Origin of the sequence: Pseudomonas sp. fls2-241-R2A-110 (genome assembly GCF_030209165.1) — a bacterium.
Lineage (GTDB): Bacteria > Pseudomonadota > Gammaproteobacteria > Pseudomonadales > Pseudomonadaceae > Aquipseudomonas.
Map to the genome: position 1 here is coordinate 1 of NZ_JARVSN010000004.1, position 57536 is coordinate 57536.

Here is a 57536-nt window from a genome sequence, read left to right on the forward strand (position 1 = left end):
GCAGTGCATCGGGCGTTGGGGTGAAACAGGTGTAAACCTATTTCAGGACTAGACATGAAGGCTATTTAGCGCTTGGGCTGGCCTCATCGCGGGCAAGCCCGCTCCCACACAGGATTTTCATAAGACACAGATTTTGTATCCAGCGAAGATCACCTGTGGAAGTGAGCCTGCTCGCGATGACGCCGGCCTAGACACCCACTGACGATCAGCTGTACTTACGCTTATCCGGTGCCGGCGGGAAATACTGGTACAACCAGGTTTCACTCAACGTGCGGTCATTGGTGCGAATGAACAACCGCAGTTCTACCGGCGCCACGCTGTCATTGGTCGGGTACCAGTCGAAAGTGATCCGGTAACCCTTGATGTCATCGAGCAGCAGCACGTTGAAGTCCTTGACCTCGCCGTTGGAGCACGTCACCACCGGCTCGATCCCGGCGCCTTCCGGCAAGCGGTCCAGACCGCCGCCTGTGAAGTCCACGGCAAACCGGCGCGCCCAGACCTCAGGGTAATGCTCGCCTGGCGCCCAGCCCTCGGTGAAGCCGCCCATGCCCGAACGGGTTGCGTTGACCCGCGCCAGCGGTGTGCCGACCGGGGGCAACGCGCTCCAGTAGAGCTTGTAGCCGTAGTTCAGGGAATCACCGGCCGCGACCGGTTTTTTCGGGGTCCAGAACGCGACGATGTTATCCAGGGTTTCGCCGGTTGTAGGAATTTCCAACAAATCGATAGAGCCTTCGCCCCACGCCGTCGTAGGTTCTACCCACAGGCTCGGGCGCTTGCTGTACCAGTCGACGGTGTCCTGATAGCTGGCGAACTCGTGATCGGTCTGCACCAGGCCGAAACCTTTCGGGTCGGTGTCGGCGAAGGCGTTGAATTGCAGGGTCGCCGGGTTGTTCAGCGGACGACAGATCCACTCGCCGTTGCCACGCCACATCGCCAGGCGATCCGAATCGTGGATCTGCGGGTGAATGGTGTCGCACATGCGGCGCTCGTGGGTACCGCAGCTGAACATACTGGTCATCGGTGCGATGCCCAATTGTTCGATGGCGGTCCGCGCATTGATGTGCGCGTCGATGCCCATGACCACTTGGTTGGCCTGGCAGTCAATGTCAAAACGGTACGCGCCGGTGGCACTTGGCGAATCCAGCAGGGCGTAGACCACGAAGCGGGTGCTGTCCTTGTCCGGCGTCTCGAACCAGAACTTGGTGAAGTCGGGGAATTCCTCACGCTTCTTGGCGTACGTATCGACCGCCAGTCCGCGGGCCGACAGACCGTACTGGCCAGTGGCATCGACCGCACGGAAATAGCTGGCGCCGAGGAAGGACAGCACATCGTGGCGGTCCAGTTCCGGTGCCTTGAATAACTTGAACCCGGAAAACCCCAGATCGCCCGTGAGCTGCTTGGTGTCCACCGTGGTTTTTTCGTAGTTGAACAGGGACGGGCGGAAATGCACTTCACGGGCCTGCCGCGTCTTGGGATCGACGCTGTACATGCGCACCGGTTGCTTGAAACCCATGCCGACGTGGAAAAACTGCACGTCCAGCTGACCGTTCAAGTCTTTCCACAACGAGTGGTTGCCGTCGTAGCGGATCGCATTGAAATTCTGTGGCGTCATGGTCGCCAGTGTCGGCGGCAGAACTTGCTTGGTGTCCTGATAGCGGTTGCCGGCGAGTTGCTTGGCCTGGATCTTCAGCGCCTCGAAATCGAACGCCTGGGCGTCGCCATCAGCGGTGCCATTGCTTGCCCAGGCACGCGCGGCCATCAGGCCAGAGGCCGATAAACCGGTGTAAGCCGCAATGGCCATGGACGCTTTGAGCAAATTCCTGCGATGCATAAGTACAACCTGTCGTGAACAATCCCGCGCCGTTCCTGGCACGTGCTGGATCAAAAATATCGGTTCGGACATGCCTTCGGCCAAACGCAACGGACTCTACACAGATAACAAATAGCTTAAACCGTTCGGTTATCGAGAAAAAATGATTGGTAGCCCTTTGGTCATTCAGCAATGAAACAAGAGATGTTGGTGAAGTTTTCCCACAGCACTTTCTGATTCATAGGGCATTTCTGCTTTTTTTGACTAATTACTCTAAAAACCGCTTTTCAGCGCCGCGAATGTTCCTATTCTGTGTTCATGACCGGTTTCTGCCCTTCAGGCCGGCGACAAACAAAAAGGAGAGGGCGATGCGGTTTTTGAAGTTTTCTCGGGCTTATAGAAGGACATCGTCCATGACGAAAGTACAAGGCATCACCCAATTGCTGGGAATCTTTCCTTGCCTGACGACCGAGCGGCGAAGGCGCCGGCTCAGTACGGACGAAATGAAATTGTTGGAAAGGTATCGCGAGTTATCGGAGAGCGACCGGATTGCGATGCGGTATCTGGTGGATGCGATGCGGACTGTTTCGCGGTTTTGAGCGCCAAGCCAAAGGGGGCGGACGGTGAGGTCCGCCCCCTTTTCATTTTTTCACTGCGTTCACATAAAGGTGCCCACGATCGTGAACGGTCGCTGTGCCTGCATCAGATCAGGCATGTCCCGCCACTTGATCCAGGCCTGATGCTGCCAATGCAGCAGCGGCACCGAGATCCCTGCCCACTGCAATGAACTCAGGCTTGGAATGTTATCCACAGGCGTCGCTTTCGCCTCGCGCAGCGTGGGTATGACTTCATTGCTCAGCCACTGACGCAGATTTCGGTTTTCCGGGACGAAATGGTGGACCAACAGGGCATACATTCCCGATTCGCTGACCATCAGTGATTCGACGGTTTTGCCATTCTTGAGTAGCCAGACGTAACGGCGTTGATCGGGATCGAGTTTCAGGGTGAGGCGTTGGTCCAGCGGACGGCCCATGAGGCGACCGAGATCCTGGACGCAGAACCAGGCTTGGTTGTCTTGCATTAGAGCGTGGAGAAAGCGGTTGTGGCGAGTGAAGACTGATGGGATGAAATGAGGATGGGTTTCAGATGGATTTAGCGTGTGTTCAAACATTTTTTCGACTCCAAGTTGAAAAGGGAGCCGCCACTCAGACGAGCGCGGTTGCGCCATGTTGAAAGTGTTCCGGCTTCGACCCCGGGTCGCTGATTTGGCAGCGACGAGGTAAAGCCTATCGTTCAGGCGCTCGCGGCGCCAAGTCTACTCTGGCGCCGCGGGTTGTAGGAATTGGAGCCTTTATCGGAAGGCTCGATCTGTAGGAATTTCCTGTTTTTGCTTGAAGTGCAGTGAAGCAGCGTTGCAGCCTTGGTTTTTCCTATAGTTTTTTCCGTATTCAGGAACGAACTGCAGGTTTGCTACATGTTGATTGAGTTTTCAGTTTCCAATTATCGCTCCTTCCGTGACAGGCAAACCCTGTCAATGGCTGCTACACCGCGCTTGAGCAAAAAGCGCAACATTTTCAAGTCGGTGGCAAATGGAGAGAAGCTGCCGGATTTGCTGAAGGTGGCTGCGATATATGGGCCGAATGCATCGGGTAAATCTTCGCTGATCAGGGCGATGGGCGTCATGGGGACGCTGCTGGCTTCACCGCCAACGTCAAATGATGAACCGCTACCTGTCTCACCGTTTCGGTTTGATCCGCAACTTCATGACGAGCCGAGCTGTTTCGAATACAACTTTATTCAAGGCTCACTTCGATATCGGTTTGTGTTGCGCATGACGGCACAACGAATACTTGAGGAGCACCTCGTTTCATACCCGAAAGGGAAGGAAACACTGTTGTATCGGCGCTTTTTGAGTAAGGAAGGCGAGGAGTATGTATTTGGCTCAAACCTTGAGGGAGGCAAAGAGGTTCACAATGCCTGGCGGCGTTTAACCAGCCCCAAGATGTTGTTCATTGCGCAAGCCATCGCGAACAGCAGCGAAGAGCTGACGCAACTGCGACAGCCATTTGCCTGGTTTCAGTCCGGCCTTCTCGTTATTGAGCAGAACAATTTGATGGGTTTGTCGGCGGCATCGATCAGGTTTCTTCAAATGGCATCCGACTACACGAGCGACTTGAGAGACTTTCTGAAGGCCGTTGATATTCCAGTCTCGCAAATTCAGCTCAATACGGATGCGGACGTTTTACCGGTCAGTAAAAAACTGACGCTTAAAGAGTTCTTTGCCGCAGCGCAAAAAGACAAGATAACCCTGACGCATACGAGTCATTTGGGGCGAGCGGATTTTGATTTTTCAGAGGAGTCCGGGGGTACGAAAAACCTGATCGGATTTTGGCTGCCCTGGTTCATGATCAATCACACCGACGGTAGCGGAATACTGTCTGTCGATGAATTGGACAGTAGTCTTCACCCAACCATAGTTGCCGATTTGATTGAAAAACATTTGGACAGCGGGCTGAACACTCAGCTGATTTTTACGACTCACGATACGCATCTAATGAACGCTCGAACACTGCGGCGCGATCAGTTCTGGATCACTGAACGTGATACCAACGGCGCAACGTGCCTTTTCTCCGTTCACGACTTTGAAGGGCGCGAGGGCGAGGATGTTGAAAGGCGCTACTTCGAAGGCCGTTATCGTGGTTTGCCGCTGATCAAGAGGAGGTGATCATGGGGCGCTCGGTACGGTTATTTGATCGAAAAAAATCGCGATTTAAACAGCAACCCAAGGTGCTGATTCTTTGTGAAGACAGTAAGTCAGGAAAGCGATACCTGGAGGATGCGGCATTTCACTTTCGAGCGAATGCTAAGGTTGAAGTTGCCCATTGTGGCGTGACTCATCCGAGCGGAATTGTTGAAAGAGCCATTGCACGGCAAAAGGCTTTCGACAAGGTTTTTTGCGCCTTGGACCGCGACACTCACCATTGCTTTAATCGGGCGATCGACTTGGCGAAGCCACATCCTAAGATAAAAGTGATAGCGTCTTTTCCCTGTTTCGAATTTTGGTTACTGCTGCATTTTGGCTATAACAGGAAACCGTTCGCTGCTGCGGGTGGGAAGTCCCCGGGTGAACTCGTGGCCAAGAGTCTTAGGTCTCAGCTTCTGATGGAAGGGTATGAGAAGGGTGAAAATGTCAGTCATTTTGATCTTTTAAAGGGAGTGCCTTTCAATACAGCAAGAACACTTTCCCCTCGAGTGCTTACCGATGCCGCTAACAGTGGCGAGCCCAATCCCAGTACTGAAATTCATCTGCTGATGAATGAGTTCGAAGCCCTTTCAGTACCTCAGTCGATTTAACGTCCTCACATTTCGCCCCGGCGCTGCAACCAACACCGGGGCGAAACTCAATTACCGACTAACCTTCCAAGCATCCCCCGCAGGCGCCTTGCCGTGGTCATACGGCTTGGCAATCCACATGTAGATCAACCCCAGCCCGATAACAATGGCCGTGCTCAACACCATCGCGTAGTTGATGTACCACGCCGCATCCGGCGTACGTGGCCAGGCCATGTTGATGATCGCGCCGACGCCGTAGACCAGCGCGCCGATGTTGACCACCCAGCCCCAAGCGCCAAGGGTGAATTTGCCGCTGGGTTTCCAGCCTTTCAGGCGCGCATACAGCGCCGCGAGAACGATCATCTGGAAGGCCAGGTAGATGCCGATGGCTGCGAAGCTGACGATGGTTGCCACGGCATCTTGCAGGAAGAAGCCCAGGATAATGATCAGCGCTGGCAGGACGCCGGAGACGAACAGTGCCGCCACCGGAACCTGGGTCGTAGGAGAAATCTTCTTGAGCAGTGAACTGCCGATGACCATTTCGTCGCGAGCGTAGGAGTAGAGCAGACGACTCGCCGCCGCTTGCAGGCTGATGACGCAGGAGATGAACGAAATCATCACCACGCCCATCACCACTTTCGAACCGACCGGGCCGAACGCGTTGTTGAGGATGGTGGTGACCGGGTCCTTGTCGGTGCCGTTGATCACGGCTTGCATGTCCGGTACGGCGAGGATCAGCGCCAGGCAGGCGAACATCGCTGCGATGCCGCCGATGTAGATGGTCATTCGCATGGCCACTGGAATCTGCTTGCTCGGATTCGGGGTTTCTTCGGCCACATCGCCGCAGGCTTCGAAGCCGTAGTACAGGAACATCCCCGCCAGCGAGGCGGTGAGGAAGGCTGGCAGATACGAGCCATCAACGCTGATATCGAAGGTGTTGAACAGCACGCTGATTGACTGGTGGCGCTCGAAGACCAGCAGGTAAACGCCGACAATTACCGCGCCGACCAGCTCGCAGATGAAGCCGAACATGGCGATCCGCGCGAGCATTTTGGTGCCGCTCAGGTTGATCAGGGTGGCGAACAACGTCAGGAACAGCGCGATGACGATGTTGGTGTTGTTGCTTGGCTCAAAGCCCATCATCGCGGCCAGGTAAGGACCGGCACCGACGGCAACGGCAGCAATGGTCACGCACAGGGCGATGGAGTAGATCCAGCCGACCATCCACGCCCAGCGTTTGCCCACCAAGCGGCGAGCCCATGGGTAGACGCCGCCGGAAATCGGGAATTGCGAAACCACTTCCCCGAAGATCAGGCACACCAGCAATTGGCCGCAACCGACCAGCAAATAGGCCCAGAACATCGGTGGTCCACCGGCGGCCAGGCACAGACCGAAGAGGGTATACACCCCTACGACAGGGGAGAGGTAAGTGAAGCCCAGGGCGAAGTTTTCCCACAGGCTCATGCTGCGATTGAAGTTGGAGGTGTAACCCAGTTTGCGTAGCTGCTCGGCATCGCTGTCGGCGACGGCTGCGGAGAGTTCGGGTAGTGCACTCATGGTGTGTAAGCTCCGGAAAATCGGCAGATTTCGGATGTCCGAAACCGTGGCGGGGCCGTAAGGCGCTGCCCGGATCGGTGGTTATTGTTTTGGCTTCTTTGGCGTGGAACCTGGTGCTGCTTGTGCCGGCTTCTTCCTTGATAGTGCGGTGTTGCCATCGCGAGCAGGCTCGCTCCCACAGGTACTGCGGTGAACCTGTAGGAGCGAGACTTGCCCGCGATGCGTTTAGTGCTTGAACATCACATGCCGAACGACGGTGTAGTCCTCCAGCCCGTACATCGACATGTCCTTCCCGTAACCGGACAGTTTCTGACCGCCATGGGGCATTTCACTGACCAGCATGAAGTGCGTATTCACCCAGGTGCAGCCGTACTGCAAGCGCGCAGATAAGCGATGCGCGCGGCCAACATCCGAGGTCCAGACCGACGACGCCAGGCCGTAGTCCGAATCGTTGGCCCAACCCAGTACCTGCGCTTCATCGGTGAATTTGGTCACCGAAACCACGGGGCCGAATACTTCGCGGCGTACGATTTCGTCGTCCTGCTGGGCGTCGGCCAGCACCGTTGGCTCAAAGAAAAAACCATTGCCGTCGACAGCCTTGCCGCCAGTGATCAAGCGGATGTGCGGCTGAGCCACGGCGCGCTCGACGAAGCCGGCCACGCGGTCGCGATGCTGCGCAGTGATCAGCGGCCCCAACTCGGTCGACGGATCATCCTGTAAACCGTACTTGATGCTGCTGACGGCCGCGCCAAGCTTCTCGACAAATTTTTCGTAAATGCCTTCCTGCGCGTAGATGCGGCAGGCGGCGGTGCAGTCCTGGCCAGCGTTGTAGAAGCCGAAGGTGCGAATGCCTTCCACGGCGGCGTCGATGTCGGCGTCGTCGAAGATGATCACCGGGGCTTTGCCGCCCAGCTCCATGTGCATGCGTTTGACGCTGTCGGCGGTGCTGGAAATGATGTTCGAGCCCGTGGCAATCGAACCGGTGAGCGAGACCATGCGCACCTTCGGATGGGTGACCAGTGGGCTACCGACGGTAGGACCACGGCCAAACACCAGGTTAAGCACGCCGGCGGGGAAAATCTCCGACGCCAGTTCGGCCAGGCGTAACGCGGTCAGCGGGGTTTGTTCCGACGGCTTGAGCACCACGGTATTACCGGCGGCCAAGGCGGGTGCGATTTTCCACGCGACCATCATCAGCGGGTAGTTCCACGGTGCAATCGAGGCGATTACGCCGACCGGGTCGCGGCGAATCATCGAGGTGTGGCCCGGCAGGTATTCGCCGCCCGCCGAACCGCTCATGCAACGGCTGGCCCCGGCGAAGAAACGGAACACGTCGGCAATCGCCGGGATCTCGTCATTGAGTGCCGCGCTATAAGGCTTGCCGCAGTTGTCCGACTCCAGCTTGGCCAGCTCTTCACCGTGGGCTTCGATGGCGTCGGCGAGTTTGAGCAGCAGCAGCGAGCGCTCTTTCGGCGTGGTTTGAGACCAGCCTTCGAATGCACTGTCGGCGGCGCGCACGGCGGCATCAACCTGGGCTTCGCTGGCTTCGTTGATTTCCACCAGCACACGGCCCAGCGCCGGGTTGAAGACGGGTTGGGCGGGGCCGTCGCCGTCGATCAGTTGGCCGTTGATCAAGAGTTTGGTTTGCATGGCATTGTCCTCTTCGAAGCTATTGTTTTTTCCTGAAGGAACCGAATCCAGGGTGGGAGCGGGCTTGCTCGCGAAAGCGGTGTATCAGCCAACATCAATTTTGAATGTGATGGCCCCTTCGCGAGCAAGCCCGCTCCCACCCTGGATTCGGTTCTCATAGTGACTAATCGTCGTTGTTACTTCCCGCCACTGCCCGCCACGCTTTCACCGCCACGGGTCAGGTAATAGGCGCCGAGAATCGGCAGCATGGTCACCATCATCACCAGCATCGCGACGACGTTGGTCACCGGCACGTCCCGTGGGCGGCTGAGCTGGTTGAGCAGCCACAGCGGCAGGGTGCGTTCATGGCCGGCGGTGAAGGTGGTGACGATGATTTCGTCGAACGACAGCGCAAACGCGAGCATGCCCCCGGCCAGCAGCGCCGAGCCGAGGTTCGGCAGGACGATGTAGCGAAAGGTCTGCCAGCCATCGGCGCCGAGGTCCATCGAGGCTTCGATCAGGCTGTGGGACGTGCGGCGCAAGCGGGCGATGACGTTGTTGTAGACGATCACCACGCAGAAGGTCGCGTGACCGACGATGATGGTGAACATCCCGGGCTCGATCCCCAGCGTCTTGAAGGTCGCCAGCAACGCGATCCCGGTGATGATCCCGGGCAAGGCAATCGGCAGGATCAGCATCAGTGAAATGCCTTGCTTGCCGAAGAAATCACGCCGGTACAACGCCGCTGACGCCAGCGTGCCGAGGACCAGCGCAATCAGGGTGGCGACGGCTGCAATCTGCAGCGACAACTTGATCGCTTCCAGTACGTCCGGCCGTGCGAACGCCACGCCGATCCACTTCAGGGTGAAGCCCTTGGGCGGGAAGCTGAAGGCCGCGTCTTCGGTATTGAAGGCGTACATGAAGATGATCAGGATCGGAAAGTGCAGAAACACCAACCCGCCCCACGCTGCGATCCGCAAGCCCAGTGACGCTTGATCTCCCTGCTTTTCAGGCTTTGGTTTTTTCACATCAGAGCGCATCGAAGGCCCCCAGTCGTTTGACGATGGTCAGGTAGATGGCGATCAACACGATCGGCACCAACGTGAAGGCCGCGGCCATCGGCATGTTGCCGATAGCGCCTTGCTGGGCATACACCATGCTGCCGACGAAGTAGCCCGGCGGGCCCACCAGTTGCGGCACGATGAAGTCGCCCAGGGTCAGGGAAAAGGTAAAGATGGAACCGGCGGCAATGCCCGGAATCGACAGCGGCAGAATCACCTGCATGAAGGTCTGGCGCGGTTTGGCGCCGAGGTCGGCGGACGCTTGCAGCAGCGACGGCGGCAAGCGTTCCAGCGACGCCTGGATCGGCAGGATCATGAACGGCAGCCAGATGTAGACGAACACCATGAAGCGGCCCAGGTGCGAGGTCGACAATGTGCTGCCGCCCACGCCCGGAATGCCCAGTACGAAGTGCAACACTGGCTCCAGGCCAAGGTGTTGAATGAACCACTGCGCCACGCCGCCCTTGGCCAGCAGCAAGGTCCAGGCATACGCCTTGACGATGTAACTGGCCCACATCGGCATCATGACCGCGATGTAGAAAAACGCTTTGGTCTTGCCCGTGGTGTAACGCGCCATGTAATAGGCAATCGGGAACGCGACGACGGCGCTGGCGATGGACACGACAATGGCCATGCTCAAGGTGCGCAGAATGATGTCGAAGTTTGACGGCTGGAACAGTGCGGTGAAATTCGCCAGGGTCAGTTCTGGCGAGACCGACATGGTGAAGTCATCAAAGGTGTAGAAACCCTGCCACAGCAGCACCAGCAGCGAACCGAGGTAGATCGCGCCGAACCATAGCAGCGGCGGCACCAGCAGCAACGAAAGATAAAAGTTCGGCCGGCGATACAGCAGGTTGGAAAACCTGCGCAACGGCGAGCCGCTGGCCGGGGTTTGAGGGATAGCCACGCTGGTCATCTCACACCCCGCCAACAACGGTGTCGTGCAGCGGGATCATCGCTTCGCGCGCCCAGCGAGCATTGATGCGCTGCCCGGTCTGGTGCTGGGCGCTGACGTCCAGCCACTGCACGTTGGCCTGACTGATATTGAGTGTCTGGCCGTTTTCCAGCTTCAGTTCATAGCGCGTGGCGCTGCCCTGGTACTGAATGTCATGCAGCACGCCGCTGACTTCAATCTCATGACTGGCCAACGGACCTTCGGCGAAACGCACGTGTTCCGGGCGAATCGAAAACGGCTGTGGATTGCCGCTCAATTGCTTCGCCAGATCACCGCGAATCACGTTGGAGGTGCCGACGAATTCAGCGACGAAGGTGGTCGCCGGTTTCATGTACAGGTTGCGCGGTGTGTCGACCTGTTCAATGCGACCCTTGTTGAACACGGCTACACGGTCTGACATCGACAGCGCTTCGGTCTGGTCGTGGGTGACGAAGATGAAGGTGATGCCCAGTTGGCGTTGCAGCTTTTTCAGTTCGCTCTGCATTTGTTCGCGCAGCTTCAAATCGAGCGCGCCCAATGGCTCGTCGAGCAGCAGCACGCGTGGGCGATTGACCAGGGCGCGGGCCAGTGCCACACGCTGGCGCTGACCGCCGGACAGTTGCACCGGCTTGCGCTCGCCGTAGCCGCCGAGGGCAACCATGTCGAGGGCTTCCTCGGCGCGTTTCTGGCGTTCGGCCTTGCCAACGCCTTTGACTTTCAAACCGTAGGCGACGTTGTCGAGCACGTTCATGTGCGGGAACAGGGCGTAATCCTGAAACACCGTGTTGACGTCACGCTCATACGGCGGCAATCCAGCGGCTTCTTCGCCATGGATTCGGATGGAGCCTGCGCTCGGTTGTTCAAACCCGGCGATCAGGCGCAAGCAGGTGGTTTTGCCGGAGCCGGAAGGGCCCAGCATGGAAAAAAACTCGCCGTCCTGGATGTCGATGGAAACCCGGTCTACGGCTTTCACTTCGCCGAATAGACGGGAAACGTTGGTGAACTGGACTGCAAGCGTCATGGTGCGGTGCTCCGAAAATCTGAATCTTTAAAAGCATCGCGAGCAGGCTCGCTCCCACATTGGAATGCGTTTACATGTGGGAGTGAGCCTGCTCGCGATGAGGGCTTAGCGGCCGCCCATGATCGCGATGTAGTCCTGGGTCCAGCGGCTGTACGGCACAAACTTGCCGCCTTCGGCCTGTGGGGTTTTCCAGAAGGCGATCTTCTCGAACTGGTCGAAACCGTTGGTTTTGCAACCTTCGGCACCGAGCAATTCGCTGCCGGTGCATGCCGCCGGTACCGCAGGCAAAGAGCCGAACCACGCCGCCACGTCACCCTGGACTTTCGGGGTCAGCGACCAGTCCATCCACTTGTAAGCGCAGTTCGGGTGCTTGGCCTCGGCGTGCAACATCGTGGTGTCGGCCCAACCGGTGGCGCCTTCTTTTGGAATGGTCGAAGCAATCGGCTGCTTCTCGTTCATCAGGCCATTGACCTGATACGGCCATGCACCGGAGGCCACCACGCCTTCGTTTTTGAAGTCGCTCATCTGCACGGTGGTGTCATGCCAGTATCGGTGGATCAGCGGCTGCTGGGCGCGCAGCAGATCGAGCACAGCTTTGTACTGCGTTTCCGTCAGTTCATACGGGTTCTGGATACCCAGTTCCGGCTTGGCGGTTTTCAGGTACAGCGCGGCGTCGGCGATGTAGATCGGGCCGTCATAGGCCTGCACGCGCCCTTTGTTTGGTTTGCCATCCGGCAGGTTTTCCGCGTTGAACACCACGCCCCAACTGGTTGGCGCGGTCTTGAACACGTTGGTGTTGTACATCAACACGTTCGGGCCCCACTGGTAAGGAGTGCCGTAGGTCTGCTTATTAACCACGTACCAAGGCGCATCTTTGAGACGCGGATCGATGTTTTTCCAGTTCGGAATCAACGCCGTATTGATCGGCTGCACACGCTTGCCCACGATCAACCGCAACGAGGCGTCGCCCGAGGCGGTCACCAGGTCGTAACCACCCTTGGCCATCAGGCTGACCATCTCATCGGAAGTTGCTGCGGTTTTCACATTGACCTTGCAGCCGGTTTCCTTCTCGAAACCGGTGACCCAGTCGTAAGCCTTGTCACTTTCGCCACGTTCGATGTAGCCGGGCCATGCCACGATATCCAGCTGACCTTCGCCGGCACCGACCGCCTTCATCGGTTCGGCGGCCTGCAGGCTGGCGCTGGCCAACAGCGCGGTGGTGATTGCACTGAGCAGTGCGGTCTTGTGCACGAACATGGGAATTCCCTCTTCTTTAATTATGGTCGGGGCAGTTGTGAACGTGGTGAAGCATGCCGTTAGCGGCTTGTTATTAGCGTAGTCAGAGATGCTGTCCGTGGCGCGCCATGATGTGCCGCACCACGCTGTAGTCCTGGAGCGAATCACTGGATAAGTCTTTGCCGTAACCCGAACGTTTCAGGCCGCCGTGGGGCATTTCGCTGACCAGCATGAAATGGCTGTTGATCCAGGTGCAGCCATACTGCAAGCGAGCCGCGACCTGCATCGCCTTGTCCAGGTTCTGGGTCCAGATGGAGGAGGCGAGGCCGTATTCGGAGTCGTTGGCCCAGTCCACTGCTTGTTCGAGTTCATCGAAACGGGTCACGGTGACCACCGGCCCGAACACTTCGCGCTGGACGATTTCATCGCTCTGCTTGCAACCGGCCAGTAGCGTCGGCTGGTAATAGAAGCCGGCACCGGAATGCACCGCCGCGCCGGTTACCCGTTCAATGTGTGGCTGGCCGAGGGCGCGTTCGACAAAACTGGCCACGCGGTCCCGTTGGCGGGTGCTGATCAGTGGGCCGATCTCGTTGTCGGCATCGCGTTTGCCGGCAAAGCGCAGGCTGCTGACCGCCGCGCCGAGTTCGGCCACCAGGCGGTCGTGAATCCCGGCCTGAGCATAAACCCGGCACGCGGCGGTGCAATCCTGGCCGGCGTTGTAATAGCCGTAAGTGCGCACGCCTTCGACCACCGCCTGAATGTCTGCATCGTTGCAGACGATCACCGGCGCCTTGCCGCCAAGTTCAAGGTGGGTGCGTTTCAAGGTTTTGGCTGCGGCTTGCAGGATTTTCTGCCCGGTGACGATGTCGCCGGTCAGCGAGACCATGCGCACTTTGGGATGACTGACCAAATGGCTGCCGACGCCTTCACCGCCGCCGCAGACAATGTTGATCACCCCGCGCGGCAGGATCTCGGCCAGCGCGGGCGCCAGGGCCAGAATCGACAACGGCGTGTGTTCCGACGGCTTGAAGACCAGCGTGTTACCCGCGGCGAGGGCCGGGGCGATTTTCCACGCGGCCATCATGATCGGGTAGTTCCAAGGCGCAATCGATGCGACCACGCCAATCGGATCGCGACGGACCATGCTGGTGTAGCCCGGCAGATACTCGCCGCTGAGCTGGCCGGTCTGGCACCGCACGGCACCGGCGAAGAAGCGGAACACGTCGACCGTCGCGCTCAAATCATCCTGACGGGCCAGGTGCAACGGTTTGCCACAGTTCAGGGATTCGAGGCGGGCGAGGAGGTCTGCTTGTTTTTCGATGGCGTTGGCGATGTCCAGCAACAGGTTCGAACGTTGTTGCGGCGTGGTCCGCGACCAACCGGCGAAGGCGCGGTGGGCGGCGTGAATCGCGGCTTCGACTTGCTCAGTGCTGGCTTCGGCAATGTGCGTCAGCACTTCACCGGTCGCCGGGTTGAGGATCGGTTCGACAAAACCCTGGCCCGCGACCAATTCGCCATCGATCAATAACGCGGTGAACAACGGGGTCTGCGCGCCAGCCATTTTTCGGGTTCTCTTTTCTTGTGTGGCCATGCTGCTCCCTGTGACTGGGGCGCGGCCGTCTTATAGATGTACCAAGACTAGTGCGCGGGCCCGAGGTCGACAAATTCTAAATACTGAAGGTGGCGTTCGATTAAATAGATGGCTTGCGCCCGCCGTGAGGCTGCTCGCGAGCGACCGTCAGGAATGGGTCTACCAGCGCCGGGCGCGCTGTGCCGCGACGCCATGCCAGGCCGACGTCGAGGGTCTGGCTCAGGTCGGCAATCGGCCGCGCTTCAATGATGTCGCCCTCCAGCGACCAAGGGCGGTAGGTCATGTCGGGCTGGATGGAAACCCCCAGACCGGCCGCCACCAGACTTCGCACGGCTTCCGTCGAGGCGGTTCTGAGGGTGATGCGCGGTTGCAGCGCAGCGGCGGACCACATGCGCTGGGCATTGCGGTCCATTTCGTCGACGTTCAGCTGAATCAGCGGCTCGCGGGCCACATCGGCGAGGTTGATGCTGTCGTGTTCCAGCAACGGATGCTGGGCCGGTAGCCATAGCCGATGGGGTGAGTGGGTGAGGACTTCAGTCTGCAAGGCGTGGCGGTCTTCGAGGTTGGAGAGGATCAACACGCCAACATCGATCTCGCCGCTGACCAGCAAATGCTCAATGTATGGACGCTCGTCCTCCATCACGCGGATCTCGACGTTGGGGTAGGCGCGCTGGAAGCGGGTGAGCAGGTCCGCGAGGTAATAACCGGCCACCAGGCTGGTTACGCCGATGATCAATTGGCCGGCGACCTGATCGGTACTTTGTTGCAGGCTGCGTTTGGCGTTGTCCACGGTGGCGAGAATCAGGTGTGCCTGGCGCAGGAACTGATGGCCCTGGTGGGTCAGGCTCATGCCCTTGGCGTGTCGGTTAAACAGGCTGACACCGATCTCCTCTTCCAGTTGCTGGATCGCCAGGGTCAAGGTCGATTGGGAAATGAACGCGGTTTGCGCAGCGGCGGAGATCGAGCCGGTCTCGGCCACAGCGATGAAATGGCGGATTTGACGCAGGGTCATCATGGGCAATACCCGGTGGGCGGTTTTTATAGATTTAATCGAGTGTATATCTTTTTATTCGATAGCCCCTTTTGAGAAGGCAACATCCAGAAGCACTCTCGCCGGGAGAGACCGGGCACTTTCGATCTAGGCTGGTGGCCTCAAGTGTCCGGTTAACCCGTTTCGTGGAGGCGGCAAAAATGAATACGCGTGGATTGCTCGATCAACTCCTCAAGTCCGGTCAGGACCTGTTGCAGAACAAGGCCGGCGGCGCACAGAACAAGGGGTCCAGCGGTGGCCTGGGCGGATTGCTCGGTGGCAGCGGTGGTTCGGGCGGCCTCGGTAGCTTGCTCTCGGGGGCGGGCGGCGGCGCGCTGGCGGCTGGCGCCATGGGGCTTTTGCTGGGTAACAAGAAGGTTCGCAAGGTCGGCGGCAAAGTGGCTATTTACGGCGGCCTCGCGGCATTGGGCGTGATTGCTTATAAGGCGTACGGCAACTGGCAGGCCCAGCAGGGCGCGGCCCCTCAAACCGAACCGCAAACGCTTGATCGTTTGCCGGCAGCGCAAGTCGAAGAGCACAGTCAGGCAATCCTCAAAGCGTTAGTGGCCGCCGCCAAAGCCGATGGCCATGTCGATGACCGCGAACGTGCGTTGATCGAAGGCGAATTCACCAAACTCGACAGCGATCAGCAATTGCAGCAATGGCTGCATGCCGAACTCAGCAAGCCACTCGACCCGGCGGAAGTCGCCCGTGCTGCCAGCACGCCGGAAATGGCCGCCGAGATGTACATCGCCAGTGTGATGCTGGTGGATGAAGAGAGCTTCATGGAGAAGTCCTACCTCGACGAATTGGCGCGGCAACTGAAGCTGGAGCCGGGGTTGAAGGCTGAACTGGAGAAGCAGGTACGTCAGGCGTTGACTTGAACCCTCTGGGTTTGCACGTGCAACGGCCGACACCGGGGGCCTGATCGGGGTTTCGTCAGATTGAGCAGTGGAATGACAGCTGTCTTATAAACGCAACACCCTCGGCTATACTGCGCAGCATTTGAATCGCTCCGAGGAATGACTGTGAAGAACTGGACGTTGCGCCAACGCATTTTGGCGAGCTTTGCGGTAATCATCGCCATCATGCTGTTGATGGTCGTCGTCTCGTATTCCCGGCTGTTGAAGATCGAGACCAGCGAGGCCAGTGTTCGTGATGACGCACTTCCCGGTTTGTATTACAGCTCGATGGTTCGCAGCGCCTGGGTCGACACCTACTTTCGAACCCAGGAAATGCTCGGTTTGAAAGAGGGGCAGGGCTACAGCGCGGAAGAAGCCGAGAGCTTCAAAAACTTCGAAGCGCGTCTGCTGGAGCAGATGAAGAACTATCAGGACACCGTCACCACGGAAGAAGACAAGGTCGAGTACGCCATTTTTGAAAAGCTCCATGCCGATTACAACAAGGTCCTGGCTTCGGTGCTCGACCTGCGCAAGCGCAATCAGGACGATGAAGCGATCAAGCTGTTCAACGAGCAACTGACCCCGGCCTGGACCGCAGGTCGGATGAAACTCAATGACATTATTCGGGAAAACAAAGAGGTGGCCGACCAGGACATCGCCACCATCGATGATGCCGTGTTTACCGCGAAAGTCATCATGGGCATTTCCCTGTTGGTCGCGGTTCTGGCGGCGGGCTTCTGCGGGCTGTTGTTGATGCGCGCGATCATGGCGCCGATGAACCGGATCGTGCAGATCCTTGAAATCATGCGCACCGGCGACCTCAGTGGCCGCCTGAACCTGGAGCGCAAAGACGAATTCGGTGCGGTGGAAACCGGCTTCAACGACATGATGACCGAGCTCACCTCGCTCGTGTCCCAGGCCCAGCGCTCGTCGGTGCAAGTCACCACCTCGGTGACGGAAATCGCCGCCACCTCCAAACAACAGCAAGCCACCGCCACGGAAACAGCCGCCACCACCACTGAAATCGGTGCGACGTCCCGTGAAATCGCGGCCACTTCCCGTGACCTGGTGCGCACCATGACCGAAGTCTCCACCGCCGCCGATCAGGCCTCGGTGGCGGCCGGTTCCGGGCAGCAAGGGTTGGCCCGCATGGAAGAGACCATGCACGCGGTGATGGGCGCGGCGGATCTGGTCAACGCCAAACTGGCGATCCTCAATGAGAAGGCCGGCAACATCAACCAAGTGGTGGTGACCATCGTCAAGGTCGCTGACCAGACCAATCTTCTGTCCCTGAACGCCGCCATCGAAGCCGAGAAGGCCGGTGAATACGGTCGCGGGTTTGCCGTCGTCGCCACTGAAGTGCGGCGACTGGCGGACCAGACCGCCGTGGCCACGTACGATATCGAACAGATGGTGCGTGAGATTCAATCGGCGGTGTCGGCCGGGGTCATGGGCATGGACAAGTTCTCCGAGGAAGTGCGGCGCGGCATGTCTGAAGTGCAGCAGGTCGGCGAGCAGCTGTCGCAGATCATCCATCAGGTCCAGGCGCTGGCGCCGCGGGTGTTGATGGTCAACGAAGGCGTGCAGGCGCAGGCCACCGGCGCGGAACAGATCAACCATGCGCTGGTGCAGTTGGGCGATGCCAGCAGCCAGACTGTCGAATCCCTGCGCCAGGCCAGTTTCGCGATCGATGAATTGAGCCAGGTCGCCATTGGGCTGCGTGGCGGCGTTTCGCGATTCAAAGTCTGATGAGCGAACTGGCGCTCAAGCGTGGCGCGGTGATGCCCGCCAAGCAGGTGTTGTTCCTGGTGTTTCGCATCGCCAGCGAGCGTTTTGCCTTGCAGGCGATCGAAGTGGCTGAAGTGTTGCCGCGCCTGCCATTGAAACCGATTGCCAAAGCGCCGGCCTGGGTCGTCGGGGTCTTTGCCTATCGCGGCGCAGTGGTGCCTGTGATCGACCTCAGCGCGCTGACGTTCGGCCAGCCGGCGCAGATCCGTACCAGCACGCGTTTGGTGCTGGTGCACTATCGGCCGGACGATGTGACACCTTCGACCTTGCTCGGGCTGATTCTGGAGCAGGCCACCGATACCTTGCGCTGCAACCCGGCGGACTTTAAGCCCTACGGCCTGGACAATTGCCAGGCACCCTATCTTGGGCCGGTTCGTGAAGACGCGCAGGGTTTGCTGCAATGGGTGCGTGTAACCGATTTGCTTGATGAGCAGGTGCGCGCGCTGTTGTTTCCCTCGCCACCGCTGGACCTGGCGCTGCTTGAGGAGCGGCCATGAGCAGCGATCAGCGTTTTTTCGACTTCCTCAAAGAACGAATTGGCCTGGATGTGACGTCGGTGGGCCCGGCGATCATCGAGCGCGCGGTGCGCCAACGCAGCACTGCGTCCCAAGCGCTGACGGCCGATGAATACTGGCACACGCTGCAAGGTTCTCAAGACGAGCAGCAGGCGCTGATCGAGGCCGTGATCGTCCCCGAGACCTGGTTTTTCCGTTACCCGGAATCCTTCGCCACGTTGGCGAAACTGGCGATCAAACGGTTGGTCGAGATCAATCACATGCGCGCGCTGCGGATTCTCAGCCTGCCGTGTTCCACTGGCGAAGAACCGTATTCGATCGCCATGGCCTTGTTCGATGCCGGGCTGAAACCGCATCAGTTCAAAGTCGAAGGCATGGACGTCAGTCCGCTGTCGGTGGAAAAGGCCAAGCGCGCGCTGTACGGGAAAAATTCGTTTCGTGGTCAAGACGTCGCGTTTCGCGAGCGGTATTTCACCGTGGAAAGCGACGGTTATCGCCTCAGCGAGCGAGTGCTGGAACAGGTGCGTCTGCATGTCGGCAATCTGCTCGATCCGGCGTTGCTGGCCAACGAGCCGCCCTATGATTTTGTGTTCTGCCGAAACCTGCTGATTTATTTCGATCAAGCGACCCAGCAGCAAGTCTTTGAGGTCCTCAAGCGCCTGACCCATGTCGACGGCGTGCTGTTTATCGGACCGGCCGAAGGCAGTTTGCTGGGGCGTTTTGGCATGCGCTCGATTGGCATTGCGCAGTCGTTTGCGTTCAGTCGCCAAAGCACGCCGGCGCCGGAGTCGCTGCCTGTTTTCGTTCCGACGCCGTTGCCGGTGCGCCAACCGGTACGCAGCGTGACACCCACGCCGGTGCGCAATCGTCCGTTCACCTCCCTCACGCCGCCGTCCGTCACCCCGAAAGCTTCGGATGCCGCCGCATTGCTGGCGAACATCACCGCGTTGGCCAATGAAGGCAAAAGCGCCGACGCCCGTGCAGCCTGTGAACGCTATCTGGAGCATCATGAGCCCGTGGCCCAGGTGTTTTACTGGCTGGGGCTGCTCAGCGATGTCGCCGGTAAAGTGCTGGAGGCCCAAGGGTTTTATCGCAAAGCGTTGTACCTCGAACCGCAACATCCCGACGCGTTGATGCACTTGGCTGCCTTGCTGCAGTCATTGGGCGACACGGCGGGTGCCCGACGATTGCAGGACCGCGCCGCCAGAAACGGACGCGCCGACAGTGAGCGTAAACGATGAGCGCCTCCGACACCTTGAGCCTCACCCACGAAGATGCCCAGGCCATCGACGACTGCTGGAACCGCATCGGTATCCACGGTGACAAGTCCTGCCCGCTACTGATCGAACACATTCACTGCCGCAATTGCGCGGTGTATTCCGCTGCGGCCACCCGCTTGCTGGATCGCTACGCCTTGCAGCAGAACGACCTCGAGCAGGTCAGGGCAGTGGTCGAAACCGACGTGAAAACCCGCTCGCTGTTGATGTTTCGTCTCGGCGAAGAATGGCTGGGCCTGACCACGCGCACGCTGGTGGAAGTCGCGCCGCTGCAAGCGATTCACTCCTTGCCGCACCAGCGCTCCCGAGCGTTGCTCGGCGTGGCTAATGTGCGCGGCGCGTTGGTCGCGTGCTTGTCGCTGGTGGAGTTGCTGGGGCTCGACGGCACCGGCATCGGTAACGTGGCGTCCGGCACGCGGGTGATGCCCAGGATGCTGATCATTGCCGCTCACGGCGGGCCCGTGGTGGTGCCGGTGGATGAAGTGGACGGGATTCACGCCATCGACGAGCGTATTCTCGATGCCGCCTCGCAATCTGGCACCCAGGCCAGCGGCAAATACACTCGCGGCGTGTTGCCATTCAAGGGGCGCAGCCTGCGTTGGCTGGATGAAGAACAGCTGTTGTCCGCCGTGACCCGGAGCCTCGCATGACCCCCGAGCAAATGCGTGATTCCTCGTTGCTGGAATTGTTCAGCCTCGAAGCTGAGGCACAGACCCAGGTGTTGAGCGCAGGTCTGCTGGCGCTTGAGCGCGATCCGACCCAAGCCGATCACCTCGAGTCGTGTATGCGCGCGGCCCACTCTCTCAAAGGCGCGGCACGGATTGTCGGCGTCGATGCCGGGGTCAGCGTTTCCCATGTGATGGAGGATTGTCTGGTCAGTGCGCAGGAAGGGCGCCTGTACTTGCGTCCCGAGCACATTGACGCCTTGCTGCAAGGCACTGATTTACTGATGCGGATTGCGACGCCGGCCCACGCGCCCACCCCGGTGGAAATCGACGTGTATGTGGCGCTGATGGCGACATTGCTGGACCCGCTGGCGCTGGCTGCGCCCATGAGTACACCCATCGCACCGTTCATGGCCGCGCGTGAACCGCAAGCGGCCGCCGTCGAGGTGTTTGTTCCGGTCGTCGAGCCTGCATCGGTTGCCCCAGTCGATCCGCCGCGCAAAAACAGGCGCACCACTGATAACGGCGAGCGCGTGCTGCGGGTCACCGCGGAACGGTTGAACAGCCTGCTCGACCTGTCGAGCAAATCCCTGGTCGAAACCCAGCGTCTCAAGCCGCACCTGGCCACGATGCAGCGCCTCAAGCGCCTGCAGAACAACGGCCTGCGCGCCCTGGAAAGCCTGAATGTCCACCTCAAGGAGCATTCCTTGAGCCTCCAGGCCCAGGAAGCCTTGGGGGATGCCCGTCGCCTGCTGGCTGAAGCCCAGCAACTGCTGGTGGAAAAAAACGCTGAGCTGGATGAGTTCGCCTGGCAGGCCAGTCAGCGCGCACAGGTGCTGTACGACACCGCGCTGGCCTGTCGCATGCGGCCCTTTGCCGACGTGTTGAGCGGGCAAGTGCGCATGGTCCGCGACCTCGGTCGCAGTCTTGGAAAACAGGTAAGGCTGGAGATCGAGGGCGAGAAAACCCAGGTCGACCGCGACGTGCTGGAAAAACTCGAAGCCCCGCTGACACATCTGCTGCGCAACGCCGTCGACCACGGCATCGAATCTCCTGAACAACGCTTGCTGGCCGGTAAGCCGCCAGAAGGTTTGATTCGTCTGCGCGCCTCCCATCAAGCCGGCCTGTTGGTGCTGGAATTGAGCGACGACGGTCATGGCGTCGATCTGGAGAAGGTCCGACGCAGCATCATCGAGCGTCAGCTATCTCCCGCTGAAACCGCCGCGCAGTTGAGCGAGGAAGAGCTGCTGACGTTCCTCTTCCTGCCGGGTTTCAGCCTGCGCGACACCGTCACCGAAGTGTCCGGGCGCGGCGTTGGCCTGGACGCGGTTCAGCACATGGTCCGTCAGTTGCGCGGTGCGGTGGTGCTGGAACAGACGGCGGGTGAGGGCAGCCGTTTTCACCTTGAAGTGCCGTTGACGTTGTCGGTGGTGCGCAGTCTGGTGGTGGAGGTCGGTGACGAGGCCTACGCATTTCCGCTGGCGCACATCGAACGCATGTGCGATCTGGAGCCTTCGGACATTGTTCAGATCGAGGGGCGCCAGCATTTTTGGCATGACGGTCGGCACGTCGGGCTGGTCGCGGCCAGTCAACTGCTGCAGCGTCCGGCGAACCAAAACAGTCAGCAGACTCTCAAAGTGGTGGTGATCCGCGAGCGCGATGCGATTTACGGTGTGGCGGTCGAACGGTTCATTGGCGAGCGGACATTGGTTGTACTGCCGCTGGATGAGCGTCTGGGCAAGGTGCAGGACATTTCCGCCGGTGCCTTGTTGGATGACGGATCGGTGGTGCTCATCGTGGACGTCGAGGACATGTTGCGTTCAGTCGACAAACTGCTCAACACCGGGCGTCTGGAGCGAATTGCCCGTCACGGCAGTCAAGCTGTCGAAGCGGCACGCAAACGGATTCTGGTGGTCGACGATTCACTGACCGTTCGCGAGTTGCAGCGCAAGCTGTTGCTCAATCGTGGATACGACGTGGCCGTGGCGGTCGACGGTATGGATGGCTGGAACGCTCTGCGTTCGGAGGATTTCGATCTGCTGATCACTGACATTGACATGCCGCGCATGGACGGCATCGAACTGGTGTCTTTGTTGCGCCGGGATAACCGTCTGCAGTCGCTGCCCGTGATGGTGGTGTCCTATAAGGACCGAGAAGAGGACCGTCGTCGTGGACTGGATGCCGGAGCCGACTATTATCTAGCCAAAGCCAGTTTTCACGACGACGCCCTGCTTGATGCGGTGGTTGAGCTCATTGGAGGAGCGCGGGTATGAAAATAGCCATCGTTAACGACATGCCCATGGCCGTAGAAGCCCTGCGCCGGGCCTTGGCGTTTGAACCGGCCCACGAGGTGGTGTGGGTCGCCAGCAACGGGGCGGAAGCGGTGCAGCGTTGCGCCGACATTACCCCCGACTTGATTCTGATGGACCTGATCATGCCGGTCATGGATGGCGTCGAGGCCACTCGGCGAATCATGGCGCAGACCCCGTGCGCCATCGTCATCGTCACGGTCGACCGCCAGCAGAACGTCCACCGGGTGTTCGAGGCCATGGGCCACGGCGCGCTGGACGTGGTCGACACCCCGGCCCTCGGCGTCGGCAACGCCCAAGAGGCGGCGGCCCCGTTGTTGCGCAAGATCATGAATATTGGCTGGCTTATCGGTGACAAGGGCAATCGGGAGCGATCGGCTCCTGGCCCGCTGCGCGGTTCCGCCACCCGTCAGCGCTTGATTGCTATCGGCTCATCCGCTGGTGGGCCGGCGGCGTTGGAAGTGTTGCTTAAGGGCTTGCCGCGCGATTTTCCGGCGGCGATTGTCCTGGTCCAGCATGTTGACCAGGTATTTGCCGCCGGCATGGCCGAATGGCTCGGCAGTGCCAGCGGCCTGAACGTACGCCTGGCTCAGGAAGGCGAGCCGCCACAGACTGGCACCGTGCTTCTGGCCGGCACCAACCACCATATCCGCTTGTTGAAAAACGGCACGCTGGCCTACACCGCCGAGCCGGTCAACGAGATCTATCGCCCCTCGATCGATGTGTTTTTCGAGAGCGTGGCCAATTACTGGAATGGTGACGCCGTAGGCGTTTTGCTCACCGGTATGGGGCGCGATGGCGCACAAGGGCTTAAACTCATGCGCCAACAGGGTTACCTGACAATCGCTCAGGACCAGAACAGCAGTGCGGTGTACGGGATGCCGAAAGCGGCAGCGGCCATCGATGCGGCGATGGAAATTCGCCCACTGGAAAAGATAGCGCCACGATTGCTGGAGGTTTTCTCGAAATGACGGCTTTTCACAGTAATCCTGGCCCAAGTAGTAATCAGGTGACTGCCCATGACTGACTTACAACTCGACGACTTCAAAACCGACGAAAACGCCGCCATGGTGCTGTTGGTGGACGATCAGGCGATGATCGGTGAGGCGGTGCGCCGCGGGTTGTCGAGCGAGGATAATATCGACTTCCACTTCTGCGCCGACCCGCACCAGGCCATCTCGCAGGCGATCCGCATCAAGCCGACGGTGATTCTGCAGGATCTGGTGATGCCCGGCCTCGACGGCCTGAGCCTGGTGCGCGAGTACCGCAATCACCCGGCGACCAAGGACATCCCGATCATTGTCTTGTCGACCAAGGAAGACCCGCTGATCAAAAGCGCGGCGTTTGCCGCCGGGGCCAATGATTATCTGGTCAAGCTGCCGGACAACATCGAGCTGGTGGCGCGTATCCGCTATCACTCGCGCTCCTACATGATGTTGTTGCAGCGCGACGCGGCTTACCGCGCGCTGCGGGTCAGCCAGCAGCAGTTGCTCGACACCAATCTGGTGTTGCAGCGGTTGATGAACTCAGACGGCTTGACCGGACTGTCGAACCGCCGGCACTTCGATGAATACATGGAGCTTGAATGGCGTCGTTCGCTTCGTGACCAGACGCAATTGTCGCTGCTGATGATCGACGTCGATTATTTCAAGTCCTACAACGATAGCTTTGGCCACCTGGAAGGCGACGAGGCCTTGCGCAAAGTCGCCACGGCGATCCGGGACGCCAGTGCGCGGCCTTCGGACCTGCCGGCGCGTTATGGGGGTGAAGAGTTCGCTCTTGTGCTGCCCAATACCACGCCAGGCGGTGCGCGCCTGGTGGCGGAAAAGCTGCGCCTGACCGTGGCCGCGCTGAAGATTCCACACATTGCCCCCACCGAAGGTTCGAGCCTGACCATCAGCATCGGTCTGTCGACCATGATCCCGCAGCAAGGCAGCGATTGCCGGCAACTGATTTCGGCGGCGGACAAGGGGCTGTATCGGGCCAAGAACAATGGGCGTAATCAGGTGGGGATCGAATAAGGATCGACTTGGTTCAAATTGTGGGAGCGAGCCTGCTCGCGATGGCGGATCAACATTCAACATTTTTGTTGCCTGACACACCGCCTTCGCGAGCAGGCTCGCTCCCACAGGGTTGTGCGGTACAAACCATTCGCCCCTAAAGCCGCCAGGCGGGCTGCGGTTGCAGCCTGATTACGTTATACTCGCCGGCTTTCAAAAGTTCGCCAACGAGTGCTGCCCGCCATGGAAATCAACCCGATCCTTAACAGTATCAAGGACCTGTCCGAGCGCTCCGAAACTATTCGGGGGTATCTTTGACTACGATCAAAAGCATGAGCGTCTGACTGAAGTCAATCGCGAGCTTGAAGATCCGGCTGTCTGGAACAACCCGTCGTACGCTCAGGAACTGGGCCGCGAGCGATCGCTGCTGGCCCAGATCGTCGAAACCCTCGACGAAATGCATTCAGGCCTGGCCGACGCCAAAGACCTGCTGCTGATGTCCGCCGAAGAAGAAGACCAGGCCGCCGTCGATGACGTCGCTGCCGAAGTCGAGCGCCTGCGCGAGTCGCTGGAAAAACTCGAATTCCGTCGCATGTTCAGCGGTGAAATGGACGCCAACAATGCCTACCTGGACATCCAGGCTGGCTCCGGCGGCACCGAGGCCCAGGACTGGGCCAACATCCTGCTGCGCATGTACCTGCGCTGGGCCGACAAACGCGGTTTCGACGCCACCATCATGGAATTGTCGGCCGGTGAAGTCGCCGGGATCAAGGGCGCCACGGTGCACATCAAGGGCGAATACGCCTTTGGCTGGTTGCGTACCGAGATCGGCGTGCACCGTCTGGTGCGCAAGAGCCCGTTCGACTCCGGCAACCGCCGCCACACCTCGTTCTCGGCCGTGTTCGTGTCGCCGGAAATCGATGACAACATCGAAATCGACATCAACCCGTCGGACCTGCGCATCGACACCTACCGCTCCTCCGGTGCCGGTGGTCAGCACGTAAACACCACCGACTCGGCCGTACGGATTACCCACGTACCGACCAACACCGTGGTCAGCTGCCAGAACGAACGCTCCCAGCACGCCAACAAAGACACCGCGATGAAAATGTTGCGGGCGCGCTTGTACGAGCAGGAAGTGCAGAAACGCAACGCCGCCTCCCAGGCCCTGGAAGACACCAAGTCGGACATCGGCTGGGGTCACCAGATTCGCTCTTACGTGCTCGATGCGTCGCGAATCAAGGATTTGCGCACTAACATCGAACGCAGTGACTGCGACAAGGTGCTCGACGGCGATATTGACGAATACCTGGTGGCGAGCCTCAAACAAGGGCTGTAAACCGTCAGTCAAGACCCTAAGTCCCCCGCCATCGGTGGGGGCAACGAACCTGTGATGGAATTTTTAAAGACATGAGCGACCTAGAACTCGACCCGCAAGCCCTGCAACAGGAAGAAAACTCCCTGATCGCCCTGCGCAAGGAAAAGCTTGCTGCCGAGCGCGCCAAGGGCAATGCCTTCCCCAACGACTTCCGCCGCGACAACTACTGCCAAGACTTGCAGAAACAGTACGCGGACAAGACCAAGGAAGAGCTGGCAGAGGCTGCGATCCCGGTCAAGGTTGCCGGTCGCATCATGCTCAACCGTGGCTCGTTCATGGTGATCCAGGACATGACCGGGCGCATCCAGGTCTACGTCAACCGTAAAACCCTGTCCGAAGAAACCCTGGCCGCGGTAAAAACCTGGGACATGGGCGACATCATTGCAGCCGTTGGCACCCTGGCCCGTTCCGGCAAGGGCGACCTGTACGTTGAAATGACCGAAGTGCGCCTGCTGACCAAGTCGCTGCGCCCGCTGCCGGACAAGCACCACGGCCTGACCGACACCGAACAGCGCTATCGCCAGCGCTACGTTGACCTGATCGTCAACGAAGACGTGCGCCAGACGTTCCGCGTGCGTTCGCAAGTGATTGCGCACATTCGCAGCTTCCTGATGAAGCGCGACTTCCTCGAAGTCGAAACGCCGATGTTGCAAACCATTCCTGGCGGCGCTGCGGCCAAGCCATTCGAAACTCACCACAACGCGCTGGACATGGAAATGTTCCTGCGTATCGCGCCTGAGCTGTACCTCAAGCGCCTCGTTGTCGGCGGCTTCGAGAAAGTGTTCGAGATCAACCGCAACTTCCGTAACGAAGGCGTCTCGACGCGTCACAACCCTGAATTCACCATGTTGGAGTTCTACCAGGCTTACGCCGACTACGAAGACAACATGGACCTGACCGAAGAACTGTTCCGCGAGCTGGCGCAGCTTGTACTGGGCAGCACCGACGTGCCTTACGGCGACAAGGTGTTCCATTTCGGCGAACCGTTCGTGCGTCTGTCGGTGTTCGACTCGATCCTCAAGTACAACCCCGAGCTGACCGCTGACGACCTGACCGACATCGAGAAGGCACGTGCCATCGCCAAGAAGGCCGGTGCCAAGGTGCTGGGCTTCGAAGGTCTGGGCAAGTTGCAGGTGATGATTTTCGAAGAGCTGGTCGAGCACAAGCTGGAACAGCCGCACTTCATTACCCAGTACCCGTTCGAAGTCTCGCCGCTGGCCCGTCGTAACGACGAAAACCCAAGCGTCACCGACCGTTTCGAGCTGTTCATCGGTGGCCGTGAAATCGCCAACGCCTATTCCGAGTTGAACGACGCGGAAGACCAGGCCGAGCGCTTTATGGCCCAGGTGGCGGACAAGGACGCGGGCGACGACGAAGCCATGCACTACGACGCCGACTTCGTTCGCGCGCTGGAGTACGGCATGCCGCCAACGGCGGGTGAAGGGATCGGCATCGATCGCCTGGTGATGTTGTTGACCAACTCACCGTCGATCCGCGATGTGATCCTGTTCCCGCACATGCGGCCGCAAGCGTAAACGTTTCATTTAAAAAGCCGCCTAAAACAGGCGGCTTTTTATTGCCTGTCTGGTACAAACGTATCAAATGGTTACTTTTGAAATAAGTGAGGAAGACCTGTCGTGAACCGTGCAATGGCTCAAGAGGGTGCAGCGGATGTCGCCACTGCAGTCGCTGAAAGTGTTCAGTACCAAGGCCGCAAGGCCAGCCGACAGGGCAGCGAGCAGCGTCGACAGGAGATTCTCGATGCGGCGATGCGCATTGTCGTGCGCGATGGCGTGCGGGCTGTGCGTCACCGCGCGGTGGCGGCCGAGGCTGGTGTGCCGTTGTCGGCCACCACTTACTATTTCAAGGATATCGATGACTTGCTCACCGATACCTTCGCGCAATACGTGGAACGCAGCGCCGCGTTCATGGCCAAGCTGTGGGTGAACAATGAAGGCCTGCTGCGTGAGATGGTCGTCAGCGGCGACGGCAGCCCGGAGTCTCGCTCGCAATTGGCGGACGACATCGCACGGTTGATGGCGGACTATGTTCACCGTCAACTGATCAACCGTCGCGAACACTTGATGGCCGAACAGGCCTTCCGTCAGGAAGCGCTGCTGAACCCGCGTCTGGCGCTTTTGGTGCGCTCGCATCAGCAAATTCTGCTGCAGGGAACGTGTCAGCTTTTCGAAGTATTGGGATCCCGTGAGCCACAACAGGATGCCAAAGTGTTGACGGCCATTATCGGACGGATGGAATATCAGGGCCTGCTCAACGACGCCGAGCCTGTGGCCGAAGCCGAAATGCTCGGTATTCTGACCCGCTACATGCACCTGGTGTTAGCGTCGGTGTAACACCTTGAAGGAACCCACAACCCCTGTGGGAGCGAGCTTGCTCGCGATGACGGACTGACATTCAACATCCCTGTTGCCTGACAGACCGCTTTCGCGAGCAAGCTCGCTCCCACAAGGTCCGGGGTCGGTTTGAGATCGCGGTGTATCGATAGGGAGTGTTGAATGAAAGCCTGGCGCGTCGTGGTGATCGCCTTGTCGTTCTTGCTGCTCAGTGGCTGTCTGGTGACCTTCAAGGAGCCTCTGACCACGAGCGACCCCGCGCCCAAAGGTCTGCTCGGCAAATGGACCAGCACCAACGCCTGGGGCGAGCCGATGAATCTGGAACTGACGCGCCTGGGTGACAATCGCTATCAGGCGGTGAGCTATTTCAAGGCCAAACCCAGTGAGCGCGAAGCCTATCCCTTCACGGTGATTCGCCATGGCAGCCGCTGGTACCTGTCGGCGAAGGTCCCGGCGCAGTTCGGCGGTCATTTCACTATTGCGGGTTTCGAGCTCAACGATAAGCACGAACTGGTGGTCTATAACCTCGACCTCGAGCAGATCAACCAGGCCCTCGGACAAAAAGTCCTGAGTGGCGAAGGCTTTCAGACCGACGACGGCGACGGCGTATTGATCGACAACAGCATGGACCAGGTCTTTGCTTACCTCGATGATCCAGCCAATTCCGATGTGTTCGTCGAGGCCGTGCGTTATCAGCGCCTGGCCAAAGCTAACGTTAAATAAATCCAGCACGTTACGGTTTTTCTACAGGAGTTTCGGGTGGACGATTACCAGCAGACGATACGCATTTTGTCCGATCGCATTGTGCTGGCGCAGACGCCGATTCGCATCCTCGATGCGGTGAAGTGGGACGACAGCATCCGCAAGGGATTCCTCAAGGCCAAGGGCAAGGAAATGCCCGCCGTGGACCGCGACTATTACCTCAATCGGCCGCTGTCGTTCGATTCCAGCAAAGTGAAACTGGAATTCCAGAACATCGAACGTGACATCACCCGCCAGCTTGGCCAGTTCAACCCGGTCGGCCAGATCATGCGTCGCATGTGCAAGGAATACCGGATGGTGGTGCGTATGCTCGAAGCGCGCGGCACCGAGGATTTCGGTCTGATTTCACAAGAGTTGTACGGCGCTGCGTCCGATGCGTTCCACGCCGGTGACCCGACGCTGTCCGACCTCGGCCTGATGCTCTCCGACTACCTGAACAACATCGATGGCCGGGGGGACCTGAAGGACGAGCCGAAAATCCTCACCGCCAAGGACGCCGTGCAGTTGTTGCAAACCCGGTTGAGCAAGGTGTTTGGCGAAGCCGAGGAAACCATTCGGGTGTTCGAGTCCGATGGCATTGTTGCCGACGCAGCGGCCGGCGCCGACTACATCAAGATCCGCACCGACGCGATGTTCAACGAACGTGACGTGCGCGCCCTGGAGGTTCACGAAGGGCTGGTGCATGTCGGCACGACGCTCAACGGTCTGAACCAGCCGATCTGCACGTTCCTGTCCAAAGGCCCGCCGTCGTCGACGGTGACCCAGGAAGGCCTGGCGATCCTGATGGAAATCATCACCTTCGCTTCCTACCCGAGCCGCCTGCGTAAATTGACCAACCGCACCCGCGCCATTCACATGGTGGAGGAGGGCGCAGACTTCCTGCAGGTCTTCGAGTTCTTCCGCGAGCAAGGCTTCGAAATGCCCGAAAGCTACGGCAACGCCAGCCGGGTTTTCCGCGGTTCGGTGCCCAATGGGCTGCCATTTACCAAAGACTTGTCCTACCTCAAGGGCTTTATCATGGTTTACAACTACATTCAGTTGGCCGTGCGTAAAGGCAAGCTTGAGCAGATCCCGTTGCTGTTTTGCGGCAAGACTACGCTGGAAGACATGCGCACCTTGCGTCAGTTGGTGGATGAAGGGCTGGTAGTGCCGCCCAAGTATTTGCCGGAGCAGTTCCGCGACATGAACGCGCTGTCGGCGTGGATGTGCTTCTCCAACTTCCTCAACCACCTGAGCCTGGACCGGATCGAAGCGGATTACTCGAACATTTTGTAACGATGACGAGATCCTTTGTGGGAGCGAGCCTGCTCGCGATGGCGCCTTATCATTCAACTTTAATGTTGCCTGACACACCGCTATCGCGAGCAGGCTCACTCCCACAGGGGGGATGTATTCCCAGTCCATTTTCGCGAGGTTTCAACGGATGAGAATCCTCGGCATCCTTTGCCTTCTCCTGACCTTGAGCGGTTGCAGCTCCTTGCTGTTCTATCCCGAACCCGGCCAGCTGTTCACCCCGGAAAAAGCCAAGCTCGACTACCGCGAAGTGACCCTGGTCACGGCGGATGGCCTCAAGCTGAATGCTTGGTGGCTGCCGGCGAAAAAAGGTGTCGAGGTCAAAGGCACCGTGCTGCATCTGCACGGCAACGGCGGCAATCTGCCAATGCATCTGGGCGGGAGTTGGTGGTTGCCCAAACAAGGCTATCAAGTGCTGCTGGTGGACTATCGCGGCTACGGTTTGTCCGAAGGGAAACCAAGTTTGCCGGCGATCTATCAAGACATCGATGCTGCGTTCAAATGGCTCGATCAGGCGCCGGAGGTCAAAGGCAAGCCGGTGATCCTGCTTGGCCAGAGCCTCGGTGGTTCGATGGCTGTGCACTATCTGGCCCAGCACCCCGAACGCCAGAAACAACTCAAGGCCCTGGTCCTGGACGGGGTTCCCGCCAGTTATCGCGATATCGGCCAATTCGCCCTGAGCCACTCCTGGCTGACCTGGGCTTTCCAGGTGCCCTTGTCCTGGCTGGTGCCGGACGGTGACAGTGCGATCAACTCGGCGGCACAGCTCAATGGCGTACCAAAACTGATCTACCACAGCATCGACGATCCAATCGTGCCCCTTTCAAACGGCATCCGTCTGTATCAAGCTGCGCCGCCTCCGCGAGTGCTGCAGCTGACCCGTGGCGGTCATGTGCAGACGTTCGCCGACCCGGTCTGGCGCAAAGTCATGCTGCGCTATCTTGACGACCCGCAGCATTTCAACGGCCTGCGCCGCCTGGGTGAAGTTCCCAATTACCCGGCCCCCCCGAATTCAGAAGATGAACCACCAGAGAGTCCGCAATGAGTGAAGAACGTAACGCCATCCCGCTGATCATCACCGGCATCTGCAGCATCCTCGGCACCGTTGGGGCCTTGTGGTTCTACGGTTACCTGCACTTTGCCAAACCCGAAGATGCATTGCTGCTCAGCGATTTCACCATGCTCAAGACCGTGCCGGGTGAAGACTACAAGGTCTCCCTGGAGCCTGCGGCGCAAGTAGCCCAGTGCATTGATGGCGTGCTGGTGATGTTTGATACCGAACAGAAAGGCCTTACCGGCGTACTGGTCAACAACCAGAAAAAAGCCGTGCGTTGCATGGGCCAGGAAAAGCCGCAGCAACTTGAGCAGTAACCAGTCTGACTGCAACAGAGATCAATGTGGGAGCGGGCTTGCTCGCGAAAGCGGTGGGTCAGTCGACATCATCATTGACTGACACACCGCTTTCGCGAGCAAGCCCGCTCCCACAGGGTTTGGTGGTCGCCAGACATAAAAAGCCCCGCCTGATCGACTCAGGCGGGGCTTTTGTGTTTCAGCGGGTGACGCTTAGTTCGAGCTGACTGCCGAACGCGGGATCACTGGCTGGTTGTCGTTGGAAATGGTCACTTCCACCCGACGGTTCATCGCACGGCCCGAGGTGCTGGTGTTTTCAGCAACCGGGTATTCCTTGCCATAACCCTGCGCAACGATGCGCGCTGGATCAACACCCATTTTCACCAGTGCCATGCGCACGGAACCGGCACGACGTTCGGACAGCGACTGGTTGTGGTCCGCGGTGCCGGTGCTGTCGGTGTAACCCTCGACGATCGCTTTGCGATCAGGGTTTTCCGAGAGGAACTGCGCCAGTTTGTTGATGTTCACCAGACCGTTGGATTTCAGGTCAGCGCGGTCGGTGGCAAACAGCACGTCACCGAAGGTCACCACGGTGCCGCGATCGGTTTGCTTGGCGTTCAGGCTGTCCTGCAACTGCTTGATCTGCGCATCGCGGGCATCCAGGCGAGCCTGGGCACGTTGGGCCGATGCGTTTTTCAGGTTGGCTTCAGCGGTGCGCAGGGCGATGGTCTGCTTGGCCACTTCAACACGCTGATTGGTCAGGTAAGCCAGTTGGTCAACCTTGGCCTGGTCTTGCTTGTCCTGATAAGCCTTGTCGGCCTTGTCCAGGTAATCGCTGGCGTCTTTGGTTTCCAGCGCCGCAACCTTGCTCGCTTGCGGATTGGCTTGCAGGCCGCTGTAGTTGGTGCGGGCCTGTTCCAGGTTCGGGTTAGGCGGGGTGGAGCAGGCTGCCAGTGCAACGCTTGCGGCCAGGAGTGCGGGGATCATCAGTTGCTTACGCATATTCATTCGTCCTTTTCTATCGATAAGAGCTTCAGTCTTTGGTCCGGATGCGCGCTTATTGCACAGTGCGCTGGCTTTCCTGACGCAGTTCCTGAACGCCTTTCTGAGAGTCCTTCACAGCTAGATCGGCTTTGGTCGCCTGGGCTTTGCGTTCGGCTACGCGAGCGTCCCACTCAGCCTGTTCGGCCAGAATTCTGGCTTCGTCATACTTCTTGTCGTGCATGGCGATTTCGGATTGTTTGAGCTTGTCTTGCGCGGATTTCATTTCCACAGCAGCGAACTCGGTGCCGCCGGCGCTGACCGCGCTGTTCACGGCCGATTGCGTTACGGCGAATTGCTCGGTCGGTGGATTGCCGGCGCAGCCAGCCAGAACGAAGCTGGTGCCGATTGCCAGGGCAGCCAGTTTCAGACTGCGCAAATGATTGAACGAGGACTTGGCAGTGCTGATCTTCATGGTCTTCAACTCCATTGGTAAAACTCCTAAAAACTGAAAAATCCATGCTGGGCCAGGAGCCGTAACCGTCAATTTGCGGGGTGTTTTGAAACGGCCGTCCCAGGCGTGGTTAATGGGTGTGACCCGAGTGGTTTTTTTAAAGTTCAGAAAAGATGGCCAATCGCCGAAAAAAACTTTGAACGATCGGACAAGGCTCTAGTTCAGGAACTTTGGCGAGATGCAGGGGTATCCACGACCACTTGCAAGCCTTGGAATACTCAATTTCAGGGGGGGATTACAACTCATGTGGGAGCAAATGTGCTCCCACATGTTCGGCGCAAAACTCAGTGCTTCTGCTTCTCGCTACCGGCCGATAAATCGTGCAGGTGCCGACGTGACAACGCTAGGAAACGCGGGGTCGGACCAATGTCTTCGTACAGCGGATCTCCCTCTTCGTCAGTGGCCACCACGGTCGAGCCTTTCACGTAGGGAAAGCTCTTTTCCAACTCTTCCAGCGCGGCGCCGATCAGCTCGCCAAGCAGTTCTTCGGGTTGGCGTTTGGGGTACATCTCGACAATTGCAGCAAGCCGTGCGGCGGCCTCCACATCCAGATGAATTCTGTAACCGGTATCGGTCAGTCGACCCTTGGCGTTTTCTTCCCAATGCTGAGCCAATTCACGGATTTTCATAAAAACCTCATTGCGCTCCTGCTCGTGGCAGGCGGTGTCAGTGTCCGGCAAAGGCCGGCCGAAGCCGTTGTGCGGCTTACACTTGAGACTAGCTTCTGCGCCCAAGGTTTAAAGTCCCTTCGTCGTTTGCTTGTAAGAACCGCTTTAGAGCGGCACTCTTTAGGCTCTAGGCCGCCCGGAATTTTTGCTGGAGAACTGCTGATGACCGATATTGATGCACGCTTGCGCGAGGACGTTCACCTGCTGGGTGAACTGTTGGGCAACACCATTCGTGACCAGTACGGGGACGGCTTTCTCGACAAGATCGAGCAGATTCGCAAAGGCGCCAAAGCTGACCGTCGCGGCTCGATGGACGCTGAACTGAGTGCCAGTCTCAACCAGTTGAGCGAAGCAGAGTTGCTGCCTGTAGCCCGAGCGTTCAACCAGTTTCTCAACCTCGCCAATATCGCCGAGCAATATCAGCTGATTCACCGCCGCGAAGAGTCACAACCCGCACCGTTCGAAGCGCGCGTGTTGCCGGAGTTGCTCGCTCGCTTGCGCGCCGAAGGCCACAGCGCCGAATCCCTGGCCCGTCAGTTGGGACGGCTGGAAATCGAGCTGGTCCTTACCGCGCACCCGACCGAAGTGGCGCGCCGCACGCTGATCCAGAAATACGACGCCATCGCCGCGCAACTGGCAGCCCAAGACCACCGCGACCTGACCACCGCCGAGCGCGAGCAGATCAAGACGAAGTTGCAGCGCCTGATCGCCGAGGCCTGGCACACCGAAGAAATCCGCCGCACCCGGCCGACGCCCGTGGACGAGGCCAAATGGGGTTTCGCGGTGATCGAGCATTCGCTGTGGCAAGCGATCCCCAACTATTTGCGCAAGGCCGATAAAGCCCTGCATGACGCCACCGGCCTGCATCTGCCGCTGGAGGGCGCACCGATTCGCTTCGCTTCCTGGATGGGCGGCGACCGCGACGGCAACCCGAATGTGACGGCCGCCGTGACCCGTGAAGTCTTGTTGCTGGCGCGCTGGATGGCGGCCGATTTGTACGTGCGCGATGTCGATCATCTCGCTGCAGAATTGTCGATGCAGCAGGCCAGCGATGCATTGAAAGCCAAGGCCGGCGACAGTGCCGAACCTTATCGCGCGGTGCTTAAACAACTGCGCGAACGTCTTCGCGCGACGCGCAACTGGGCTCACGCATCGTTGACTGCGACGACGCCTGCTCCCGCCGATGTATTGCAAAACAACCGCGACCTGCTCGATCCGCTGGAGCTTTGCTACCACTCGCTGCATGAGTGCGGCATGGGTGTGATTGCCGACGGCCCCTTGCTCGATTGCCTGCGCCGGGCGGTGACATTCGGGTTGTTCCTGGTGCGCCTGGACGTGCGTCAAGACTCGTCGCGGCACACCGCCGCCATGACGGAGATCACCGATTACCTGGGGCTTGGTCGTTACGAAGACTGGAGCGAGGAAGAGCGCATCACCTTCCTGATGAATGAGTTGAATAACCGTCGGCCGCTGCTGCCGGCGTACTTCAAACCATCGGCCGACACAGCAGAAGTACTCGCGACCTGTCGGGAAATCGCTGCCGCACCGGGCGCTTCGCTCGGCTCCTATGTGATCTCCATGGCCGGTGCCGCTTCCGATGTACTGGCTGTGCAACTGCTGCTCAAAGAGTCCGGCGTGCTGCGGCCGATGCGTGTAGTGCCGCTGTTCGAAACCCTCGCCGACCTGGACAACGCCGGCCCGGTGATCGAAAAGCTGTTGCTGCTGCCGGGCTATCGCTCGCGCCTGCAAGGGCCGCAAGAAGTGATGATCGGCTATTCCGACTCGGCCAAGGACGCCGGCACCACTGCTGCGGCCTGGGCGCAATATCGGGCGCAGGAACGCTTGGTCGATATCTGCCGCGAGCAGCAAGTGGAGCTGCTGCTGTTCCACGGTCGCGGTGGCACCGTGGGTCGCGGCGGCGGCCCGGCACACGCGGCGATTCTGTCGCAGCCGCCGGGTTCGGTGGCGGGGCGTTTCCGCACAACCGAGCAGGGGGAAATGATTCGTTTCAAATTCGGCCTGCCGGACATCGCCGAGCAAAACCTTAATCTGTACCTGGCGGCGGTGCTGGAAGCGACGTTGTTGCCGCCGCCACCACCAGAACCGGCCTGGCGCCATCTGATGGACGAATTGGCTGCGGACGGGGTCAAGGCCTACCGCGCCGTGGTGCGGGAAAATCCCCAGTTCGTCGAGTACTTCCGCCAGTCCACCCCGGAGCAGGAATTGGGCCGTTTGCCGCTGGGCAGCCGCCCGGCCAAGCGCCGCGCGGGCGGTATCGAAAGCCTGCGCGCCATTCCGTGGATCTTCGGTTGGACCCAGACGCGCCTGATGTTGCCGGCCTGGCTGGGCTGGGAAGCGGCGCTGAGCAAGGCGCTGGAGCGCGGCGAAGGCGAACTGCTGGGACAGATGCGCGAACAGTGGCCGTTCTTTCGCACGCGCATCGATATGCTGGAAATGGTACTGGCCAAAGCCGATGCCGACATCGCCCGGTCCTACGATGAGCGTTTGGTCGAGGCGGATTTGCTTCCTTTGGGTGCGCATTTACGCGACCTATTGTCGCAGGCATGCGCTGTTGTCCTTGGGCTGACTGGTCAGTCTCAGCTACTGGCACATAGCCCAGATACCCTGGAATTCATCCGCTTGCGCAACACCTACCTCGACCCGCTTCATCTATTGCAGGCCGAATTGTTGGCGCGCTCGCGGCAACAGGACGTGGCCCAGGGCAGCCCGGTAGAACAGGCGCTGCTGGTGTCTGTAGCGGGGATTGCCGCCGGTTTGCGAAATACCGGCTAAGGTTTTCGTCGTGGGGCGAGGTTCTCGGCGCGAGCGTCGAGGGCCTGTGGGCGAGGGGCAAAAACGTGCGGCCAGGCGACAGTTAGTGATGGGGTTGCGACTTGGGGTACCCCGTCTCAGGGGCACATTGGGTGGGGGTTTCTCCGACTTTCGGCGGCTTGTGTGGTCCGGGCCTGCTGTGTATCTTGATCAGCCTTTGGCCGTTTGGGCGGTCACGACCCTATTTTTGAGATTGGCCCCACGAGGCGAATCTGACGTTATCCATATAAAAAATTGAGGAGCACATCGATGCGCGTCATTCTGCTGGGAGCTCCCGGGGCCGGTAAAGGTACTCAGGCTAAGTTCATCACCGAGAAATTCGGCATTCCGCAAATCTCCACTGGCGACATGCTGCGTGCAGCGGTCAAGGCCGGCACCGAACTGGGCCTGATCGCCAAGAGCGTCATGGACAGCGGTGGTCTGGTTTCCGATGACCTGATCATCAATCTGGTCAAGGAACGCATCAGCCAGGCCGATTGCGCCAACGGCTTCCTGTTCGACGGTTTCCCGCGCACCATTCCCCAGGCTGAAGCCCTGGTGAAAGCCGGCGTCGAGCTGGATCACGTGTTGGAAATCGACGTTAAAGACGAAGACATCGTTCAGCGTATCGCTGGCCGTCGTGTTCACGAGGCCAGCGGTCGCGTGTACCACATCGTCTACAACCCGCCGAAAATTGCCGGTAAAGACGACATCACCGGTGAGGAGCTGGTGCAGCGCAAAGACGACACCGAAGAAACCGTGCGTCATCGTCTGTCGGTCTACCACGCCCAGACCGAGCCTCTGGTGAAGTTTTACCAGGAGCTGTCCGCCGCTCAAGGCAAACCGAAGTACAGCCACGTCGAAGGCGTTGGCTCGGTTGAAGCGATCACCGGCAAGGTGCTTGAAGCGCTGAGCTGAAAAGTCTGAATCGCTTCATCTTCTACGGCCCGCTTGCGGGCCGTAGTTGTTTATACTGGCGCACTTTTTCTGACCTCTCTTTCTTACGGAAACATCGATGAGCACCTTGCTGGCCCTGGACACCGCGACTGAAGCTTGCTCCGTTGCCTTGCTGCATGAAGGCAAAGTCACGAGCCATTACGAGGTGATCCCGCGCCTGCATGCGCAGAAGCTGTTGCCGATGATCCAGCAACTGCTGGCCGATGCCGGGACCACGCTGCAGGCGGTCGATGCCATTGCATTCGGTCGTGGGCCAGGCGCATTCACCGGTGTGCGGATCGCCATTGGCGTGGTGCAAGGCCTGGCGTTTGCGCTGGATCGCCCGGTGCTGCCGGTGTCCAACCTGGCGGTGCTGGCACAGCGGGCGTATCGCGAACACGGCGTGAGCCAGGTCGCGGCCGCCATCGATGCGCGGATGGACGAGGTGTATTGGGGTTGCTACCGCGAAACGGCGGGGGAGATGCGCCTGGTCGGCAAGGAAGCGGTATTGGCGCCGGAAGCGGCGGCATTGCCTGCCGACGCCAGCGGCGATTGGTTTGGCGCGGGCACCGGTTGGGGTTATGCCGAGCGCATCGCCGTCAACCTCACCGGGCAGGACGCGGGCATGCTGCCTCACGCCGAAGACCTGCTGACGCTGGCGCGGTTTGCCTGGGAACGCGGTGAAGCGATTGTGGCGGATGAAGCTCAGCCGGTTTACCTGCGCGATAAAGTGGCGACCCCGAAAGCGCGTTAATCCCTGAGATCGGGTCGGTCCCATCGCGAGCAGGCTCGCTCCCACAGGGGGGGTAGCGCAGGTCCTGTGGGAGCGAGCCTGCTCGCGATGGCGATCTGCGCAACGCAGCCAATCGTCGATTTATCTCCCCGCTTTTAAACCTTTTTGATTTTATGTGTTCTAGTTATCACTCGGCGGTTTGCGAAGTGGGATATGTGCCACTAAACTGCCATTACTGATACCGGACATGTACTCATGCGTATAGACGGCCTTTCCTCCCAGTCGTACCCCATCAAGCGCAAACCCCGCAAAGGGCCTGTGGCGGATGACGACAACGTCGATATCGACGGCGAGCTGGAGATTCCGTCCGAAGAGCAACTGGCCGCCCGTGCTGCCAAAGCCTCCGCGCAACGCCTGAGCAATCTCCCGGCCCGTCAGCAAGACATGATCTACCACCGCGCCATGAGCAAAAGCGTCGCCACGGCACTCGCCAGCTACCTGAGCACTGCCGGGTTTGTCGATTGGGATTCAGGTGTGCTGGGCCTCGACCTTTACATCTGATGTTGCTGCCTTACTACCTCGGCTGCCCGTCCTGGAGTGAAAGCGCCTGGCGCGACTATCTTTATCCGCCCGACGCCAAACCCGCCGAGTTTCTGAATCTTTATTCCCAAGTGTTTAACGCCGTAGAGGGCAATACGACCTTCTACGCGAGCCCGGCTGCCAGCACCGTGCAGCGTTGGGCCGAGATTCTGCCCGAACACTTTCGCTTCACTGCCAAGTTCCCCGGCGACATCAGCCACGGCGGTGACCTGCGCGAACAACTGACTGCCACCGAAACCTTCCTGCAATTGCTCAGCCCATTGGGCGAGCGGGTTTCGCCGTTGTGGCTGCAATTATCGAAAAGCTTTACGCCGCAACGATTGCCCGAACTCGCCGCTTTCATCGATGCCGTGGAGCGACCGTTGGCGGTAGAAGTGCGCCACAGCGAATTTTTCGCCAAAGGTGACAGCGAGCGAATGCTCAACCGCCTGTTGCGCGACCGTGGCGTCGAGCGGATTTGCCTTGATCCGCGCGCATTGTTCAGTTGCACGTCAACCGATCCCTCGGTGCTGCACGCGCAATCGAAAAAGCCCAACGTGCCGCCGCGCCCGGCAGCGTTCACCCAATTCCCGCAGGTACGCTTCATCGGCCATCCGCAGCTTGAAGCCAACGATCCGTTTCTGGTGCCGTGGGTCGAGAAAATCGCCTTGTGGATCGAAGAGGGCCGTACCCCCTACATCTTCCTGCACACCGCCGATAACTTGCTGGCGGCCAGGCTGGCGCAACGTTTTCACGCACAACTGATGCTGCGTTTGCCTGGCTTGGCGCCGCTGCCTGAGCTATACAGAGAACCCGCCGCCGAGCAACTTGGCCTGCTCTGAGGCGGAATCGTTCCCCTTTTCAGGAGCCTGCCAATGGATGCACAAACCCTTCGAGCCCAGGCGTTCAAAGCACTGCACGAACGCGAAGGCATTTTTGTCATTCCCAACCCGTGGGACGCCGGCTCGGCGAAGATGCTCGCCAGCCTGGGTTTCGAGGCACTGGCGACCACCAGTGCCGGTTATGCCTTTTCCAATGCACGCCCCGATGGCGGGTTGTCGTTAGAGGACACCCTGGCGAATGTTCGGGCGATTGTCGCAGCGACGGATCTGCCGGTGGCGGTGGACCTGGAAAACGGCTTCGCCGACGGCCCGGCGGAATGCGCACAGAGCATTTTGCGGGCAGCCGAGGCCGGTGCCGTCGCAGGCTCGATCGAAGACGCCACAGGCCGCGAACAGACGCCTATTTACTGCTTCGAACATGCCGTGGCGCGTATCGAAGCGGCTGTCGCCGCAGCGCGCAGCTTGCCTTTCCCGTTCATGCTGACCGCCCGCGCGGAGAACTTCCTGCATGGCAATCCAGATCTCGCCGACACCATTCGCCGCTTGCAGGCCTTCGCGGAGGCGGGCGCCGACGTGTTGTACGCGCCGGGCCTGCGCAGTCCTGAAGACGTGTTGGCGGTGGTTCGCGCCGTGGCACCGAAACCGGTCAATGTGTTGATGTCCGGCGGGCTCAAGCTGACAGTCGAGCAGTTGCGCGAAATGGGCGTCAAACGCGTTAGCGTCGGTTCGGCGCTGGCGTTGGCTGCCTATGGCGAGTTTTTCCGCGCCGCTGAAGAGATCAAGACGTCGGGCACGTTCGGATTCACGTCGCGGTCCATGCCGTATGCGAAGGCCAATCAATTGTTCAAAGGCTGACGATGCGGTTTCGGTGGCGGCCTGTTCAGCGTGGTGTTGAGCCTGGACTGCAACGCCGCCCATCGCCTAAGGGCTTGTCATTGAATGTCAGGCGGCGATGCGCAGGTTCTGCAGCACGATCGGGCGAGCCCAGCCGGTATCGAAATCGAAGTGTTTTTGTTGCTCGACCAGTTCTTCGGGCGAGAACGGCGGGAATGGCTTGTCCAGCAGGTCCATCTCGAATTCGGCGATGGGCAAGTGCAGCGGACGCGGTTGTGGCGCCGGGCCGGCTTCCGGGGCTTGCTGGCCAGCGGTGAGCACGATCGGACGAACCCAGCTGCTTTCGAAGTCTTGCTGTTTTTGCTGGGCGACGATTTCTTGTGGTGGGAACGGTGGGAAAGGCTTGTCGGCCAGGTCCATCTCGAACTCGGCAATCGGCAGGAACAGCGGCTCGGGTGGCTTGACCTCGGTTTCTTTCACATCGCATTCGCGCTGGCTGACGATGTGCGCCAGCAGCTCGCTGCCGACGGTCGGTTCGACCGGGCTTTCGAGGTCAACCGGCGGGAAGGTGCCACACGCCGGCACCACATCACTCGACTGATCGGCCAGGGCCTGGGCAAAAAAATCCTGCCACAGGTGACTGACGCCGCTCAGTGCTTGAGAGTTTCGCAGACCATAATCGCCATGACGCGAAATGTAGCCTACGGATGTGGATTGAATGCCTGACATTTTTCTCGGTCGACGCTCAGCTCTGGCAAAATGCTCGTTAGTTTTGTTATCGGCCGTTTTTGCCGATCATTAATTTTTTGAGCGTGTTTTCCCATGATTGAGCAACCTGCGGCCTGCCGCATCCATGTCGAGGCCTCGGCCCCGGCATTTCAGCCACAAGCCGAGCAATGGGCTGAACGCCTGGGCCTGCCTTTGCAAGTGGATGACGGCGAGTTTGCCTTGCAGGTGGGCGAGCAGGGATTGCAGCTGCAACAGCTCGGGCCGGACGCGCCGGGGCCGGTGCGGGTGGACTTCGTCGAAGGGGGGGCCGCGCATCGGCGGTTGTTCGGTGGGGGCACCGGGCAGATGATCGCCAAGGCGGTTGGCATCGCGCAGGGCGTGCGTCCACGCGTACTGGATGCCACGGCAGGGCTGGCCAAGGATGCGTTTGTGCTGGCGAGTCTGGGCTGCGAGATGAGCCTGATCGAGCGCCAGCCGCTGATTGGTGCGTTGCTGGAAGACGGTCTGGCCCGTGGCGCGGAAGATTTCGACGTGGCACCGATTGTGGCGCGAATGAAGTTGCTCAAGGGCAATTCGATCGAGGTGATGCGCAATTGGGAAGGGGAGCCGCCCCAGGTGATCTACCTCGACCCGATGTTTCCGCACCGTGAGAAAACGGCGTTGGTGAAGAAGGAAATGCGCCTGTTCCGGCCATTGGTGGGTGATGACCCGGATGCACCGGCATTGCTGGAAGCTGCGTTGGCGCTGGCCAGCCATCGGGTGGTGGTCAAGCGTCCGCGCAAGGCACCGTGCATTGAGGGGCCGAAACCGAGCCATGCGCTGGATGGCAAATCCAGCCGGTACGACATTTACCCCAAGAAAGCGCTCAAGCCTTAAGACCGCGTCGCCCCCATCGCGAGCAAGCTCACTCCCACAGGACTGCCGAGAACCCTGTGGGAGCGAGCTTGCTCGCGATGGGGCCTGATCAGACTACAAAAAACTATCTAGCTGACTCAGGTCGATAAGCCCGCATAAACAACCCCACCACTTCCCGCACATGTTCCTCGGCCGCATCCCCGGTCAACCGCTCGCCGCAGCCATACAACAAGCGGAAATTCGCCGCGCCCTTGAGCAGGCAGAAGAAGTGCTCGGCCGCATTGCGCGGTTTATCGATGCGCAATGCGCCGCTCTGATCAACCTTGGTCAGTAACCGCTCCATGCCATGCAGCATGCGCTGAGGCCCGGCTTCGAAAAAGATCAGCGAGAGTTTCGGGTCCTGACTGCCCAGGGCCATCATCAGCCGATGCAGGTTCACCGATTCATCGCTGTTGATCAGCTGATCAAAACCGCGCGCGATATTCAACAGCACCGTTTCCACGGCGATGCCATCCGGCAATTCGAAAAACAGCGTGGGAAGCTGCTCTTCGCACTTGGCCATCACGGCGGCGGAGAACAACGTCTCCTTGTCGTTGAAATGGCTGTAGACCGTCAGTTTGGATACGCCGGCCTCCGCCGCCACGGCGTCCATGCTGGTATTGGCGTAACCCTTGCTCAGAAACAAAGTTTTCGCCGCGTTGAGGATGGCCTGGCGTTTGGCCAGATCCTTGGGGCGGCCCGGACCGTTGGGTGCTGAAAGATTGTTCGACATTCTTCGCTTTAATACTGGACTGGTGAGTTTGCTATTAATAACATACTGGCAAGTATAATTATTCCAAGCACCATTAGCGAAAGGTCCTTCACCATGTTCCGCTATGCCTTGCCCCTCGCGTTGCCAGTCGCTCTGGCGTTTTTATTGTCTGCGTGTGGCCATGAAGAGGCGCCTCAAGTCACCGTTCGCCCGGCCATGGTGGTACAGCCAGAGCCTTCGGCCCAGGCAATGGAAAGCTATCCGGGTGAAGTGCGGGCTCGTTACGAGCCGGACCTGGCGTTTCGCATTGGCGGCAAAGTCAGCCGACGACTGGTCGAAGAGGGGCAGCGGGTTAAGGCCGACCAGCCTTTGGCAGAACTCGATCCGCAGGACGTACGCCTGCAACTGGAAGCCACCCGTGCCCAGGTTGCGGCCGCCGAGGCCAACCTGAACCTGGTGCGCGCCGAGCGTGATCGCTACAAAACGCTGATGGACCGCCAGATGGTCAGTCGCTCGCAGTACGACAATGCCGAGAACCTTTACCGATCCGGTGAAGCGCGTCTCAAGCAAATCAAAGCCGAATTCAACGTGTCGACCAATCAGGCCAGTTACGCGGTGTTGCGTGCGCCTCAGGATGGCGTGGTGGCCAAGCGCGCGGTGGAAGTCGGGCAAGTGGTGGCCGCCGGGCAAACCGTGTTTACCCTCGCAACCGATGGCGAGCGTGACGTGTTGATCAGCCTGCCGGAGCAGAGCTTTGGTCGCTTCAAGGTCGGCCAGCCGGTATCGGTTGAACTCTGGACCCAGCCCGATCAGCGTTTCGCCGGGCGCATCCGTGAACTGTCGCCAGCCGCCGACCCGAAATCGCGCACCTTCGCCGCGCGTATCGCCTTCACTGCCGGTAAGGTCCCCGCCGAACTGGGCCAGAGTGCCCGGGTGTTTATCCAGACTGCCGAGGCGGTGTCGCTGTCGGTCCCGCTGTCGGCCGTCACCGCAGAAAACGGTGCGACCTACGTCTGGGTGCTCGGCGCCAACAATACCCTGAAAAAAGCCCCGGTCCGGGTCGGCGCATTCGGTGAGAAAACCGTGCCGGTCCTTGAAGGCCTGAACGCCAGTGATTGGGTGGTGGCCGCCGGTGTTCATGTGCTTCATGACGGGCAGCAAGTGCGCCCGGTGGATCGCTCCAACCGCGTGGTCAAACTGGCGGACAAGGAGTAATCCCCGATGGGTTTCAATCTTTCCGAATGGGCGCTGCGTAATCGCCAGATCGTACTGTTCCTGATGCTCCTGCTGGCGGTCGTTGGCGCACTTTCCTACACCAAGCTCGGCCAAAGCGAAGACCCGCCGTTCACCTTCAAAGCCATGGTCATTCGGACCAACTGGCCGGGCGCCACCGCGCAAGAGGTCTCGCGGCAGGTTACCGAGCGCATTGAAAAGAAACTGATGGAAACCGGTGAGTACGAACGCATTGTCTCGTTCTCCCGTCCGGGCGAGTCCCAGGTCACCTTCGTTGCTCGCGATTCCATGCACTCGGTGGAAATACCGGATCTCTGGTATCAGGTTCGCAAGAAGATCAGCGACATTCGCCAGACCTTGCCGCCCGGTATTCAAGGGCCGTTTTTCAACGATGAGTTCGGCACCACGTTCGGCAATATCTATGCGCTGACCGGCGACGGCTTTGATTACGCGGTGCTAAAGGATTACGCCGACCGCATCCAGATCCAGCTGCAACGGGTCAAGGATGTCGGCAAGGTCGACTTGCTCGGTTTGCAGGACGAGAAGATCTGGATCGAGCTTTCCAACGTCAAGCTCGCGACCCTCGGATTGCCATTGGCTGCGGTGCAGAAAGCGCTCGAAGAGCAGAATGCGATGTCCACGGCCGGGTTCTTTGAAACCACCAGTGAGCGATTGCAGCTACGGGTTTCGGGGAATTTTCAGACAGTCGACGAGATCAAGAACTTCCCGATCCGCGTAGGCGATCGTACCTTCCGTATTTCCGATGTCGCCGACGTGCGTCGCGGGTTCAACGATCCGCCGGCACCGCGCATGCGCTTCATGGCGGAAAACGCCATTGGTCTGGCCGTGGCGATGAAGGATGGCGGCGATATTCTGGTGCTGGGCAAGGCGCTGGAAATCGAGTTCGACCGTATCCAGCAAAACCTCCCGGCCGGCATGCAGCTACGCAAGGTGTCCGATCAGCCCGCCGCGGTGAAAACCGGGGTTGGCGAGTTCGTTCAGGTGCTGGTCGAAGCCCTGGCGATTGTGTTGCTGGTGAGCTTTTTCTCACTCGGTGTGCGCACCGGCATGGTGGTGGCGCTGGCGATTCCGCTGGTGTTGGCGATGACCTTCGCCTGCATGTATTACCTGGGTATTGGCCTGCACAAAATATCCCTCGGCGCGTTGGTGCTGGCGTTGGGCTTGCTGGTGGACGATGCGATCATCGCCGTGGAAATGATGGCGATCAAAATGGAACAGGGCTTCGACCGCATCAAGGCGGCCAGTTATGCCTGGACCAGCACCGCGTTCCCGATGCTCACCGGCACGCTGATCACCGCCGCCGGGTTCTTGCCGATTGCCACCGCGCAATCGGGCACCGGCGAATACACCCGGTCGATCTTTCAGGTGGTGACCATCGCGCTATTGGCTTCGTGGATTGCCGCAGTGGTTTTCGTGCCGTACCTGGGGGAAAAACTCCTGCCGGATCTGGCAAAGATTCATGCCGCCAAACATGGCACCGATCAACCCGATCCGTACGGCACGCCGTTCTATCAGCGTGTCAGGCGCCTGGTGGAGTGGTGCGTGCGCCGGCGTAAAACAGTGATTGTCCTGACCGTGGTGATGTTTATCGCGTCGGTAGTGCTGTTCCGTTTTGTGCCGCAACAGTTTTTCCCGGCCTCGGGCCGACTGGAATTGATGGTCGATCTGAAACTCGCGGAAGGCGCGTCACTGAGCAACACCGCCGACGAAGTTAAACGCCTTGAAGGCTTGTTGAAGGATCACGCCGGCATCGACAACTACGTGGCCTACGTCGGCACCGGATCGCCGCGCTTTTACTTGCCGCTGGATCAGCAACTGCCGGCGGCGAGCTTCGCCCAGTTTGTGGTCCTGGCCAAGACCATCGAGGAACGCGAAACCCTGCGCACCTGGCTGATTGAAACCCTCAATGAACAATTCCCGGCCCTGCGTTCACGGGTCACGCGTCTTGAAAACGGCCCGCCGGTTGGCTATCCGGTGCAGTTTCGGGTGACCGGCGAACACATCGAAGAAGTGCGCGCATTGGCCCGTAAAGTCGCGGCCAAGGTTCGTGAAAATCCGCACGTGGCCAACGTCCATCTGGACTGGGAAGAACCGAGCAAAGTTGTTTACCTGAACGTTGATCAAGACCGCGCCCGGGCGCTGGGCGTGAGTACGGCGAATCTGTCGAAGTTCCTGCAAAGCTCCCTCACCGGTTCCAGCGTCAGCCAGTACCGCGAAGACAACGAATTGATTGAGATTCTGTTGCGCGGCACCGTGCATGAACGCACCGAGCTGTCCTTGCTGCCAAGCCTGGCGGTGCCGACCGAGAATGGCCGCAGCGTGGCGCTGTCGCAGATTGCGACCCTTGAATACGGTTTCGAGGAAGGCATCATCTGGCACCGAAATCGCCTGCCGAACGTGACCGTTCGCGCCGACATCTATGGCAAGGAACAACCGGCGACCCTGGTGCAACAAATCCTGCCGACTCTCGAACCGGTGCGTGCTGAACTACCCGACGGCTACTTGCTGGAAGTCGGCGGCACGGTGGAAGACTCTGCCCGCGGGCAGAACTCGGTGAAGGCCGGCGTGCCGTTGTTTATCGTGGTGGTGCTGACCTTGCTGATGCTGCAACTGCGCAGTTTCTCACGCACCGTGATGGTGTTTCTGACAGCGCCGCTGGGCTTGATCGGCGTAACGTTGTTCCTGATGGTGTTTCGTCAGCCCTTCGGTTTCGTGGCGATGCTTGGGACCATCGCCTTGTCCGGCATGATCATGCGCAACTCGGTGATTCTGGTGGACCAGATCGAGCAGGACATCGCGGCCGGGCTCAAGCCGTGGCAGGCGATCATCGAAGCCACGGTGCGGCGCTTCCGGCCTATTGTGCTGACGGCACTCGCGGCGGTGCTGGCGATGATCCCATTGTCGCGCAGCGTGTTCTTCGGGCCGATGGCGGTGGCGATCATGGGCGGGTTGATTGTGGCGACAGCGCTGACGTTGCTGTTTTTGCCGGCGTTGTATGCGGCCTGGTTCAGGGTCAAGAAAGAGCCGGTCTGATTTCCTACGATAATCTCGGACCTCTCTGATATTGAGTCAGCGAGGCCTGAGTGCTGTACTCAAGACTCGGTTTTATGAGTATTTGAGACATCAATGATGAAAAAGCCACCCGTGCTGACAGGGAGGTCGGACCGGGTATTCGATCTATTGGCACAGACACCCCATAGGGAGCGCCTCTGTGACTACCTCGCCTTGCTCAAACCGCTGGATGATCAGGGACGGTATCTTCCATTCGACGAGTTACGCTACCGCTGGGCGCCAGGAATGGATTCGGGCCTGTGCTGGGCGCTGGTGAAGAAGGCCCGGACTGCACAGTATTCAAGCCTTCTTCCACTTGGCGAGCCAGTGCAGTGGGGCACCTTTGTGCTGACGCCCTTGGCGCAAAAAACCATTTCGGCCGTCGACCGACAAGCCACCACGGCTTCGCTGGAGTACATGACCAGCCAGATTGGTGAGCATGCGCATTTCAGTTATCTGCTCAACGATTTGATCGAAGACGAAGCCATCAGCAGCAGTCAGCTTGAAGGCGCGGCAACCACCACACGGGTGGCCAAGGACATGCTTAAGCGCAAACGCCTGCCGCGCACTCCAGATGAGCGAATGGTCGTAGGCAACTTCAAAATGATGAACTTCGCATGGGAAAAGCGCTACGAGCCGTTAAGTGCTGAGCTGATGACGGCAATGCACCGGGTCGGTGTCGAGGGTATCGACGATGCGCAGTACTCGCCGGGGGCGTTCAGAAACAATGACGATGTGGTCGTGCAGGACGGCGAGGGCAACACCGTTCATACGCCGCCGCCTGCGGCTGGGCTGGAGACGCGATTACAAGTGTTGGCGGACTGGCTCAACCAGTCGCACGACGATCCCGAGCGCGAGGGCTACGTTCATCCTTTGATCAAAGGCATCGCACTGCATTTCGCTCTGGGTTATGAGCATCCTTTTCGTGATGGCAACGGCCGAGTCGCGCGTGCGCTGTTCTACTGGTTCATGTTCAAGAATGATTTTTCGGCGTTTCGCTACATCGCGATCAGCATTTTGCTACGTAATGCGCCGGTGAAGTATGGCCGGTCTTATCTCAATACCGAGGCTGATGATTTAGACCTGACGTATTTCATCGACTTTCAGTGTTCAGTGATTCTGCGCGCTGTCAGTGGTTTTACTGAGGCTTATCGGAAAAGTCTGGCGTATACGGAGCTTTTTGATCGCTGGCTGACCGAATCCGGATTTTTCGATCGTTTGACCGAAAAGCAGCGCGCTATTTACCACGTAGCCAAGAGCGGGATGGCGAAGGAGTTTACGGCCTTCAACGTGAAGGAAAACCTGGACTGTTCGTACGGCGCCGCGTCAGCCACGTTAAACGGGCTGGTTGAGTTGAACGTGTTTGAGAAAAGGAAGATGGGACGCGAGTGGGTTTTCTTTCTACGGGCTGCATTGACGACCTGATTTCTGTGAGAACAGGCTCGTTCCCACAGGATCAGGTTTGAAGACTACAGCGTACCAAACACCTTCTTCGCCAAACTCGTCGCCGCAGCAGCCGGGTTCTCTCGGATGGTTTGTTCCTGTTTGCCGATCATCTTGAACAAACCGTTCAATGCCTGCTCGGTCACGTAGCCCTCGATATTGGCGTTCTTGGTATCCAGCACGCCCATGGTCGCTGCCTGGCCGGCAAACGTGTTGTATTGCTTGGCCAGGCCAACCTGGTCGGTGGCTTGCTTCACGATCGGCAGGAATTTCAGGCGGATCTGTTCACGGCTGGTCTTGCTCAGGTACTGAGTTGCTGAGTCGTTGCCACCACTGAGAATGCCTTTGGCGTCCTCGACGCTCATTTTCTTGACCGCGTCCACCAGGATTGGCTGCGCCTGGGTCACAGCAGTTTCAGCCGCTTTGTTCATGCTGGTTTCAAGCTCAGTGACCTGATCGCCCATGCCGAACTGCTTCATTTTGCTGGCGACTTTACCCAGTTTGCCTGGCAGTTCGATTTTCACGTCCGGGTTGTTGCTGAAGCCGCCCGGTGTGCCTAGTTGTTTGACGGCCAGTTGCGCGCCTTGGGTCAGGGCATCCTTGAGGCCGCCGGTGGCGTCTTTTTGCGACAGGTCAGCAAGCGACAGCGCCAGCGCGCTGGCGGAGATCATCAAGCCTGCGCAGAGGCCGGCAAAGCGAAGGGTAGGGCGGAGCATGGCAGCTTCCTTGTACGAAAGAGGAAATTAGCGGACGGCATCGATGCGAATTATCAGTGCTCACGGGTCGCTGCCGTCAAGCTGTAAGGCATGGAGGGTTTTAATACCACGGCGCGAGGGTAGACCTCGATCGTATTGAAATAGTGGTTTTCAATGCCGGTCAGGGTATAGCGTTTACCAGGGATGACGGTGTCCGGATCGTATTCCAGATAAAGCGCCTCAGCCATCTTTTCGCTGATGTGTATTCGGATCAGTTGCGCATTCGTGTCGTCGTGCTCATGCGCCACGATGGTCACCGCTTGTTCAGGCTTAACTTCCTGTGGCGTTTGCGCCTGAATGTAGAGGCGCCCGACAGGACTCAGATGCACGGTTTGTCGGTGCGGCGCAGCATGGACGATCACAAAGTAGTCCAGGTCAATCAACAGCGGAATACCGTTGTGAGTCATGTTTACTGTAATAAGGTATTTAACGCTGATATCGAAATACTTATGTGCAAAAGAAAAATTCCAACGTCCACTGCGCAAGGCGGGAATGCTTGATGTTGCCACACTGATGGGGGGCTTGGTGTTTGCGGTATAGACGCTTATCCGGGTTTCGCCTTCGCCACCTTCAGGGGGGAAATAGTCATCGGGTAAACTAAACGTCAGCGTGACATATTGATCGGTGTTTTGTGCAGTGTTCATCGCGATGTCCTTATCGTGATTGTTTGAGCGGGGCTGTATTAGTTCATATCTGCACAACTAAAAGAACAAGGTTGTTCTTTTAGTTGTTGTCTGGAAGTGACAGGCAGATTAACTAAGCCTGATCCGCCGCATCTTCACTGCGGTGTAGCGCCACTTGACGGATCGACAATCGAATCTCGGCTGGCAGCACCCGTTTGGCCACCCCTTCAGCCAGCTCACCCAGCAGTTCGTGATAGCTCAATTTGCCGGATTCGTCGCGCTTGAGCACATCGAGGTCCAGCATCGTTTGAATGAAGTGTCTGAACAGGCTCTTGTCGAAGAATTCCGGGGCGTTCAAGCCATGCAGGATCGACAGGCGCTGGGCCATGACGGTGCACAGGTCTTCCAGTTCTTCGGCGCTGATACTGTTCTGACCGCTGTTGAGCAACAGCGAAACCGTCATGTAGAAACGCTGTAAGGTCTGGGCGATGCTTTTCGACAGCAAGGTCAGCAACACGAAATGTCGCGAGCTTGGCGCCGGACGCAGGTAGACGTCATTCTCGAAACGCAGCAGGCCTTGTTCGACGAACGCTTCCAGCCATTGATCGATTACGCCATCCAGTTCTTCCAGCGACCAACGAATGAACAGTTCCGATTGCAGGTACGGATACAGCGCGCGGGCGTAGCGCAGGATTTGCTCGCGGCTCATGCGCGACGCACTCTGGAAGAAACTCGCCAGTAGCGACGGCAGAGCGAAGATGTGCAGCACGTTGTTGCGGTAGTACGTCATGAGGACGGCGTTCTGCTCGCCCAGGTACAGGATTTTGCCCAGGGCATCACTCTGTTCCGACAGCAGGTCCATGTCCTTCACATGCTCGATCAGCGCGCGACCGTCACCTTCCGGCAACGTGGTGTGCGGCGAGTAAGGGACTTTGCGCAATAGCGCCAGATACAGGTCGAGCACCCGCGCCATGGCGCGATCATCCAGCGCCAGGCGGCTGGTGGACAGCAAGGCCAGCGCCACGAGGTTGACCGGGTTGATCGCCGCCGCTTCGTTCAGGTGCTGCGCGACTTTGTCGCCGAGGCGGTTGGTGGTTTCGTTGAGCCACGCCGGTTTGAACTGCGGACCCAGTTCCTGTTGGCGCCAGTCCGGCTGTTCGCTGTCGAGGAATTCCGCCAGTTTTATCGGCTCGCCGAAGTTCACCGCCACTTGGCCGAAGCGCTGCTTGAGAGCGCCAATGACTTTGAAGATGTCGAAGATCGATTCTTTCTTCTTGGTCGCCCCGCGTAGTTCGCCGAGGTAAGTCCGGCCTTCGAGTACTCGTTCGTAGCCGATGTACACCGGAATGAACACGATCGGCATGCGCGATGAACGCAGGAAGCTGCGCAGGGTGATCGCCAGCATCCCGGTTTTCGGTTGCAGCATGCGCCCGGTCCGCGAACGGCCGCCCTCGACGAAATATTCGACCGGGAAACCCTTGGTGAACAAGGTGTGCAGGTATTCGTTGAACACCGAGGTGTACAGCGGATTGCCCTTGAACGTGCGGCGCATGAAGAACGCACCGCCACGGCGCAGCAGGCTGCCGATCACCGGCATGTTGAGGTTGATCCCGGCGGCGACGTGCGGTGGGGTCAGGCCGTTGCGGAACAGCAGGTACGAGAGCAGCAAGTAGTCGATGTGGCTGCGGTGGCACGGCACGTAGATCACTTCGTGACCTTGGGCGACGTTCTGCACGCCTTCGATGTGGTTGACCTTGATGCCGTCGTAGATCTTGTTCCAGAACCAGCTCAGCACCACTTCCAGGAAGCGGATCGCGGTGTAGGTGTAGTCCGAGGCGATCTCGTTGCCGTAGCGCAAGGCCTGGGCTTTGGCCTTTTCCGGGGAGATGTTTTCGCGCTCGGCTTCGTCGAGGATCGCCTGTTTGACCAACGGTTGGTTGAGCAGGCCTTTGACCAGGTTGCGACGGTGGGAAATGTCCGGGCCGATCACTGCAGCTTTGAGGTTGCGGAAGTGGACCCGCAGGATTCGCTGGGCCATGCGCACGGTGCGCTCGTGGCCTTTGTTGTGATCGATCAGCTCACGCAGGTTAATCGGTGCGGAGAACTGCACGCGGGTCTTGCGCCCCAGGACGATGATGCTCAGCAATCGACGCAGGCGTCCGGTCACCGCCCAGCTGTCGGCGAACAGCAGTTTCCACGGGCTTGATTCGCTGTCCGGCGATTGGCCCCAGAACACGCTGACCGGAATGATCTGTGCGTCTTCGGCAGCGTTCTGGCTCAGGGCGCTGACCAGTCGAGTCAAGGTTGGCGGCGCGCCGCGTTTGTCCTGACGGCCGAGCCAGTCGGGCTCCGGGGTCAGGTAAAAGAACGCGGCGGGCTCCACCAGGTTGCCCACCGAGACCGGCAGTACCGGGCGAGGCAGGCCTGCCTTGGTGCATTCGGTGTCGACCACGGCCAGGTCGGTCAGCGAAGGGTTTTGCAGAACGTAGAACACCGGACGGCTGCGGTCGAGGTTGAGGGTGAACGACGACTGATTGATCGTCTCCGAGCGAACCCAGAGGTACAACAGTCGGCGCAGGGTGCCAAACACAAGACGGCGGAACGGGGAGCGGGTCATACGGCTTCTGCTTGAGTGAGTAAAACCGAGCAATTGCTCGGGCGGCCGATAGTGTGCCGTATTCGCTTAAAATCGGCAAAAAAGCGGCTAAGTAAACTTGAGTTGAGAGTTTTGGCGGCTGTCATATACTCGGCCGTTCAAAATAAAAACAAGGGGGGTACTGATATGGCAACGCGCGAAACCGGCAATGTGAAGTGGTTCAACGACGCCAAGGGCTACGGGTTTATTCAGCGCGAGGACGGGGTGGACGTGTTCGTGCATTACCGCGCGATCCGCGGTGAGGGGCATCGCTCGCTGGCTGAAGGTCAGCAGGTTGAATACGGCGTGGTGACCGGCGAGAAGGGCTTGCAGGCTGAGGATGTTGTGGGGCTGTAAACCTATTAAGGATCGTTCCCACGCTCTGCGTGGGAATGCAGCCCGGGACGCTCTGCGTCCCAGAAGTGGACGCAGAGCGCCCGTTGAGGCATTCCCACGCAGAGCGTGGGAACGATCAGTGTCTCAAGTGGTTTTCCAGGTGATTTCTTCTTCGCCGTCGGCGCTGATGCGCATCCAGCGGTCCGCCGTTTCTTCACCTTCTTCCTCGATCCACGTCCCCGGCGCGCAGCGCACTTCAACGTTCAGAGCGGCAAAGGCTGCGCGGGCACAGGCGATGTCGTCGTCCCACGGCGTTTGATCGCTTTCCAGGTACAGGCTGTTCCATTTGCCTACCGCCTTGGGCAGCCAGGTGACGGGTACGTTGCCAGCCTTGCACTTGTAAGTCTGACCTTTCTGGACCCAGTCGGTGCACGGGCCCAACGCTTGGCCGAGCCAGGCCGCGATGGCCTTGTAGTCGACGTCGGCGTCTTTCAGGTAAATCTCGATATCGGGTTGGCGCATGGATGTCCTCACTGCGGTCTTGAAAAATCCATTCGCGGATTTAGCCGGCCTCGAGCGTTTGCTCGACACCAAAAATTATTGAAGTACGAAATAATCGTAGCGCATCGAAACAGTGACCTCGAACGGCTCGGCCTGTTCGATTACCGCCGCCCGGCGTTCGGCACTGGCGCGCCAGCCGTGAGGCGTCATGGCCAACAGGTTCGCCCGGTCCTGACCCTCTTCCAGCGTCAGTTTGAACTCCAGGGTTTCGCTGTGCTGCAACGTCATGCCTTCGGGCACCAGGGCCAGGTGCTTGTCGTCGGTGTACTCGCGGACTTCGTCGTAAAGCCGCTCGCGCAACTCCATCAGATGACCGCTGGTGGGCCCGACTTTCATCAAGCCGCCGCCCGGGCTGAGCAAGCGCTTGGCTTCTTCCCAATCCAAAGGGCTGAAGACGCTGGCCAGGAACTGGCAACTGCCGGACGCCAACGGCACCCGCGCCATGCTGGCGATCAACCAGGTCAGTTGCGGATTGCGCTTGCAGGCGCGTTTGACTGCTTCCCGAGAGATGTCCAGCGCGTAACCGTCAGCGTTGGGCAAGGCGTCGGCGATTTGCGCGGTGTAGTAACCCTCGCCACAACCGATGTCGAGCCAGCGCTGCGGCGCGTACTGCGCCGCCAGTTCCGCCAGACGCTTGGCCACCGGCGCGTAATGGCCGGCGTTCAAGAAGTCGCGGCGCGCTTCGACCATCGCCAGGTTATCCCCAGGGTCGCGGCTGTTTTTGTGCTGCACCGGCAACAGGTTCAGGTAACCCTGGCGCGCACGGTCGAAACGATGCCCGGCGGGGCAGGCCACGCCGTTGTCCACCGCGTTCAGCGGTTCGCTGCAGATCGGGCAGGCGAGCATCAGGCGAGCAACTTGATCAGGGTCTGGTAATAGATTTCGGTCAGCACATCGAGGTCGGTGGCCAGTACACGTTCGTTGACCTGGTGAATCGTCGCGTTGACCGGGCCCAGTTCAACCACCTGTGTGCCCATGGTCGCGATGAAGCGACCGTCGGAGGTGCCACCGCTGGTGGACGCCTTGGTTTCGCGACCGGTGACGTCCTTGATGCTCGAGGCCACGGCATCGAGCAGCGCGCCCGGCTCGGTCAGGAACGGCAGGCCGGACAGCGCCCAGTCGATATGCCAGTCCAGGCCATGCTTGTCGAGGATGTCGGCAACGCGCTTTTGCAGGCCTTCAACAGTGGATTCGGTGGAGAAGCGGAAGTTGAACACCGCCACCAGATCGCCCGGGATGACGTTGGTCGCGCCGGTGCCGGAGTTGACGTTGGAGATCTGGAAACTGGTCGGCGGGAAGAAATCGTTGCCGTGGTCCCAGTGCTCGGCAGCCAGTTCGGCCAGCGCCGGAGCTGACAGGTGGATCGGGTTCTTGGCGAGGTGCGGATAGGCCACGTGACCTTGCACGCCGCGTACGGTCAGCTTGGCGCCGAGGGAGCCACGACGGCCGTTCTTGACCACATCGCCCACCAGCGTGGTGCTCGACGGTTCGCCGACGATGCACCAGTCCAGACGTTCCTTGCGCGCCGCCAGGCGTTCGACCACAGCCTTGGTGCCGTGGTGCGCCGGGCCTTCTTCGTCGCTGGTGATCAGGAATGCGACCTTGCCCTTGTGGTCCGGGTAGTCGGCGACAAAGCGCTCGGCTGCCACGGTCATCGACGCCAGACTGCCTTTCATGTCTGCGGCGCCACGGCCGCAGAGCATGCCGTGTTCATCGATCAGCGCGTTGAACGGGTCGATCTGCCAAGCGGTCACGGGGCCGGTCGGCACCACGTCGGTGTGACCGGCGAAGCACAGCACCGGGCCGTCGTGTTTGCCGTGGGTCGCCCAGAAGTTATCCACATCTTCGATGCGCATCGGTTCCAGTTTGAAACCGGCATCGCCCAGGCGCTGCATCATCTGCTTCTGGCAATCGGCGTCGACCGGGGTCACGGACGGACGGCGGATCAGGTCGATGGCGAGTTGAAGGGTCGGCGAAAGGTCGGCGTGGGCCGTCATGGAAAACTCCGGAGATCATGAATGTGGGCGCGGACTAATGTGGGAGCCAGCCTGCTGGCGATGGCGGTGTGGCAGTCAACATAAACTGTGATTGTTACATTGCCATCGCCAGCAGGCTGGCTCCCACAGGGATGGAGATCACGCCAAGCCCTGCAAAATGGCGGTTATCTTAAAGCAAAACGGCGGCCATTGGCCGCCGTTTAGTGCATCTGCAAAGATTTAGACCGCTGGCGCCGTCTCTGTTTCGACCACCGGTTTGGGCAGCGAAGACAGGAACGCCATGATCAGCGCCGCCAGGTACGGCAGTGATTGCACCAGCAACATGGTCACCCAGAAACGCATGTCGTTGCTCGGCAACCCGTTCACCAGGAAGATCCCCAGCGCCGCGCCCCACAACAGCAGCATGATGAATACTTCTTCACGCGCTTCCGAAATCGCCACCCAAAAGCCGTGGTTATCGGCGTTTTTCGGTGTGCGGAAGAACGGAATGCTGCTGGTGAAGAAACCGTACAGCACCGCTTTGGCGATGGTGTGCGACAACGCCAGCCCGGCCAGTGCCGCGCAGAACGCATCCTTGAGGTTGACCCCGACCGCGCGACGGTAGAGGAAGATGATCTTGCCGACCTTGAACACGAACAGCGCCAATGGCGGGATCGCGAAAATCAGCAACGGCGGATCGACCCGCTGCGGCACGATGATCATCGCCGCCGACCACAACAACGCGCCGACAGTGAAGAAGATGTTCATGCCGTCCGCGACCCACGGCAACCAGCCCGCGAGGAAGTGGTAACGCTGGCCACGGGTCAGCTCGGTGCCCTTGCCGCGCAGCAAGCTGGCGGTGTGACGCTTGATGATCTGAATCGCACCATAGGCCCAGCGGAAACGCTGTTTCTTGAAGTCGATAAAGGTATCGGGCATCAGGCCCTTGCCGTAACTGGTGTGGTAATACGCCGCCGACAGGCCTTTCTCGAACACGCGCAGGCCCAACTCGGCATCTTCACAGATGCACCAGTCAGCCCAGCCGAGTTCTTCGAGCACCGAGCGCCGGGTCATGGTCATGGTGCCGTGCTGGATGATCGCGTCACGGTCGTTGCGGGTGACCATGCCGATGTGGAAGAAGCCTTTGTATTCCGCGTAGCAAAGCTTCTTGAAGGTGCTTTCGTTCTGGTCGCGATAATCCTGTGGCGACTGCACCACGGCGATTTTCGGGTCGGCGAAGTGCGGCACCATGTGCTTGAGCCAGTTCGGGTCGACGCAGTAGTCCGAGTCGATCACCGCGATGACTTCGGCATCCTTGGCGGTGTGCGGAATCAGGTAATTGAGCGCGCCGCCCTTGAAACCGGCCAGCGGTGCAACGTGGAAGAACTTGAAGCGCGGGCCGAGGGTTTCGCAGTAATCGCGAACAGGTTCCCAGACCGCCGGGTCCTTGGTGTTGTTGTCGATGATCAGGACTTCGAAGTCCGGATAGTCGAGATTGGCCAGGGCGTTGAGGGTCTGTTTGACCATCTCCGGCGGTTCGTTGTAGCACGGCACGTGGATCGAGACTTTCGGTCGGTAGTCCGACTCGCCGACCACCGGCAGGAATTCGCGCCGACGCTTGTGCGTCCAGACCGCTTCGGCCAGTTCATGCGCCTCGGTCAGCAGAACGATAAAGACCCCGAGTGCGCCGAGGGCGAGCAGGAAACCCACCGTCAGGCTGAACCAGGTGCTGTATTGCTGGCTGTAGTCGTAACCGATCCACACCAATACCGAACCGCAAAGGAACGCGATAAAGGTCAGGAAAGTGCGACCGCGTTGACGCAGGGCCGAGCCGTCAATCATCAGCAACGTCAGGGACAGCAAGGCCAGCACCG

At 59.4% G+C, this 57536-nt stretch carries 51 protein-coding genes (1 of these 51 running past the window's edge); 29 read left to right on the plus strand and 22 right to left on the minus strand.

What is annotated here, in order from left to right; translation table 11 throughout:
- Positions 1-205: 205 nt before the first annotated feature.
- Complete coding sequence (locus QRN31_RS02105) at positions 206-1831, minus strand: glucan biosynthesis protein D (RefSeq protein WP_285429903.1); 1626 nt, start codon at positions 1829-1831, stop codon at positions 206-208.
- A gap of 392 nt (positions 1832-2223) precedes the next feature.
- Between QRN31_RS02105 and QRN31_RS02110 the strand changes: the two genes are divergently transcribed.
- The gene (locus tag QRN31_RS02110) at positions 2224-2409 is read left to right on the plus strand and encodes a hypothetical protein (RefSeq protein ID WP_222589920.1); all 186 of its coding nucleotides are present in this window, start codon (positions 2224-2226) and stop codon (positions 2407-2409) included.
- A 59-nt stretch (positions 2410-2468) separates the two neighbouring features.
- Here the strand turns inward: QRN31_RS02110 and QRN31_RS02115 are convergent, their stop codons facing one another.
- On the minus strand, positions 2469-2981 hold the full coding sequence (locus QRN31_RS02115) for a BRO-N domain-containing protein (protein WP_285429906.1): 513 nt from the start codon (positions 2979-2981) through the stop codon (positions 2469-2471).
- A 303-nt stretch (positions 2982-3284) separates the two neighbouring features.
- Between QRN31_RS02115 and QRN31_RS02120 the strand changes: the two genes are divergently transcribed.
- Both QRN31_RS02120 and QRN31_RS02125 read left to right on the plus strand, forming a co-directional pair.
- Entirely contained in the window at positions 3285-4535 is a 1251-nt protein-coding gene (locus QRN31_RS02120; RefSeq protein ID WP_285429907.1) for an AAA family ATPase, read from the plus strand.
- Positions 4536-4537: 2 nt separating this feature from the next.
- Positions 4538-5164 carry an RloB family protein gene (locus QRN31_RS02125; protein ID WP_285429909.1) on the plus strand — a complete coding sequence of 209 codons (627 nt, stop codon included), beginning with the start codon at positions 4538-4540 and terminating at the stop codon, positions 5162-5164.
- 51 nt (positions 5165-5215) lie between these two features.
- Here QRN31_RS02125 and QRN31_RS02130 read toward each other — a convergent pair whose 3' ends face one another.
- The 8 genes from QRN31_RS02130 to QRN31_RS02165 form a co-directional block, all read right to left on the minus strand.
- Positions 5216-6700, minus strand: coding sequence for an APC family permease (locus QRN31_RS02130; RefSeq protein WP_285429910.1), 1485 nt, complete (start codon positions 6698-6700; stop codon positions 5216-5218).
- A gap of 225 nt (positions 6701-6925) precedes the next feature.
- Complete coding sequence (locus QRN31_RS02135) at positions 6926-8350, minus strand: gamma-aminobutyraldehyde dehydrogenase (RefSeq protein ID WP_285429912.1); 1425 nt, start codon at positions 8348-8350, stop codon at positions 6926-6928.
- A 176-nt stretch (positions 8351-8526) separates the two neighbouring features.
- The gene (locus QRN31_RS02140; RefSeq protein ID WP_285429913.1) at positions 8527-9369 is read right to left on the minus strand and encodes an ABC transporter permease; all 843 of its coding nucleotides are present in this window, start codon (positions 9367-9369) and stop codon (positions 8527-8529) included.
- Complete coding sequence (locus tag QRN31_RS02145; RefSeq protein WP_285429915.1) at positions 9359-10306, minus strand: ABC transporter permease; 948 nt, start codon at positions 10304-10306, stop codon at positions 9359-9361. The genes QRN31_RS02140 and QRN31_RS02145 overlap by 11 nt, the downstream gene beginning before the upstream one ends.
- A 1-nt stretch (position 10307) precedes the next feature.
- A complete protein-coding gene (locus QRN31_RS02150) occupies positions 10308-11345 on the minus strand; it encodes an ABC transporter ATP-binding protein (protein WP_090187970.1) in 1038 nt (345 codons plus the stop codon).
- A gap of 105 nt (positions 11346-11450) precedes the next feature.
- On the minus strand, positions 11451-12602 hold the full coding sequence (gene ydcS, locus QRN31_RS02155; RefSeq protein ID WP_285429918.1) for a putative ABC transporter substrate-binding protein YdcS: 1152 nt from the start codon (positions 12600-12602) through the stop codon (positions 11451-11453).
- Between the two features lie 82 nt (positions 12603-12684).
- Entirely contained in the window at positions 12685-14172 is a 1488-nt protein-coding gene (locus QRN31_RS02160) for a gamma-aminobutyraldehyde dehydrogenase (RefSeq protein ID WP_285429920.1), read from the minus strand.
- A 100-nt stretch (positions 14173-14272) separates the two neighbouring features.
- Complete coding sequence (locus QRN31_RS02165) at positions 14273-15187, minus strand: LysR family transcriptional regulator (protein ID WP_285429921.1); 915 nt, start codon at positions 15185-15187, stop codon at positions 14273-14275.
- A gap of 176 nt (positions 15188-15363) precedes the next feature.
- Here QRN31_RS02165 and QRN31_RS02170 point away from each other — a divergent pair, with 176 nt between their 5' ends.
- The 15 genes from QRN31_RS02170 to QRN31_RS02240 all read left to right on the plus strand — a co-directional run bounded on the left by QRN31_RS02170 (position 15364) and on the right by QRN31_RS02240 (position 31816).
- Positions 15364-16086, plus strand: a complete 723-nt coding sequence (locus QRN31_RS02170) for a tellurite resistance TerB family protein (protein ID WP_285429923.1) — start codon at positions 15364-15366, stop codon at positions 16084-16086.
- 144 nt (positions 16087-16230) lie between these two features.
- Positions 16231-17853 carry a methyl-accepting chemotaxis protein gene (locus QRN31_RS02175; RefSeq protein ID WP_285429924.1) on the plus strand — a complete coding sequence of 541 codons (1623 nt, stop codon included), beginning with the start codon at positions 16231-16233 and terminating at the stop codon, positions 17851-17853.
- On the plus strand, positions 17853-18389 hold the full coding sequence (locus QRN31_RS02180) for a chemotaxis protein CheW (RefSeq protein ID WP_285429925.1): 537 nt from the start codon (positions 17853-17855) through the stop codon (positions 18387-18389). Before QRN31_RS02175 ends, QRN31_RS02180 begins: the two co-directional genes overlap by 1 nt.
- Positions 18386-19648, plus strand: coding sequence for a CheR family methyltransferase (locus QRN31_RS02185; protein ID WP_285429926.1), 1263 nt, complete (start codon positions 18386-18388; stop codon positions 19646-19648). Before QRN31_RS02180 ends, QRN31_RS02185 begins: the two co-directional genes overlap by 4 nt.
- The gene (locus tag QRN31_RS02190; protein WP_285429927.1) at positions 19645-20334 is read left to right on the plus strand and encodes a chemotaxis protein CheW; all 690 of its coding nucleotides are present in this window, start codon (positions 19645-19647) and stop codon (positions 20332-20334) included. The genes QRN31_RS02185 and QRN31_RS02190 overlap by 4 nt, the downstream gene beginning before the upstream one ends.
- On the plus strand, positions 20331-22622 hold the full coding sequence (locus QRN31_RS02195) for a hybrid sensor histidine kinase/response regulator (protein WP_285429928.1): 2292 nt from the start codon (positions 20331-20333) through the stop codon (positions 22620-22622). The genes QRN31_RS02190 and QRN31_RS02195 overlap by 4 nt, the downstream gene beginning before the upstream one ends.
- Positions 22619-23629, plus strand: coding sequence for a chemotaxis response regulator protein-glutamate methylesterase (locus QRN31_RS02200; RefSeq protein ID WP_285429929.1), 1011 nt, complete (start codon positions 22619-22621; stop codon positions 23627-23629). The genes QRN31_RS02195 and QRN31_RS02200 overlap by 4 nt, the downstream gene beginning before the upstream one ends.
- A gap of 48 nt (positions 23630-23677) precedes the next feature.
- Positions 23678-24679 carry a diguanylate cyclase domain-containing protein gene (locus QRN31_RS02205; protein WP_285429931.1) on the plus strand — a complete coding sequence of 334 codons (1002 nt, stop codon included), beginning with the start codon at positions 23678-23680 and terminating at the stop codon, positions 24677-24679.
- 222 nt (positions 24680-24901) lie between these two features.
- A protein-coding gene (gene prfB, locus QRN31_RS02210) for a peptide chain release factor 2 (protein ID WP_102593528.1) occupies positions 24902-25997 on the plus strand; the annotation gives its coding sequence in 2 pieces (ribosomal slippage) (positions 24902-24973 and positions 24975-25997; 1095 coding nt in all).
- A gap of 71 nt (positions 25998-26068) precedes the next feature.
- The gene (gene lysS / locus QRN31_RS02215; protein WP_222589938.1) at positions 26069-27571 is read left to right on the plus strand and encodes a lysine--tRNA ligase; all 1503 of its coding nucleotides are present in this window, start codon (positions 26069-26071) and stop codon (positions 27569-27571) included.
- 102 nt (positions 27572-27673) lie between these two features.
- The gene (locus tag QRN31_RS02220; protein ID WP_285429936.1) at positions 27674-28390 is read left to right on the plus strand and encodes a TetR/AcrR family transcriptional regulator; all 717 of its coding nucleotides are present in this window, start codon (positions 27674-27676) and stop codon (positions 28388-28390) included.
- Positions 28391-28552: 162 nt separating this feature from the next.
- Positions 28553-29113, plus strand: a complete 561-nt coding sequence (locus tag QRN31_RS02225; RefSeq protein ID WP_285429937.1) for a hypothetical protein — start codon at positions 28553-28555, stop codon at positions 29111-29113.
- Between the two features lie 36 nt (positions 29114-29149).
- Positions 29150-30427: a flavohemoglobin expression-modulating QEGLA motif protein gene (locus QRN31_RS02230; RefSeq protein WP_285429938.1), complete on the plus strand. Its 1278-nt coding sequence runs from the start codon at positions 29150-29152 to the stop codon at positions 30425-30427.
- Positions 30428-30575: 148 nt separating this feature from the next.
- Entirely contained in the window at positions 30576-31490 is a 915-nt protein-coding gene (locus QRN31_RS02235) for an alpha/beta hydrolase (RefSeq protein WP_285429939.1), read from the plus strand.
- On the plus strand, positions 31487-31816 hold the full coding sequence (locus QRN31_RS02240; protein WP_222589943.1) for a PA3694 family proteiin: 330 nt from the start codon (positions 31487-31489) through the stop codon (positions 31814-31816). Before QRN31_RS02235 ends, QRN31_RS02240 begins: the two co-directional genes overlap by 4 nt.
- 192 nt (positions 31817-32008) lie before the next feature.
- Here QRN31_RS02240 and lptF read toward each other — a convergent pair whose 3' ends face one another.
- From lptF to QRN31_RS02260, 3 genes are all read right to left on the minus strand, one after another.
- Entirely contained in the window at positions 32009-32797 is a 789-nt protein-coding gene (lptF, locus tag QRN31_RS02250) for a lipotoxin F family OmpA-related lipoprotein LptF (protein ID WP_285429942.1), read from the minus strand.
- A gap of 55 nt (positions 32798-32852) precedes the next feature.
- On the minus strand, positions 32853-33266 hold the full coding sequence (locus QRN31_RS02255; protein ID WP_285429943.1) for a DUF4398 domain-containing protein: 414 nt from the start codon (positions 33264-33266) through the stop codon (positions 32853-32855).
- Positions 33267-33574: 308 nt separating this feature from the next.
- A complete protein-coding gene (locus QRN31_RS02260) occupies positions 33575-33919 on the minus strand; it encodes a pilin assembly protein (protein WP_208669827.1) in 345 nt (114 codons plus the stop codon).
- A 201-nt stretch (positions 33920-34120) separates the two neighbouring features.
- Here QRN31_RS02260 and ppc point away from each other — a divergent pair, with 201 nt between their 5' ends.
- The 6 genes from ppc to QRN31_RS02290 all read left to right on the plus strand — a co-directional run bounded on the left by ppc (position 34121) and on the right by QRN31_RS02290 (position 40714).
- On the plus strand, positions 34121-36751 hold the full coding sequence (gene ppc, locus QRN31_RS02265; protein ID WP_285429945.1) for a phosphoenolpyruvate carboxylase: 2631 nt from the start codon (positions 34121-34123) through the stop codon (positions 36749-36751).
- A 288-nt stretch (positions 36752-37039) separates the two neighbouring features.
- The gene (gene adk, locus QRN31_RS02270; RefSeq protein ID WP_208669825.1) at positions 37040-37687 is read left to right on the plus strand and encodes an adenylate kinase; all 648 of its coding nucleotides are present in this window, start codon (positions 37040-37042) and stop codon (positions 37685-37687) included.
- Between the two features lie 97 nt (positions 37688-37784).
- Complete coding sequence (tsaB, locus tag QRN31_RS02275) at positions 37785-38459, plus strand: tRNA (adenosine(37)-N6)-threonylcarbamoyltransferase complex dimerization subunit type 1 TsaB (protein ID WP_090187910.1); 675 nt, start codon at positions 37785-37787, stop codon at positions 38457-38459.
- A gap of 234 nt (positions 38460-38693) precedes the next feature.
- Entirely contained in the window at positions 38694-38999 is a 306-nt protein-coding gene (locus QRN31_RS02280; RefSeq protein WP_222589948.1) for a hypothetical protein, read from the plus strand.
- Entirely contained in the window at positions 38999-39859 is an 861-nt protein-coding gene (locus tag QRN31_RS02285) for a DUF72 domain-containing protein (protein ID WP_285429948.1), read from the plus strand. The genes QRN31_RS02280 and QRN31_RS02285 overlap by 1 nt, the downstream gene beginning before the upstream one ends.
- A 33-nt stretch (positions 39860-39892) precedes the next feature.
- Complete coding sequence (locus QRN31_RS02290; protein WP_285429950.1) at positions 39893-40714, plus strand: isocitrate lyase/PEP mutase family protein; 822 nt, start codon at positions 39893-39895, stop codon at positions 40712-40714.
- A gap of 87 nt (positions 40715-40801) precedes the next feature.
- Here the strand turns inward: QRN31_RS02290 and QRN31_RS02295 are convergent, their stop codons facing one another.
- Complete coding sequence (locus QRN31_RS02295; protein ID WP_285429951.1) at positions 40802-41422, minus strand: energy transducer TonB; 621 nt, start codon at positions 41420-41422, stop codon at positions 40802-40804.
- 93 nt (positions 41423-41515) lie between these two features.
- Here QRN31_RS02295 and QRN31_RS02300 point away from each other — a divergent pair, with 93 nt between their 5' ends.
- Positions 41516-42298, plus strand: coding sequence for a class I SAM-dependent methyltransferase (locus QRN31_RS02300; protein WP_502942435.1), 783 nt, complete (start codon positions 41516-41518; stop codon positions 42296-42298).
- Between the two features lie 103 nt (positions 42299-42401).
- Here the strand turns inward: QRN31_RS02300 and QRN31_RS02305 are convergent, their stop codons facing one another.
- Positions 42402-43049, minus strand: coding sequence for a TetR/AcrR family transcriptional regulator (locus tag QRN31_RS02305; RefSeq protein ID WP_285429952.1), 648 nt, complete (start codon positions 43047-43049; stop codon positions 42402-42404).
- Positions 43050-43142: 93 nt separating this feature from the next.
- On the opposite strand from QRN31_RS02305, the gene QRN31_RS02310 reads away from it, so the two are divergent.
- The 3 genes from QRN31_RS02310 to QRN31_RS02320 all read left to right on the plus strand — a co-directional run bounded on the left by QRN31_RS02310 (position 43143) and on the right by QRN31_RS02320 (position 48758).
- Positions 43143-44243: an efflux RND transporter periplasmic adaptor subunit gene (locus QRN31_RS02310; protein ID WP_285429953.1), complete on the plus strand. Its 1101-nt coding sequence runs from the start codon at positions 43143-43145 to the stop codon at positions 44241-44243.
- 6 nt (positions 44244-44249) lie between these two features.
- Complete coding sequence (locus tag QRN31_RS02315) at positions 44250-47315, plus strand: efflux RND transporter permease subunit (protein ID WP_285429954.1); 3066 nt, start codon at positions 44250-44252, stop codon at positions 47313-47315.
- A 96-nt stretch (positions 47316-47411) separates the two neighbouring features.
- The gene (locus QRN31_RS02320) at positions 47412-48758 is read left to right on the plus strand and encodes a Fic family protein (protein ID WP_285429969.1); all 1347 of its coding nucleotides are present in this window, start codon (positions 47412-47414) and stop codon (positions 48756-48758) included.
- A gap of 44 nt (positions 48759-48802) precedes the next feature.
- Here QRN31_RS02320 and QRN31_RS02325 read toward each other — a convergent pair whose 3' ends face one another.
- The 3 genes from QRN31_RS02325 to plsB all read right to left on the minus strand — a co-directional run bounded on the left by QRN31_RS02325 (position 48803) and on the right by plsB (position 52771).
- Positions 48803-49492 (minus strand): DUF4197 domain-containing protein, encoded by a 690-nt coding sequence (locus QRN31_RS02325; protein WP_285429955.1) that lies wholly within the window; start codon positions 49490-49492, stop codon positions 48803-48805.
- A gap of 53 nt (positions 49493-49545) precedes the next feature.
- Positions 49546-50175: a hypothetical protein gene (locus tag QRN31_RS02330; RefSeq protein ID WP_285429956.1), complete on the minus strand. Its 630-nt coding sequence runs from the start codon at positions 50173-50175 to the stop codon at positions 49546-49548.
- 112 nt (positions 50176-50287) lie between these two features.
- Positions 50288-52771 (minus strand): glycerol-3-phosphate 1-O-acyltransferase PlsB, encoded by a 2484-nt coding sequence (gene plsB, locus QRN31_RS02335; RefSeq protein WP_285429958.1) that lies wholly within the window; start codon positions 52769-52771, stop codon positions 50288-50290.
- 165 nt (positions 52772-52936) lie between these two features.
- On the opposite strand from plsB, the gene QRN31_RS02340 reads away from it, so the two are divergent.
- Entirely contained in the window at positions 52937-53146 is a 210-nt protein-coding gene (locus QRN31_RS02340; RefSeq protein WP_008146705.1) for a cold-shock protein, read from the plus strand.
- A 123-nt stretch (positions 53147-53269) separates the two neighbouring features.
- Here the strand turns inward: QRN31_RS02340 and QRN31_RS02345 are convergent, their stop codons facing one another.
- From QRN31_RS02345 to QRN31_RS02360, 4 genes are all read right to left on the minus strand, one after another.
- Entirely contained in the window at positions 53270-53647 is a 378-nt protein-coding gene (locus QRN31_RS02345) for a hypothetical protein (protein ID WP_285429959.1), read from the minus strand.
- 75 nt (positions 53648-53722) lie between these two features.
- Complete coding sequence (locus QRN31_RS02350; protein ID WP_285429960.1) at positions 53723-54532, minus strand: putative RNA methyltransferase; 810 nt, start codon at positions 54530-54532, stop codon at positions 53723-53725.
- Positions 54532-55683: a succinyl-diaminopimelate desuccinylase gene (gene dapE / locus QRN31_RS02355; RefSeq protein WP_285429962.1), complete on the minus strand. Its 1152-nt coding sequence runs from the start codon at positions 55681-55683 to the stop codon at positions 54532-54534. The genes QRN31_RS02350 and dapE overlap by 1 nt, the downstream gene beginning before the upstream one ends.
- 219 nt (positions 55684-55902) lie before the next feature.
- A protein-coding gene (locus tag QRN31_RS02360) for a glycosyltransferase (RefSeq protein WP_285429964.1) crosses the window boundary here: on the minus strand, positions 55903-57536 show its 3' portion. Its footprint extends 958 nt past the window's final position; only the last 1634 of its 2592 coding nucleotides appear in the window; the start codon falls outside the window, past its right edge; its stop codon occupies positions 55903-55905.

Bases quoted from the DNA above. Each gene is read 5' to 3' on its own strand.
- QRN31_RS02235 (WP_285429939.1), top strand. From the start codon at position 30,576: ATGAGAATCCTCGGCATCCTTTGCCTTCTCCTGACCTTGAGCGGTTGC.
- lysS (WP_222589938.1), top strand. From the start codon at position 26,069: ATGAGCGACCTAGAACTCGACCCGCAAGCCCTGCAACAGGAAGAAAAC.
- QRN31_RS02140 (WP_285429913.1), bottom strand. From the start codon at position 9,369: ATGCGCTCTGATGTGAAAAAACCAAAGCCTGAAAAGCAGGGAGATCAA.
- QRN31_RS02350 (WP_285429960.1), bottom strand. From the start codon at position 54,532: ATGCTCGCCTGCCCGATCTGCAGCGAACCGCTGAACGCGGTGGACAAC.
- plsB (WP_285429958.1), bottom strand. From the start codon at position 52,771: ATGACCCGCTCCCCGTTCCGCCGTCTTGTGTTTGGCACCCTGCGCCGA.
- QRN31_RS02115 (WP_285429906.1), bottom strand. From the start codon at position 2,981: ATGTTTGAACACACGCTAAATCCATCTGAAACCCATCCTCATTTCATC.
- ydcS (WP_285429918.1), bottom strand. From the start codon at position 12,602: ATGTTCGTGCACAAGACCGCACTGCTCAGTGCAATCACCACCGCGCTG.
- QRN31_RS02345 (WP_285429959.1), bottom strand. From the start codon at position 53,647: ATGCGCCAACCCGATATCGAGATTTACCTGAAAGACGCCGACGTCGAC.
- QRN31_RS02125 (WP_285429909.1), top strand. From the start codon at position 4,538: ATGGGGCGCTCGGTACGGTTATTTGATCGAAAAAAATCGCGATTTAAA.
- QRN31_RS02135 (WP_285429912.1), bottom strand. From the start codon at position 8,350: ATGCAAACCAAACTCTTGATCAACGGCCAACTGATCGACGGCGACGGC.
- QRN31_RS02160 (WP_285429920.1), bottom strand. From the start codon at position 14,172: ATGGCCACACAAGAAAAGAGAACCCGAAAAATGGCTGGCGCGCAGACC.
- QRN31_RS02195 (WP_285429928.1), top strand. From the start codon at position 20,331: ATGACCCCCGAGCAAATGCGTGATTCCTCGTTGCTGGAATTGTTCAGC.
- QRN31_RS02190 (WP_285429927.1), top strand. From the start codon at position 19,645: ATGAGCGCCTCCGACACCTTGAGCCTCACCCACGAAGATGCCCAGGCC.
- QRN31_RS02325 (WP_285429955.1), bottom strand. From the start codon at position 49,492: ATGCTCCGCCCTACCCTTCGCTTTGCCGGCCTCTGCGCAGGCTTGATG.
- QRN31_RS02255 (WP_285429943.1), bottom strand. From the start codon at position 33,266: ATGGAGTTGAAGACCATGAAGATCAGCACTGCCAAGTCCTCGTTCAAT.
- QRN31_RS02280 (WP_222589948.1), top strand. From the start codon at position 38,694: ATGCGTATAGACGGCCTTTCCTCCCAGTCGTACCCCATCAAGCGCAAA.
- QRN31_RS02170 (WP_285429923.1), top strand. From the start codon at position 15,364: ATGAATACGCGTGGATTGCTCGATCAACTCCTCAAGTCCGGTCAGGAC.
- dapE (WP_285429962.1), bottom strand. From the start codon at position 55,683: ATGACGGCCCACGCCGACCTTTCGCCGACCCTTCAACTCGCCATCGAC.
- QRN31_RS02310 (WP_285429953.1), top strand. From the start codon at position 43,143: ATGTTCCGCTATGCCTTGCCCCTCGCGTTGCCAGTCGCTCTGGCGTTT.
- QRN31_RS02185 (WP_285429926.1), top strand. From the start codon at position 18,386: ATGAGCAGCGATCAGCGTTTTTTCGACTTCCTCAAAGAACGAATTGGC.
- QRN31_RS02150 (WP_090187970.1), bottom strand. From the start codon at position 11,345: ATGACGCTTGCAGTCCAGTTCACCAACGTTTCCCGTCTATTCGGCGAA.
- QRN31_RS02315 (WP_285429954.1), top strand. From the start codon at position 44,250: ATGGGTTTCAATCTTTCCGAATGGGCGCTGCGTAATCGCCAGATCGTA.
- QRN31_RS02205 (WP_285429931.1), top strand. From the start codon at position 23,678: ATGACTGACTTACAACTCGACGACTTCAAAACCGACGAAAACGCCGCC.
- QRN31_RS02290 (WP_285429950.1), top strand. From the start codon at position 39,893: ATGGATGCACAAACCCTTCGAGCCCAGGCGTTCAAAGCACTGCACGAA.
- adk (WP_208669825.1), top strand. From the start codon at position 37,040: ATGCGCGTCATTCTGCTGGGAGCTCCCGGGGCCGGTAAAGGTACTCAG.
- QRN31_RS02240 (WP_222589943.1), top strand. From the start codon at position 31,487: ATGAGTGAAGAACGTAACGCCATCCCGCTGATCATCACCGGCATCTGC.
- QRN31_RS02300 (WP_502942435.1), top strand. From the start codon at position 41,516: ATGATTGAGCAACCTGCGGCCTGCCGCATCCATGTCGAGGCCTCGGCC.
- tsaB (WP_090187910.1), top strand. From the start codon at position 37,785: ATGAGCACCTTGCTGGCCCTGGACACCGCGACTGAAGCTTGCTCCGTT.
- QRN31_RS02225 (WP_285429937.1), top strand. From the start codon at position 28,553: ATGAAAGCCTGGCGCGTCGTGGTGATCGCCTTGTCGTTCTTGCTGCTC.
- ppc (WP_285429945.1), top strand. From the start codon at position 34,121: ATGACCGATATTGATGCACGCTTGCGCGAGGACGTTCACCTGCTGGGT.
- QRN31_RS02340 (WP_008146705.1), top strand. From the start codon at position 52,937: ATGGCAACGCGCGAAACCGGCAATGTGAAGTGGTTCAACGACGCCAAG.
- QRN31_RS02295 (WP_285429951.1), bottom strand. From the start codon at position 41,422: ATGTCAGGCATTCAATCCACATCCGTAGGCTACATTTCGCGTCATGGC.
- QRN31_RS02120 (WP_285429907.1), top strand. From the start codon at position 3,285: ATGTTGATTGAGTTTTCAGTTTCCAATTATCGCTCCTTCCGTGACAGG.
- QRN31_RS02130 (WP_285429910.1), bottom strand. From the start codon at position 6,700: ATGAGTGCACTACCCGAACTCTCCGCAGCCGTCGCCGACAGCGATGCC.
- QRN31_RS02200 (WP_285429929.1), top strand. From the start codon at position 22,619: ATGAAAATAGCCATCGTTAACGACATGCCCATGGCCGTAGAAGCCCTG.
- QRN31_RS02260 (WP_208669827.1), bottom strand. From the start codon at position 33,919: ATGAAAATCCGTGAATTGGCTCAGCATTGGGAAGAAAACGCCAAGGGT.
- QRN31_RS02105 (WP_285429903.1), bottom strand. From the start codon at position 1,831: ATGCATCGCAGGAATTTGCTCAAAGCGTCCATGGCCATTGCGGCTTAC.
- QRN31_RS02180 (WP_285429925.1), top strand. From the start codon at position 17,853: ATGAGCGAACTGGCGCTCAAGCGTGGCGCGGTGATGCCCGCCAAGCAG.
- QRN31_RS02330 (WP_285429956.1), bottom strand. From the start codon at position 50,175: ATGAACACTGCACAAAACACCGATCAATATGTCACGCTGACGTTTAGT.
- QRN31_RS02320 (WP_285429969.1), top strand. From the start codon at position 47,412: ATGAAAAAGCCACCCGTGCTGACAGGGAGGTCGGACCGGGTATTCGAT.
- lptF (WP_285429942.1), bottom strand. From the start codon at position 32,797: ATGCGTAAGCAACTGATGATCCCCGCACTCCTGGCCGCAAGCGTTGCA.
- QRN31_RS02110 (WP_222589920.1), top strand. From the start codon at position 2,224: ATGACGAAAGTACAAGGCATCACCCAATTGCTGGGAATCTTTCCTTGC.
- QRN31_RS02285 (WP_285429948.1), top strand. From the start codon at position 38,999: ATGTTGCTGCCTTACTACCTCGGCTGCCCGTCCTGGAGTGAAAGCGCC.
- QRN31_RS02145 (WP_285429915.1), bottom strand. From the start codon at position 10,306: ATGACCAGCGTGGCTATCCCTCAAACCCCGGCCAGCGGCTCGCCGTTG.
- QRN31_RS02305 (WP_285429952.1), bottom strand. From the start codon at position 43,049: ATGTCGAACAATCTTTCAGCACCCAACGGTCCGGGCCGCCCCAAGGAT.
- QRN31_RS02165 (WP_285429921.1), bottom strand. From the start codon at position 15,187: ATGATGACCCTGCGTCAAATCCGCCATTTCATCGCTGTGGCCGAGACC.